Origin of the sequence: Campylobacter iguaniorum, assembly GCF_000736415.1 — a bacterium.
GTDB lineage: Bacteria > Campylobacterota > Campylobacteria > Campylobacterales > Campylobacteraceae > Campylobacter > Campylobacter iguaniorum.
Map to the genome: position 1 here is coordinate 862,285 of NZ_CP009043.1, position 57,671 is coordinate 919,955.

A 57,671-nucleotide genomic window follows, 5' to 3' on the forward strand; every position below is an offset into this window, starting at 1 on the left:
CTCTTTTTCATCTTCGATGATTTTTTGTATGCCATTTAGTAGATTTATAGAAGCTTCTATTTCGACTTTTCTAGTAGAAATACTCTCTACATTTGCCCCTACGCTGATGCCCTTTGCTTTTGCGTATTTAAACAAAAACTCAAACATATCAAGGCTCAAACTTACAGAGCTTTCTAAGGCATTTTGACTGCTAAATAGCCTATCTTCAAAATATTCTGGAACTGCTATGCCAAGCCATTTCATAAACTCAAGCGTTTTGCTGCTTCCACAAGGCGTGAAAGTAAAGATTATAGGTACTTTTTTGACTCCAAGATTTGCATAATCATCTATAAAGCGTTTAGCATTTTCTATATTATACACAGCTTGTGTGATAAAAAACTTGCATCCTTTTATGGATTTTCCAGCTACTCTTAAATCTTCATCGCCCTTTTTTATATGGCGTTCTGGTATGCAAATCCCACCAAGAGTTACGCCCTGCCCGCACTCATTTTTAAGCTTGTATGCATCATTTAGTGCGAGTTTTTGCTTGTCTTGTTTAGAGCTTGCTCCGACAAAAACGCTTAGTGTGTCGCTGCTAGAGCTTTGCAAAAACTCTCTAAACTCTGCTTCGTCGTAGTTGCCTACAGCTTTATAAATGACTGCTGGATAAGCACTATGCAAGAACTCTTTATGGTATATTTCAGGTTTTATCGTGCAGATAAACTCAAAAGTGCGCTCAGAGCTATTTCTATTGCTTTCATCTTGTAAATCATATATCACAAGCCCGTCAAATTTGCTATCTTTCAGCCTTTCTAGTTGCTTATTTGCTATCTCCTCAGCCTCTTCTTTGCTTAAATTTATCTTCGGCGGAGTTATACCATATAGCAAAATGCCTGGCGTGTTGCTTTCTATCTTGTCTTTTAGCATTTTTTATCCTTTAAATTCGCTCCAAAAGGAGCGAAAATTTAGCTTAGACGTACGATTTTAACAGCGGCAGTCATATTTTTAAGGCTTGGTTTAACCTCTTCCCATTTTCTTGTTTTTAGTCCACAATCTGGATTTATCCATAGTTGGCTTTTTGGAAGAACTTCAAGAAGTACGTTTATTTGAGTTGCTATCTCTTCGACGCTTGGAACTCTTGGGCTATGTATGTCGTAAACGCCAGGGCCGACTTCTTGTTTGTAGCCTACTGATTTAAAGATTTTTAGTAGTTCGTTACCGCTTCTAGCAGTTTCTATGCTTATGACATCAGCGTCCATTGCTTCAATTGTTTTAATGATGTCGTTGAACTCAGAATAACACATATGAGTGTGGATTTGAGTTTCGGCTTTAGCCGCTGAAACGCTTAGTTTGAAGCAATCAACTGCAAATTTCTCATAAGCTGGTATGTTTTCACGTCTTAGCGGATAACCCTCTTTGAACGCTGCTTCGTCTACTTGAATGATCCTAATTCCGGCATTTTGCAAGTCGTCTATCTCATCATAAATCGCAAGTGCTAGCTCTTTTGCTATCTCGCTTCTTGGTTTATCATCACGCACAAAGCTCCAATTTAGGATAGTTACTGGTCCAGTTAGCATACCTTTCATGATTCTTTTGGTTTTGCTTTGAGCATAAGTGATCCATTCCACTGTCATAGCTTTTGGGCGACTAACATCACCAAAAAGAAGAGGTGGCTTAACGCAGCGACTACCATAGCTTTGAACCCACGCATTTGTGCTAAATGCATAACCTTTAAGCTGCTCTCCAAAATACTCGACCATATCGTTTCTCTCTGGCTCACCATGTACCAAAACATCGATGTCGCACTCTTCTTGGAATGCTATACAATCATCAATATATTTTTTGATATCAGCTTCATAGGCTTCTTTTGTAATAAGGGCTTTTTTATAAGCATTGCGGACTTGGCGAAGTTCTGGGGTTTGTGGGAAGCTGCCTATTGTTGTAGTTGGAAGCTCTGGAAGGTTAAATTTAGCCTTTTGGATTTTGATACGCTCTTCATATGCCACGTCTCTTTGGAATTTGCTTAGATTTGCAACTCTGTTTTGAACTGCTTTATCATTTACTAAATCTGAAGTTTTACGTGATTCTATGGCGTTTTTATTGGCTTTTAACCAAGCTTCTCCTGACTCGCAGAATTTCTCACCATCGACTAGTTTTCTTAAATGTTTTACTTCAGCTAGTTTTTCTACTGCGAAGCTAAGCCACTCTTTTATGCTTAGTTTTTCTTCGTATTTCAAAGTATAAGGCACGTGTAAAAGCGAGCAAGAAGTACCGATATTTAGGCGTTCGCTTGGGATATATTTTTTGATTTCGTTGATTAAGTTTAGTTTGGCTTCGATGTCGCTTACCCAAACATTTCTTCCATCTATCACACCAGCAAAGACGGTTTTATCGCTATTTGCTAGGATTTCAAGAGATGATTTTTGGCAAGTTGCATGAACAAAATCAAGTCCAACGCCCCAAATTTTAGTTTTTACTACCTCTTTTACAGCTTCAGTTGCATGCTCAAAATATGTCATAAATATGATTTTGACATTGCTTTTTGTGGTTAGTTTTTCATATGTTGGGACAATTTTTTCAGCTAGTTTTTCGGCTTTGTCTGTCACAAAAATCGGCTCATCTATTTGAACTACTACTTCATTATCAAGATTTGAAATTTGATCTATTAATTTTGCATATTGCTCTACCAAAGCATCTAAATGGCATAGCGCGCAGCTACCATCAGTGGTTTTGCTAAGTGCTAAAAATGTGATAGGTCCTATCAAATTTATCTTTGGATTTGCGATTCCAAATGCCTTTGCTTCTTTATATTCATTCAAAATTTTGTCTGAATTTAGGCTAAAAGTACTCTCACGGCTAAGCTCTGGTACGATGTAATGGTAGTTTGCGTTAAACCATTTTGTCATTTCCATAGCAACGCTTGTTTTGTTTCCACGTGCCATTGAAAAATAAAGCTCAGTTTCGCTAAGTCCTTTAAATCTTGGTGGAATAGCTCCAAAAGTTACGATATTATCAAGCATTAAATCATAATATGAAAAGTCATTTACGCTGATAAAATCAATATTTGCATCTTTTTGATAGCCCCAGTGGCGTGCTTTTAGCTCGCTAGCGACTTTCTCGACCTCGCTAAACTCACTCTTGCCAGCCCAAAAACTCTCAAGTGCAAATTTAAGCTCTCTTTGCTCACCTATTCTTGGAAATCCTGTTATAAAACTTTTTGACATTATTTATCCTTTAAAAAATACATAAAAAAAGGTCTTCTGACCAACTATAAAAAAATATTTAAGATTAAAAATTTAGATAATTTCTATGCATTTCAAAAAAGATAAGTGGCGGTTTAACTCCATGAAGTTTGTAAAATAATTTATCATTATCTAAATGCAATAAAAACTGCTTGTGATGTAATGCTAAGCGAGTTTTGCGTCTGAATATGCAGTTGCAGTGAATTGGAAATGTAACTATAAAAGATAAATATGAAAATATGCTTATAAAAGTAAACTCCAAATTCAATAGAAATTTGAACTTTCTATCTTTTTTTAAAGCTTTATTTATCGCCTTGTAGGCTAATACACATGGGACAACTCATATCTCAATGCCTTTATAGTTAAAAATTCTGATAATAGTACCAAAAATATAATAAAAAATATCTTAAATAAAATAAAATTTAATCAGTGAGCCAAATGACTCACTGAGATTAACTATCTTTAAATAGTTTTGAAGCCAAAATTTGGGCTTTGTCTTGGTCGCTATCTTTTTTGAGTGTTTTAAAAACTCTATTTAAATGGTCTTCAAAAAACTCATGGTTGTTTAGTGGTTTTTCATTGTCACCTCTTATGACGCTTGTGTATTCTCCATCGCTTCCAAGCTCATAAGCAAGCTCATTATCGCTTAGTTGAAGTCTTAAGATCTCACTTAATTTGTCTTGAAGCATCTCATCATAAATCGGAGTCATTAGCTCCAAGCGGCGTTCTAAGTTTCTTGGCATCCAATCAGCGCTTGAGATGTAAAATTTCGGATCGGCGTGCTTGAAGTAAAATATCCTAGCGTGCTCAAGGTATTTTCCTATGATAGATCTTACTCTGATATTTTCGCTGATACCTGCAACTCCAGGTCTAAGGCAACAAATACCTCTGATGATAAGATCGATTTGCACCCCTGCTTTGCTCGCATTATACAGTGCTTTTATCACATCACTATCGACTAAAGCGTTCATTTTGGCAATTATTCTGCCATCTTTTCCAGCTTTTGCTTCATCTTTTATTTTTTGTATGACTCTTTCTTTTATTTGCATTGGAGACATGGAAAGTGCGTTTAATCTGCGGTTTTTGCTAAATCCAGAAAGAATGTGAAAAAAAGTCGTTGTGTCCTTTGCAAACTCTTCTCTGCTTGTAAAGTAGCTAATATCAGTATAAATTTTCGCACTGCTTCCGTTGTAATTACCAGTTCCAAGATGCATATAAAATTTAAGCTTATCGCCTATTTGGCGGATTACTTGGCTTACTTTTGCATGGACTTTAAATCCTGTTATTCCATAGATTACGTGAGCTCCGGCGTTTTCTAGTGCTTTTGCCCAGTGGAGATTATTTTCTTCATCAAATCTAGCTTTTAGCTCGACCATTACAGTCACTTGTTTGCCATCACTTGCAGCGTCTATTAGAGCTTGGATGAGGCTTGAGTTTTTCTCAACTCTATAAAGTGTCATGCGTATAGATATGACTTTTGGATCTTTTGCAGCTTCTTTGATGAACTGCGCTACAGGATCAAAGCTCTCATAAGGGTGAAAAAGCAGCACGTCTTCTTTGTCTATGGCATCAAACATTGAGACGTTTTGCCCAAAGGGTGGAAGTGTTTTTGGTGTGTATGGTGGCAAAAGAAGATGAGAAAACTCCTTGTCGCCGATGATTTGCCAAAGTGCACCAAGAGTTAGTGGAATGCTATTTTCGTAGATGTCTTTGTAGAAAATCTTCATATGCAAATTTAGAAAATCAAGTATTTCAGGATCTGGATCTTTTTCGATTTGTAAGCGGACGAAAGCCCCTTTTCTGCGGAGTTTCAAGCCCTGCTCTAATATCATCATGAAGTCATCTGCCTCTTCTTCTTCGATAACCATATCAGCATTTCTTGTAACTCTAAACGCGCAGCTTGCAAGTAGCTTATATCCAGGGAAAATCTCCTCAGCGTGGCGATGAACTATGCTTTCAATCGGTACATAAACGCCATCCCCTGCATTATAAAATCTTGGCAAAACACGGCTAATGCGTATCATTCCAAATTTGATTATCTCAGGGTGATCTGAGTCACAAAGTTTGACCGCAAGCCCAAAGCTAAGATTGTTTAGATGCGGAAATGGATGAGTAGCATCGACTGCGATAGGTACGATAACTGGCAAGATATTTGAGAAGAAAAACTCATCAGCTTTGCTTTTGACATTTGGTGCAAGGTCTTCGTATTTTTGTATATGAAGCCCAGCATTTGCGAGTTTTGCAACTGTATCTTTATAGTGATGTTCTAAAATTTGTTGCTCATCTTTTAGGTATTTTCTTATCTCTCTAAGCTGATCAAGTGGCGTCATTTCGTCATTTCCACTGACTACAACTCCAGCGGCGAATAGTTGCTTAAGTCCAGCTATTCTAATCATATAAAACTCATCTAAATTTGTGCAGTAAATTGCTATAAATTTGAGTTTTTCTAGCAATGGTAAGTCTTTTTCACATTGGCTCAAAACTCTTGAGTTAAATCTCAGCCAAGACAGTTCGCGATTGATAAAAATATCTTTATTCTCCATAAACCAACCTTAATAAATTTTCTATGATTATACAAAAAATTCGTAAAAAAATACTTAATACTATCAATTTAAGACAACATTTAAACTAAATTTATTTAAATTTAGACTACTTGCAATCTTTTAATAAAAAATATACAAAATATACTCGCCATAAATTTAGCAACAAAAACAGTTATCCACACTCCATTTATGCCAAAAAATTCTACCAAAACAAAAAGCAAAACTATAGGCAGCAAATCAGAAATGATAGCCACTCCAAACGATAGCATAGGCTGATTTGTCGATGTGAAGCAAGTATCGCAAAACTTCACAAACCAAGAACAAAGATAAACCAGACTAAATATCATCAAAGCATCTTTTCCAAGTGCGATAAACTCAGCGTCTTTACTAAAAATAGCGATGATAAACTCAGCACCAAGCTGGGCTAAAATAAAGCCTAAAATAGAGATCAAAGCGGCTGTAAAAAATGCGATTTTATAGAGTTTTGATAAGATATTTTTGTTTCTAGCACCGTATTGATAACTAAATAATGGCTGAACTCCATCACACATACCCATTATAATCCCGCTTACTAAAAACTCAATAGATATAATAGCGCTCAAAACTGCCACGCCAGTAGTCCCTGAAATATCAAGCAAAATAGAGTTTGCAACTACCATAAAAATAGATGATGAAATGCCGACTAAAAACCCAGAGCTTCCATTAAAAATAATATTTGTAAATAGCTTCAAATCCATGTAAATTTTCGTAATTTTTAGGTTTAAGTCTTGCAAAACAAATGGCAAAAACGCTATCAACGCTCCAATACTCATACTGATACAACTAGCCAAAGCCGCACTCCAAAGCCCCCAGCCAAAAACGACCAAAAATAGATAATCCAAAATGATATTTAAAAGTGCTGCAATGACATTTACAGCCATGCTATATAGAGGTTTTTTGGCGATTCTTAAGTAATTATCCAAAGCAAAAAGCAAAGAAATAACAGGATAAAAGATGATGTAAACTATGGCAAACTCAAAGCATAAATTTGCAAGTTCTTTATCTTCTATTAGAGCATCACAAATTTGCCTTGCAAATAAAACCCCAAATACCAAACAAACGCTCGCCATAAAAATGATAAAAATCAAACTAAAGCTAAAAATACCGCTTGCAACTTTACGTTTTTTAGCTCCAAGGTGGAGTGAAATCTGCACCGATGAGCCCATGGCAACGACGTCGATAATACTAAAACCAATCATCACAAACGGCATCACAAGCCCAACTGCCCCAAGTGCTTTTGCACCAAAAATCTGTCCGACAAATATTTCATCAACCAAAAAATAGATAGAAATAAAAACTATGCTTATGATATTTGGTATTGTGTATTTCAAAAATAATTTTGTTATTTTATTCATTGTTTAACCTTTTTATATTTTAAATTTAGTTTGTGATTTAAAATATTTTGGTTACCAAAGTGTGTGAGAAGCCTGTATGTAGAGATTTTCAAGGCAAAAAGCGTGAATTTCAAAATGATAAATTTCTCTCAATTTTTGCCTTTCTTTTAAATTTTGGTTCGAATTCTACACAAATTTTTATGAATTTAAATTAAATTTATAAAAATTTAAAATGAAAGTAGTCCAAATTTGCCTAGAATTATTAAAATTAAGTAGCCCACAACCATGCCAAAAGCACCGATAATAATGCCGACTATTGCCATGTCTTTTTGCTTGATAAAACCTTTTGCGTAAGCTAAAGCGTTTGGTGGAGTGCTAATAGGCAAAGCCATAGCAAGTGAGGCAGACAGAGCTAAAGATATAAGCAAAACATGAATCCCACCAAAGCTCTCAAGAGTGCCTTGCATACTCATGCCAGCTGCTGCTAAAATAGGTATAAGAAGCGCCGCGGTGGCTGTATTACTCATAAATGTAGACATGGCGTAGCACAAAAGTCCAGCCCCTATCATCATCGTTAAAACTGAATATGAATTAAACGGAATATGCTCTACTAAATTTTTAGCAAGACCCGTTTCATTTAGCCCTACGCCAAGCGCAAAACCACCAGCCACGAGCCACAGCACGTCCCAGTCTATGAGCTTTAGATCATCTTTTGTGATGACTCCAGTGACTGAAAAAACCGCAAAAGGAATGAGTGCTACTACATTCGCATTTACTCCAGTAAATTTATCACTTATCCAAAGAAGTATAGTGATGGCAAACGTGACATAAACAATGTAGGCTTTGGGTGATTTTTCAAATTCACCAGTTAGCTCTATTTTTATCTCTTTTTGCTCAAATTTAAATAGCGTTTTTAAAAGCCACCAAGAAAATAGAAGTATGATAAGCATGATTGGCACCATAATCATCATCCAACCAAAAAAGCTCACATCAGCCCCAAGAGTGTCTGCTATGTATTTGATAGCTATGGCGTTTGGTGGAGTGCCTATTGGAGTGCCGATACCACCGATGTTTGCAGCTATTGGGATAGACATGGCTAGAGCGATTTTGCCTTTTACATCATTTCTAAGTGAGGCTAGGACTGGCGAGAGTATTGTAAGCATCATCGCAGCTGTGGCTGTATTACTCATAAACATAGAAAAAATCGCAGTCATAATAATAAATCCCAAAAGTACCATATTTGCATTCGTGCCAAATGGCTTGAGAAGTGCTTTTGCAAGACTAGCGTCAAGCTTGTATTTGGAAGCTGCGATGGCTAGGACAAATCCTCCCATAAAAAGCATAATAATAGGATCGGCAAACGTCGCCATAATGTTTTTATAATATATAAAAGTGCCATATTTGTTTAAAATTTCACTTGTCGAGCCAGCTGGCGGTAGCATAAACTTAAAACTACTAGTCGAAACGCTCAAGTGCATAAGTACAATAACCATAACAGAAGTCGTCCAAATAGCGATAGCTTCAGTGATCCAAAGGCTAGCAGCTAGCACGAAAATCGCTGCAACTCTTTGCTCTACTATCGTCAGCTCAAAAGGAAAAGCCTCGCTTGGCAAAAACCAGACAATGAGTGCTGAAATAATGCTGATGTATAATTTTATCTGTTTTGTTATCGTCATTTATAAATATTCCTAAATTTAATGCGTCATTCTATATAAACTAAATTTAAACGTAAATAAAATATATGAATTTTTTACAAATCTCTTAGCTTTGCTATCTCATCACGCAAAGCTGCAGCCTTTTCAAACTCCAAATTTTTCGCAGCTTCAAGCATCTGTTTGCGTAGCTCTTTGACTATTTTGGCTCGCTCGCTCGCTGGCATTTTTTCTAATTTTTTGGCTTTATTGTATAGATTTGGTGTGTCCTCTTCTTTTAAGCTATCTTCAATATTTCTAGTGGCTGACTTTGGCGTGATACCATGTTTTTTATTGTATTCATCTTGATATTTACGTCTTGCTTCAGTGATGTCAATGGCCTCACGCATTGAGTTTGTGATTTTGTTGGCAAATAAAATAACAGTTCCATGCTCGTTTCTTGCAGCTCTTCCCATTGTTTGGATCAGGCTTGTGCGACTTCTTAAAAACCCCTCTTTATCAGCGTCCAAAACCGCCACCAAGCTCACTTCAGGAAGATCCAAGCCCTCACGGAGCAAATTTATCCCCACAAGCATATCATAATCGCCTTTTCTAAGCCCACGTATTAGCTCGTTTCTCTCGACTGCATCGATATCTGAGTGCATATATTTGACCTTTATACCAAGCTCTAAATAATACCTTGTAAGCTCCTCGCTCATCTTTTTTGTTAGCGTCGTGACTAGCACCCTTTCGCCATTTGCAATAACTTTTTTAGCTCTATCAAATAGGATTTCGACTTGATTGTCGCTGCTTATGACTTCTATTTTTGGATCAAGCAGACCAGTTGGGCGTAAAATTTGCTCGAAAATATGACCCTTTGAGAGCTCAAGCTCATATTCGTTTGGAGTAGCTGAAACAAACAAAAAATTCGCCTTTTTGCTGATAAACTCATCAAATTTAAGCGGACGATTATCCAAAGCACTTGGCAGACGAAAGCCATACTCCACCAAAACCTCTTTTCTACTTCTATCTCCTGCATACATTCCACGAAACTGTGGCAAACTCACGTGGCTCTCATCGACAATAACAAGATAAGGCTTATCATCAAGCTCAAAATAATCAAACATCGAATAAGGCGTCTCTCTAGCCTTTTGCCCTGTTAGATATCTTGCATAGTTTTCGACGCCCTTTGTGCTGCCTGTACTTGCTAGCATCTCAAGGTCAAATTCTACTCTTTGCTTTAGTCTTTGATACTCAACTAGTCTATTTTCTTTTTGATAAAATTCCAACCTACTTTCAAGCTCTAGCTCAATGTCCTTTATGGCTTGTTTTAGTCTATTTTCACCGACTACAAACTGGCTTGTTGCGTAGAGTATAAATTTACTCACGTCATTTGTGCGTTTGTTTTCTAATACGTCAAAATGATACATACTCTCAAGCTCATCACCAAAAAACTCAAGCCTGATAGCCTCGTCATTGAAATACGCTGGATAAATATCGACCACATCGCCATTCACGCGAAAATCTGAGCGATCAAAATACGCATCATTTCTTTTGTATCCCATATCGACTAGCTTTAAAAGTAGCTGTTTTTGGTTGAGCTGCATTCCTTGAGTAAGGGTTAAAACCATGCCTTTATACTCAGCTGGATTTCCTAAGCCGTAGTTGGCTGATACGCTAGCTACGACGACGACATCGTCAAACTCAAGCAAATTTGCAGTCGCAGAAAGACGCAAACGCTCAAGCTCATCATTTATAGAGCTATCCTTTTCAATAAATAGATCAGAACGCGGTATATAGGCTTCTGGCTGATAATAATCATAGTAGCTGATGAAGTATTCGACGTGGTTTTTTGGAAAAAAGCCTTTGAACTCGCTATAAAGCTGAGCTGCTAAGCTTTTGTTGTGCGTCATGATGAGAGTTGGCATATTTAGGCGTTTTATCACGTTTGCCATAGTAAAAGTCTTGCCACTTCCAGTAACTCCTAAAAGCACGTTGTATTTGTTGCCATTTTGGATTGAGCTTACAATATTTTTTATAGCGTTTTCTTGATCTGGGCTTGGCTGAAATTTGCTTGATATTTCAAATTTATCCATATATCCTCTTTTGTTTTTGTGGAATTATAACCAAACTAGATTATTTAAATTTAAATTATAAGAAATTAAGTATTAAATTGTGTTGGCAAAATCTAAATTTACCAACACAGATAAAATCAATCTTCTAAATGCGTATTTTTGTAGTTTTTGCTTTTCTTCTCTATGATCTCATGAACTAAGTTGTCTAGTATCTCAAATAGACGATTAGAGTTTTCTTCTGCATGGTTAAACATATCTATAGCAGATCTTAGGTTGCCCTCTTTGTTTATTATATCTAGTCCGCCATTTACGTATTTGTGGACATTTGCGTGAGGTTCATCTATGAGTGAGTAGTTTGTCGCGTCTCCAAGAACCTCTTTTGCATCTGCTAAATACCATTTTCCAATGCGACAGTTTTTATGATCTCCAAGGCTATTTGGACACGTTATAGCGTTGTTATAACCGTTTATTTTGAAAACTACGTGGTCGCATTTTGCTAGTGATATAAATATCTCGTAGTAAGCGCACATAGACTCAAACCCTATCATATCTGATATTTCATAGACTTGATCGACATTTGATTTAAGTCCGTTTATACTATCGTTTGCTATGGTTGAGCTTTTATCTACGTTATTATTTACTTCTATCATTTCTACGGCATTTTGTTTTAGGATATTGATATTTGCTTCAACTTCCCCAGTCGCCTTTTGTGTTTTTTCGGCAAGCTTTCTTACTTCATCTGCCACTACAGCAAATCCTCTTCCAGCCTCTCCTGCACGTGCTGCTTCGATAGCTGCATTTAGAGCAAGTAAGTTTGTCTGATCTGATATATCTTTTATCAAATTTATAATGTTTGTTATCTCTTCTACACTTCTATTTAAATTTGAAGCTACATCTTTTGATCTATTTGTCGTTTCTGCTATAGATACTATCGATTTTATAAGATCGTTAGTAAGCTCGCTTAATGATTTTGTCACGTCTAAGCATTGATCTGATTTTTGAGATATCGATTTTACTCTTGAGAGTCTTTCTAAATTCTTTTGTATAGAAGAAAAATCAAATTTTTCACCTTTGATCATTAAATGAACTATGTCCATTTGATCTTTCAAAAGTTTGTTTTGAGCTTTTAATGTCTCATTTTCCAGCCTTAAAGCTTCAAATTTAGCTTCGTCTATTTCAGGACTTGGCTTTTCTTCTTTAGGGATTATGACTTCTGGTTTTTTGCCAAACACGTTTTTCTCCTTTTGGATTTGTTGGTTATTTATAAAAATATAAATAAAAAATATATAATATGTCTATTAAGGATATATTACAAACGAAATTATAATTACAAACACATTAATCTAATATAAAAATTTGCATTATATGTGGCTTATAGTTTTATAAAAACATATCTATTTTCAGATAATTATGAACAAAAGTATGCTAAAATTAGATTATATTTTTAAAAAATAAAGGAATGATTATGTTTGAAAATGAAAAAGTTTTAAATACCCTAGCTTCAAAAGTAACTGAACTAATGCTAAAATATGAAGAAGTGTGCGAAGCAAACGAGGCTTTGAGAAACGAGCTTGTAAGCGTAAAAGCACAAAATGAAGCTAAAACAAATCAAATAATGCGCCTTGAAGAAGAGCTAAAAACTCAAAATCTTGCTAGCGACGACCTACTTAAACAAGTTGAAGCTGTTCTTGGTAAATGAAACAAATAGTCCTTACAATAGCCTCTAAAGACTACACTATAAGACTAGAAGACGACTTCGCAGAGGCTTTTGCGGCTGATATAAAAAAGCTGCTAAATGACAAATATCAATTTGGCGTCAAAGAGCTACTGACTGCTTTTGTGCAAAAATGCCATGAAAACTACACTCAAGAGTCTGAAATGGATAAAATCCTTGGCGATTTAGACAAGACTTTGAAATAAATTTAGGAAAAAATATGAAAAAGGGATTTACTTTAGTTGAGCTTATTTTTGTCATAGTTATACTTGGTGTTTTAGCATCTATCGCTGTGCCAAGACTAGTCGCAAACAAAGAAGACGCGCAAATAACAAAAGCTAAAGTCGAAGTAGCAGCATTGCGATCTGCCATAATGCTTATGAAAAACCAGAATCTTTTGCAAGGCACAGTTGGATATCCTGATCTATCAAGCAAAGAGATAACGGCAATTGCAAACGTTTCAAAAAACTGGACAAAATCTGAAAATACATTTACGCTAAATTTAGATGGTAAAACCGTAACTTTTACATATAAAAAAGATGATGGATCTTTTAAATGTGATGATACAAATGAATTATGCAAAAAAATAGAAAGCGAACTATAAATAATAATCAATGTATTATTATGAAGTAGCTATTAGTGGTGCCTCGCTTCCACCACTAACTTATGAATTTACCACTCTTTTAGAGCCATTCTCAGAGGTAAAAATCAAACTAAAAAACAAAATTCAAACAGGCTATATCGTGCGTGAGGTTGATAAGCCAAGCTTCAAAACTGCCGAAATTTTAGAACTCACTGGAGCCAAACTCACAGGGCTTCAAATAGAGCTTTTGAAGTTTATATCTTATTATTATACTTGCGAATTAGGCGTGGCATCTGGGCTTTTTGAGCCGTGTTTGGATACAAAAATATTTAAAGGAGAATTTACCAAATCTCCAAATTTAAGCCCAAAACAGCTTGAGGCTCTAAACTACGCAAAACAAAATCAAATTTCACTGCTTTTTGGCGATACGGGAAGTGGCAAAAGCGAGGTTTACATCTCTTTAATCAAAGAGTTTTTAGACGCCGGCAAGCAGGCTTTGTTTTTGATGCCAGAAATCTCACTAACCCCACAAATGCAAAAACGTCTTGAAGAGTATTTTGGGTGTGGCGTTGGGATTTGGCATTCAAAAATCACTCAAAAATCTAAAAAAGAGCTTTTGGAGAAGTTTTTTAGCGGCGAGATAAAGCTAATTGCTGGAGCTAGGTCGGCTCTGTTTTTACCATTTACCGATTTGGGCGTTATAGTCGTCGATGAAGAGCATGATGACAGCTACAAAAGCAGCTCAAAGCCGTATTATAACGCAAGGGATTTAAGCGTTTATCTGGCTAAATTTGGTATAAAAGTGCTTCTTGGAAGTGCGACGCCAAGCGTGAGTAGCTTTGATAAATTTAACCATTTTAGGCTCAAGGGGACTTTTTTTGAATCTCAAAAAGAGTTCATCTACGATGAGAGCGCGACAGCGCTTAGCCAAACCATCATAAATGAGCTGAGAAACTCACTAAATTCAGGTAAGCAGGCTGTTGTGTTTTTGCCTACAAGGGCGAATTTTAAGTTTTTGCTCTGCAAGGAGTGCAATAAAAGTATAAAATGCCCATATTGTAGCGTTTCGATGAGCTTGCATAAAAAGACAAATGCTCTAAGGTGTCATTATTGTGGGTTTGCTATGCCTATCCCAAAAAGCTGCCCAAATTGTGACTCTCAAATGCTAGAATCCAAAAAAATCGGTACAAGTGAGCTTGTCTTGGAGCTTGAGCGTGAGTTTGAAGGCGTAAGAATAGCTAAATTTGATAAAGACGAGATAACAACGCACAAAAAGCTCACAACGCTTCTTAAAAACTTCAATGACAAAAAAATAGACATACTTGTCGGCACTCAAATGCTAAGTAAGGGTCATGACTATCACAATGTCGATTTGGCTGTGATAATGGGGCTTGATGAACACCTTGAATACTGCGATTTTAGGGCGCGCGAAAAGACTCTCTCGCTTGCTATGCAAGTGGCTGGAAGAGCTGGGCGAGCTAGCAAAGCAAAAGTCATTATCCAGACTTTGCAAAAAGATTTTTTTGAGAATTATATCAGCGATTATGATAAATTTATAGAAGATGAGCTGGAGTTTAGAAATCCATTATATCCGCCATTTGCAAGGCTTCTTAGGATAATCATAAGCGATAAAAGTGAAGCAAACGCGCAAAATTTAGAAGAAGAAATTTTAAAAAATATAGCAAGCATACCTGATTTGCAGATTATCGGTCATGGAAAGGCCTTGATAGAGTTTATCAACTCTAAATTTAGAAGAGAGATTATGCTTCGCTCAAGCTCACATATACCGCTTTTAAAGGCTGCAAATGTGGCGAGCAGATTTGGCGGCAGTGCTGACATAGATCCGGTGAGCTTTAACTAGCTTTGGATAAATGGCGTGTTTGGGAGCTTTAAGCTTTTGGCTGTTTTGCTAAAATTTATCAGATCTTCGACGCTTTGGACACTCCAAGGCACTCTTTTAACGCACTCTTCAAATATCAAAGCTGCCGCAACTGCGTCATTTAAGGCTCTATGGTGGGCGTTATTTATGCCTAAAAGCTCTTTTAAAGTGCCAAGCCCGTATTTTTGCGATGGGATCGTGCGACGTGCTAGATCTATGGTGCAAATTCGCCTATTTAGTAGCATTCCAAAACCGATTTTTTCTAAGCTAGCGCTGATAAAATCATAGTCAAATTTGACATTATGAGCGATAAAAACGCTATCTCCTAAGAATATTTTAAACTTTTCAAGCACGCTTGCAAGACTTGGAGCACCTACTAAATGCGAGGGATAAATCCCAGTAAGCTCACTGATATTTTCTGGGATTTGCTCGGCATAAACAAAGCTTTCAAAACGCCCTATTTCTTTGCCATCTTGGATTTTTACGGCACCTATTTCGATGATTTGACCAGTTTTTATCCCGCCATTTGTCTCTATATCCACCACACAAAAAACTTGATCTTTGAACTCCGTATATCTACTTTCAAGTGTGATTTTACCAGTTTCTGTTTTGAGTAAATTTAGCCCCAAAACGTGCCAATCATCAAAATTTCTTATATTTATCAGCTCTTTTATCTCTTCAATATCGTTTGCTTTTTGCAAAAAATCATGGAAATTTAGACTAGTTTTGCCAAGCAAATTTATAAAGTTTTCTAGCTTCTTTTCCAAATTTACAACTTTAATGCTTTTATAGCTTCTTCATAACTGCTTGAGCCAAAGACGAAGTTGCCAGCTACGACTATGTCAGCTCCTGCCTCGTCTAGCTCTGGAGCGTTTAGTCCATTTACGCCGCCATCGACTTCTATTAGGCATTTTGAGCTTGTTTTTTCTATCAGTTCTCTTAGCTGGGTTATTTTTTTAAGCACTGAAGGTATGAATGCTTGACCGCCAAATCCTGGATTGACACTCATCAAAAGCACCATATCGACCTCTTTTATGATGTATTCTAGCGATGAAACTGGCGTGTGTGGGTTTAGCACGATTGCAGGGCTAACGCCGTTTTTTCTGATGTGGTCAATGAGCCTTAAAGGGTGCTTTTCTTCTTCTATGTGAAAGCTTAAAAACTTTGGTTTGAGTGGCAAAAACAGATCCACAAAAAACGGCACATTTTCTACCATTAAATGTATATCAAGTGGCTTGGTGGCTGCCTTTGCTACGGCTTTTACTACAAGGGGTCCAATTGTCAAATTCGGCACAAAATGTCCGTCCATCACATCTACATGCACAAGATCAGCTCCAGCCTCGCAAATAGCCTTTACTTCATCACTTAGCTTTCCAAAATCAGCCGATAAAATGCTTGGTGCTACATACATAAATTTACCTTTAAAATTTTGCGTTATTTTAGCGTTTCATTACATAAAATTTAATAAAATAACAACTTTTTATTGAGATTTTCTTTGTAAATTTATGATATACTAAATACAAAAAAAGGATAAATTTGAAGAGTTTGGTTCTATTTTTGATGATTTTAGCGTTTGCATTTTGGCATTATGGAGTGCATTTTAGTGTGACGATTTTGGCGATTTCGTTTTTGATATTTTTCCATGAGCTCGGGCATTTTTTGGTTGCTAGATTTTTTGGTGTGAGAGTAAATACATTTAGCGTTGGTTTTGGGGAGAAAATATATACAAAACGAGTTGGCAATACTGATTATTGCCTTAGTGCTATCCCGCTTGGTGGATACGTGCAGCTAAAAGGGCAAGATGATTTAGACCCAAATACTAAAAATTACGACCATGACAGCTACAATATTTTAAGCCCTATTAAACGCATCGCTATACTTTTTGCTGGGCCGTTTTTTAATCTCTTGCTTGCATTTTTTTTGTATATTGCCATAGGATTTATGGGCGTTGATAAGCTAGCGCCAAATATCGGGACTGTCTTGCCAAACTCAGCTGCACTTAGTGCTGGGCTAGTTAAAGATGATAAAATTTTGAGCATAAATGGCGTGAAAATCAACGAATGGGAAGATATAAAAAGACAAGTTAGCCTCTCTCCATTAGACTTAGTCGTGCAAAGAGGAGATGAAACTCTAAATATAATCTTAACCCCAAAAATAGGCGAAAGCATAAATATTTTTAGAGAAAAAGTAGAGGTTCCGCTCATTGGGATTTCTCCAAATGGCGACATAATTAAGGTTTATCATAGTGGATTTTCTAGTTTGAGTTATGCTTTTAGCCAGACTGTTGAGGCTTCAAAACTCATCTACAAAGGGCTTGAAAAGCTCATAATCGGCGCAGTTCCACTCAAAGAAATGGGTGGAATCGTGGCGATGGCTGACATCACGACCAAGGCATCTCAGATAAATTTATCAGTTTTATTTCTTATAGTGGCTTTAATATCTGTAAATTTAGGCGTGCTAAATCTACTCCCGCTTCCAGTATTAGATGGCGGACATATAGTTTTCAACCTTTATGAGATGATTTTTCGCCGTCCTGTTAATCAAAGGGTTTTTAACGCGTTAAGCTATGGATCTATGATGTTTTTGTTTGCTTTGATGGCATTTACGATATTTAATGATTTGTTACGACTTGCAGGAGTTTATGAATGAAATTTGATGAAATTTTAAAAAAAGTTGGTGATGCAAAGCTGATTGCTGTATCTAAAAACGTGAGCGAAAACGAGGTTTTGGAGCTATATAAACAAGGTCAAATGGACTTTGGCGAAAACAGAGTTCAAGAGCTAAAACGCAAAAAAGAGATTTTAAGCGAGCTAAATTTAAACTGGCATTTTATCGGTAGGCTTCAAACAAATAAGATAAATCATCTCATTTCTCTTCGCCCTACTCTTTGGCAAAGTTGCGAGAGCTTAGAAATGGCAAGAGCTGTGGATAAAAGGCTTGATTTCAAGCTTGATTGCTTGCTTCAGATAAACTCAGCCCACGAAGATACTAAGCAAGGCGTGGATCCAGACAAGGCGATAGAAGAGTTTTTGCGTATTAAAGATGAGTGCAAAAATCTAAATTTAGTTGGTGTGATGAGTATCGGAGCTCATGAAGATGACGCAAAAATAGTCCAAAAAAGCTTTGAGCTAACGCGCGAAATATATGAAAAATTACAAAATCACGGGGCAAAAATCTGCTCAATGGGTATGAGTAGCGACTTTGAGCTTGCCATAAAATGCGGTTCAAATATGGTTCGCTTAGGAACGATACTGTATAAATGAAACGCATTATAAAAAGAGATACAAAACCATTTTTTGCTATTAGCTTTATTTTTCTTGTATTTCTTTTTATAAATTATGCTTACAACTACACCACTCTAAAAAACAGCATTAGCAGATACGAACAAGGCGTTTTTGATAGAGTAAAACTCAAAATCGATGATTGGAATAAAGCAAATTTCATCGATGTAAATAAAATGGTAAAACTCATCGAAGAAGAAAACCTCCAAGACCATAAATCCTTGCAAGAGCTTATGTATAAATTGCAAAAAAACTCAAATTTCCCATATCTTATACTTGGGTTAAAAAGTGGAGAATTTTTTATTTCAGATAAAGAGTTTGTCACACCACACAACTACACTCCAGTAAAAAGAGATTGGTTTAATGACGCTTTAAACGCTGGTGGGACTATAGTCACAAGACCATATTTTAGTATGCGTTTAGGGCTTAGAAGTGTTTCTATCTGCTCTCCTATAAGGATTTTTGGTGATGTTGGGGTATTTTGTGGTGGTCAGCCATTTAAGTTTATATCAAATTATTTTAATGAATATAAATCGCTTTATGACAAGGATTTGTTTTTGATCGATTCGCAAGGCGAAATACTTGGCAAAACAACAAAGAGCGAAAGTATAAATTTAAATGACCCAAACTATATCAAATTCCCTGTACTAGGTACAAAATGGTTTATTGTATTTGAGAGAAATGATGAAATTTACACAAGTAGTTTGAGTGAGTTTTTTATGATGAATTTGATATTTTATGGTTTTTTTGTATTTATATACTTTTTTACAAATTTATTTTGGCTCAAAGAACATCAAAAAAGCGACCAACTCATTGGCAAGCAAAATGAGTTTATCAAAGATGCTTTAGTGAATAAAAATAGCTCCGTTTTGGTTAGCTGTGATGAGAGTTTTAACATCACTTCAAAAGAGCTTGAAAGCTTTTATGATATATTTAATGGATCAAATTTAAAAGAAAATATCCTAAACTCAAAGTATATTTTAGATGAAGAAAAACAGAGATTTTTTAGCACTCATGAGCAGTATAAAAATCTTACGATAAACGGCAAAACTTATCTTGTCACGACAACTGATGCAAATGATGATATAAGCTTTTTGTTCCAAGATATAAGCTATGAAGAGGTAAAAAAAGAGTATGATGGAACGCTTGATAGGGTTTTGCTTTTTATTCATAAAAATATAGATGACGATAGCCAATGCATCGATAAACTAGCTGCGATAAGCGGATATTCAAAGTTTCATTTTCAAAGAATGTTTAAAAACTACACCGGTCAGACTTTAGCAAATTATCTAAGGCAAGCTCGTTTAAATAAGGCTAAATTTTTACTTAGTTTTACGAATGAAACCATATCAAATATAGCTTATAATAGTGGATTTTCGCATATAGAAAGCTTCAGTAGAGCTTTTAATAAAGAATTTGAGCTAAGTCCGAGTGCATTTAGAGATAAATCCAAAAAAGAAATTATTAAAGATGAGCTTTATTATGAAGAAATTTTTATGGATGAGCTAAACCTTACTATTACATTTAGTCAAAATAATGCTAAGTTTTTAGAAGGCGACAGGTATTTTCTGATAGAATATTCAAATTTAATCTACGGCGCAAAAACAAACTCAAATCCAGACATCACTATAAGAAAATTAAAATTTGTAAAAGTCGATTTCATACGTACTGGTTTAAATTTAGAGCTTATTTTAAACAAAATTTATACAGTTTTTTATGATTATGAAGCTTATAAGCACGAAATTCCTATAGCATTTTATACCAAAAATGAATTTGATAAAATAAATTTCATATACATAAATATAGCTTAGATACCTAATTTATCATATCTACACATTATCTAACAAATAATGCTTTTAACAAATTTAGCACATTTTTTATTTCTGTAAATTTTTAATTCATTTATAATTCCATTGTTTTTGATTTTAAACATAAGGAGAATAAAAATGGATACTAACAAAAGACATACGCTAAAAATGCTTGGCGGAATGGCTGCTGTATCATTGCTTCCAACTTTAAGTTTTGGTAAGGTTCACGCAAATGACGTGCCAAGATGGGATGAGAGCTTTGATGCTATAGTAGTTGGTAGTGGTTTTGCTGGAAGTGCAGCTATGATATCATTGATGGATTATGGTCTAAAAAACTGCGTGATGATAGATAAAATGCCATATCTTGGTGGCAACTCAGCATATAGCGGAGGAAGTATCGCAGTAGCTGGAACTTGGATCCAGCAAAGAGATGGGATAAAAGATGATCCAGAACTTCAGATAAAAGATACATTAAAAAGCGGTAGAGATCTAAATGATTTAGAGCTTGTTAGAGTTATGGTGTATTCTGGTCCTGAGACCTTTACTTGGCTTGAAAAAAATGGAGTTAAATTCAAATGGGTAAGTAGAAGTGGCGGACATACAAATCCAAGAAGCCACTCAGCTGGAGCTGGTAGCTACATCACTCGTCCACTTCAAGAAACCATACAAAAAATCGGCGGTCAGATAAGAACTCGCATTATCATGGACGACATAATTTACAATGATAATGGTGAAGTCGTGGGGATAAAGGTTCGCGAAAAGTATGAGTTTAAATTTGATAGGCTTGCAGCTGAAGAGGATAACAAAAGCGGTCAAGTTCGCTACTATAGATGCTATGGTGGGCTTATTTTAGCTACTGGCGGATGGTCAGCCGATACTAAATTTAGAATCAAATTTGATCCAGTTTTGAAAGAAGATGTGCTTACGACAAACCACATGGGAGCTACAGGATATACAGTAAGAAAGCTTATAAATGATGATATCAAGTTTGTAGATATGGAGCATTTGCAAAGATTTCATGTAACAAGTCAAGATGAGCCGTTTTTTGGGTTTGCGTATCGCTGGATAACAAGAGCTTACGCGTATGGTCTTATGGTAAATCCAAAAACTGGGCTTAGATTTGTCAATGAAATAACAGATAGAAGACGTGCGAGCGACGCGATTTGGGGTATGAATGAAAAAGGCACAAACCCACCTACTCTAATCATGGATATTGAAGGTACAAAAACTGTTGATATCAAAGACTTACAACGCGGCATGGCAGTGGGCGCTGTTAAGCAGTTTGAAACCATGGATGAGCTTATAGCTTATTATGGTATCAACAAAGAGCCGTTTTTACAAGAGCTTAAAGAATATAATGAATGGGTTGATGCAGTATCTAAAAATCCAGATCTCAAAGACCCTAAATTTGGCAGAAATTACTCTGCGTATAAGGGCAAATTTATCAAAGTAGAAAAGCCGCCATTTTTCGCAGCTCGTCCAGGACCAAAGGTGCACCACTGTATGGGCGGGATAAAGACCACAAAAGACTGTGAAGTATATAACAACGATATGAAGTTGGTTGCTGGGCTTTATGCTTGTGGTGAAGTCACTGGTGGAAGACACGGATTTAATAGGCTTGGCTCAAATGCTGTGCTTGATTGCTTGGTATATGGCAAAAGAGCTGGAGCTGCTCTAGCAAAAAGATATAACGATAAAAGGGGTGCATAATGAAAACTATAATTTTAGCTTTATTTATGTTTTGTGCTTGTGTTTTTGGCTTACAGCTAGATCCACTTGTAAACCAAAAAGGCGAGATAATAACTGATTTTAGCCAAAAGGCATTTCCTATAACTGGAGTGCACCAAAAGCTAAATCTAGACTGCAAAAGCTGTCACTTAGAAAAAGAGCAAAAAGACTACTCTTCAGCAATGCAAGGCTCATGTCTAGCCTGCCATGGAAGCTATGATAAACTAGCTGAGGCAACTGGCGGTCTAGGTCATAATGATAATATCCACAAAAGTCCGCACTACGCAGCGCTTGATTGTGATAACTGTCATAAAGCACACCAACCAACGCTAAATATGTGCCTAAGATGTCACACGCAAGAATCTATGAAAAAACTAAAAGTTAAGTAAGGGGTAAAAGATGAAAAAAGTTATAACAATTGTTGCAATAACACTCATTGCTACTTTAGTGCTTATCTTTGGTGGTAAAAAAGTAGTAGAAGTCACTGGAGATTATCCATTTTGTGGGGCTTGTCATGCTTGGGATGGAGCTATAGCTCAGACAAACTTAGCCGACACTGTGCATGGAGCTAGTGCAAAACACGGTGTCAAAGTCACATGTACAGACTGCCACTTGCCTCATGATAGCAATATAGGATATCTATTTACCAAGGCTAAAAACGGCGTTGCAGAGGGATTTACTACAATATTTGGCGATCCCAAGAAAAAAGACTGGCTTGGCAATAGAGAACATGCTAGAAAAAACTATACTTTTGATAGTTCATGTCTAAAATGCCACGCAAATATCCTAAAAGTAAGTGATGGAAATATTACTAGAAAGACAAATCAAATGCATGAAAAATACGTGCAATTCAAAGGCACAAAAGACGCTATGAAATGTACTGACTGCCATAAACACGTAGGCCATAAAAACCTTGGTTCAATGCTTTATGAGCAAAAATTTCATCAACCAAACTCATGGGATGAGTGGGAAAAGGAGAGAAACAAATAACTACGTGGCGTTTTAAAACTCATAAAAGGCTGTAAATTTGCAGCCTTTTATGGTATAATTCATTAAAAATAAAAGAAAATTGATATGAATTTACCAAATGATCTACTAAACAAATACCAAAATATATGCAACGATAATCTTATTTTTGTAAAATATAAGGTAGAAAAATCCACGCCAAACTATGAAGCAAGCTTTAGACAAAATGCAATAATATACGTCAAAACTGGTCAAAAAATAGTAATTACTCCTAAAAACAAATATACTATAAATCAGCAAGAATTGCTATTTTTGCCTTCGACTAGCCATACTTTAAGCGATATAAGTAAAAATGGTAGCTATGAGTCTTGGATACTATTTTTTAGCGATGAAATTATCATAAAGCTTCTCAAAAAATACAATATAACCACAAAGCCTTGTCAAAATAATAATGAAAATATAAGTTTTATTGCAAAAAATAATATAATCATAAATTTATTTGAATCACTAAATTTATATAACTCAAATTTAGATGTTAAAGAGATACTAGATCTCAAATTTGAAGAGCTATTTTTGTATTTAGTTAAAAGCAATAATAAAGAGTTTATATCCTATATAAACCAGATAAAAAGGCTGAATTTGCTTGATTTTAAAAGTATGTTTTTTGAAGATTTTATCTATGAGAATGTGGCTTCTATGGCTAAAACTGCTAAAATGGATATAAGTAGTTTTAGTAGAAAATTTAAGCTAGTTTTTGGCAAAAGTCCAAAAGAATGGCTAGATGATAAGAGATTTGAGCTAGCCTTGCAATTAGTCAAAAACTCAAATAAAAATATAAATCAAATTTGTCTAGAATGTGGATTTGGCTCGCCAGCGTGGTTTATAGCTAGATTTAAAGCTAAATTTGGCACAACTCCATATAAACTAAAAATATCAAATAACTAGTATAATTTAACATAAAAAATATATATTTTATATCAAATTTCTTTTATAATTTTATAAAATATTAAAGGAAATAATATGAAAAAAACATTAGTCGCATTTAGCATTGTTTCTAGTTTAGCACTCTCTTTACAAGCAAAAGAGCAAATCAAAATAGAAATCTCAAATTTAAGCAATCCAGAAAGTGTCTTTGTGATGAATAAAAACGTTTATATCTCACAGCTAGGAGCAAAGCTTGATCCACTCAGCAAAGACGGTGACGGATTTATCTCAAAGCTTGATTATAACGGAAAAGTTATATCAAAAGAGTTTATTAAAGGGCTAAATGCTCCAAAGGGACTTTTGGTTGATAGTGGAAAAATCTTTGTAGCTGACATTGACGAAATCAAGATTTTTGATGAAAAAAGTGGCGAAAAACTACTTTTTATACCTATAAAAGATAGCATTTTTCTAAACCATATCACAAAGCTAAACCAAAATGAAGCTCTAGTCAGCGATACTGGAACTGGCATAATCCATAAAATAAACTTAACTCAAAAATCATACGAAGAGTTTGCAAAAATGGATGTAAAAACAGAGGGCGGACCAAATGGAATGGCTATGGTAAATGGCGAACTTTTTGTAGCTGGTTATGATCCAAATGGCAAAAATCCAGCTAGTTTTGTCAAATTTGACGGTAGTAAATTTACTCAAGTAAATGACTTAAAAGGCTCATTTGATGGCTTAGTTGTGGACAAAGATGGAAATATTTATATAAGTGACTGGGTAGATGCAAAAAACGGTGTAGTGTATAAAGTAGATAAAAATGGTTATAAAAAACTAGATCTTCCAGCTATGCAAGGGCCAGCTGATATATTTTATGATGGAAAATATCTTTGGATACCACAAATGATAAGTGGCAAACTTTTAAAGGTTAAATTATAATTATTTAGGAGCTATAGGGTGCTTTTGCACCCTATTTTGATAATCTAAATTCGCTATCTAATTTAGATTAGAATTCGCCTTTGATCGAAGCGACCCATTTATCAGCTCTTGCTTTCCACTCTGGATCGTTTTTGAAATCAATGCACGCGCCTACAAATTTGCCATTTATAAATGCCAAAGAATGTTTAAATTTATATCCATCAACATCGCTAGCACCAACAAGTTTTGCACCACGGATTAGTGGCAAAAACTCAACCAAACCGTCTAAAAATGTAGTTGGGTGTTTGACTTGTCCACCAACGCCGACCAAAGCTATAGTTTTACCGCCAAAATCAGCCTCTGCAACCAAATTTAGCTTAGCTTTGAAGTCTTTTTGAAGCTCACCTTGACCATGAGTCGAAGCAGCAAATATAAACTTATCAAATTTAGTAAAAAACTCAGCCTCTAGCTCTTTTACATCGATTATTTCGCTATTAAAATTTGCAGCTATATACTGCACAACTTCTTTTGTATCGCCACTATTTGATCCGTAAATCACGCCTACTTTTGACATTTTTTATCCTTATTTTTAAATTTAATTTCGTATTTTATCTAAATAAGACAAAAATTGTGCTTAAATACTATTTACTTTATAAAAATAAAAAAGTTGATAAAATATATTGTTAAATTTGAATAAAAAGAATGTTTCGGGCTAAAAAATAGCCCGAAAATTTAGATTATAAGCATTTTGCAGCGTAAGCAAGACCAAGGTCATAAGCTTTGTTATTAGCCTCTTTGACTTTTTCTGGAACGGTGCTAAGCATCTCTTTACGGACGATTTCTGCGTCCATAACGCCAGTAAAGCCAATAGCCACGCCAAGAGCTACAACGCTTTGAGTGATTACGTTTCCTACTTCATCTTTTGCGATAGAAATGATAGGAATCTCATAAATTTTCCAGCGTTTTTTATCTTCCTCGCTTGGAGTAACCAAATTTGGCTCAACTACGATGATTCCGCCATCTTTCACACCGCTTTTAAAAGTATCATAGCTTTTTTGAGCAGTTGCTAGCATGAACTCTATCTCACCCTCGTTTGCGTAAGGGTATCTGATCTCTTTGTCGCTAAGGATGATATCAACTTTTGTTGGACCACCACGCACTTGAGAAGTATAAGTAGAAGCTTTCACCCCATATCCGCCAGCTTCGATCTTTGCAGCTGATAAAATTTCACCAGCTAGGATAACACCTTGTCCGCCAACGCCGACAAATCTTAACTCACGATTACTCATTTTATCTCCTCAAAGTTGATTTTTGTTTTGTTTTGAGCAGCTTCGATAACCTTGCTGTAAGCTTTACAATACTCTATATGGCTCTCATCTTTGTGAAGAACGCCAGTTGGGAATTTGCCTTTTTTCTCTTCATCGCTAAGAGCGTCAAATTTGACTTTTGAGACTGTTCTTTGGTCGATCCAGTCAATCATTTGAGTAGCTTCGCCCATTTTGTTTTTTCTACCTAAATTTATATGGCAGTTTGAGAAAATATCAAAGAAGCTGTAACCTTCGTGTTTAAATCCTTCCACTAGAAGTTTTTCTATTCTAGCTGGATTTATCACGCTTTCACGTCCGACAAATGTAGCACCAGCTGCAGTCGCAAGCTTAGCAGCGTCGAAGTTCGGATCGATATTTCCCCATTGAGCTGTCACAGTCCAAAAACCTTGTGGAGTTGTAGGGCTTGTTTGAGAGTTTGTAAGACCATAAATGAAGTTATTTATCAAAATATGGTTTATATCTATATTTCTTCTGCAACCATGTATTGTGTGGTTTCCGCCGATTGCTAGACCATCTCCATCTCCAGTTACTACTATTACGTGTTTTTCTGGATTTGCTAGTTTGATACCAGTTGCGTATGCTATGGCGCGACCATGAGTTGTATGAACTGTGTTGCAGTTTACATAGCTTGAAAATCTACCAGAGCAGCCAATACCACTTACTACGCACACATCATCCATGTTCCAGCCCATAGCATCAATAGCTCTCATAACGCTTTTTAAGATGACACCATCACCACAGCCCCAGCACCAAAGTGTAGGCATTTTGCTTGTTCTTAAATAATTATCATAGTTAAAAGCCATCTTAAAACTCCTTAACTTTACTTATAATCTCGCTTGGACTAAGCGGACGACCGTTTGCTTTAAGTAGTGTTTTGAAATCATTTCTTAAAGTACATCTTTCAATTTCTTCTAGGTATTGACCTAAATTTAACTCAGCTACTAAAATCTTTTTAAATTTAGAGCCGATCTCTTTTAGTTTAGCTTCTGGGCTTGGCCATAGAGTAATAGGACGGAAAATACCAACTTTAATGCCTTCATTTCTTAGCTTATCAACTGCTTCTTTAGCTGCAAGACTCACGCTGCCATAGCAGATGATACAGATCTCAGCGTCATCTAGTTTGTATTCTTCATAGTTTGATACTTCGTCCATATGACCTTTGATTTTGTTAAATAATCTTTTTATATTGTAATCAACCAAAGCTCCATCTTCAGTCGGGAAGCCAGTTTCGCCGTGGTGAAGACCTGTGATGTGATAGCGATAACCTTTAAAGAAAGGATTTAAAGTAGCTGGCTCATCAGCTGCAGCTTCATAAGGTTTGTAATCTTTTGGATCGCCTTTAAACTCACGTCTTGGCTCGACTTTTAGATCGGCTATTTCTGGAACCATAGCTTTGCCTTGCATGTGACCGATTGTCTCATCAAGTAGCAAGAAAACTGGGGTACTAAAGCGGTTTGCTAGGTTAAATGCTCTTACTGTTTCAGTGTAAATTTCATCTAAGCTTCCTGGAGCTACTGCAATAGAGCAATAATCGCCATGGCTTGGAGCTTTAGCTTGCAAAATATCACCTTGAGCTACGCGAGTAGGAAGACCTGTACTTGGACCACCACGCATAACATTTACGATAACTAAAGGAATTTCAGCGATAAAACCAAGTCCGATTTGCTCAGCTTTTAGTGAGATTCCAGGGCCTGAACTAGCTGTCATTGCCTTAGCCCCACTCATTGCCGCACCAAGAGCAACTGAAATACCAGCTATCTCATCTTCCATTTGTATAAATTTACCGCCATTTTTTGGTAGTAAAACGCTTAATTCATGTGCAACTTCACTTGATGGAGTTATAGGATAACCACCAAAAAAATTACATCCACACTCAACTGCCGCTTTTGATACTAGCGCATTTCCTGTTGTGATTACTTCTCTCATTTGTTGTCCTTATTTAAGTTTCCTAAAGTGATTTGCTTTAACAGCAGCAGCTCTTTCTTTTGCTTCTGGAGTAACTTTTGCAAATTTAAACCCTTTCTCAGCTACATAAATAGCAAAATCAGGGCAGTGAAGCTCACAATCTCTACAACCTATACAAGATTCTGGGTGAACGACTTCGATCATCATACCTTGGACAGCATGAACATCTTCTTTCATACCCAAAACTCCTGCTGGACAGTAGCTTACGCAGATATCACAGGCTTTACACCTACTCTCATCAACCCAAACAGGTATACCGGCTGGTTGTTCTATCATAGTATTCTCCTATTTTCTTTCATTGTTTACTAGTACAAACTAAATTCAAAAATGAGTTTTTTAAAACATTTAAGAATCACAAAAACCAAAATAAAATTATCTAAACATATCTATGCTAAAGTAACTTTAATTTTTATAAATTTAACTTAAAAAAGTTGATAAAATAGACTTGCTAAATAACTAAATAAACATTTTTATTTTTTCTTAATTTTTATAGCTTATTTATAAATAGTATTAATAAATAATATAAGATTATCAATACTATTTTGCAATTTAGCTTCCTCTTCGTTGGTTAAATTTGGTTCAACTATCTCTTTTAATCCATTTTTATCAAGCTTAACCACTCTTCCAGTCGGTATCAAACTATCATCGCAAACCGAGCATACAAGCGTATTATTTGACTCATTTTTTATGCTTTGGCAGAGCTTCAAAACACCAGCTGCTGGCCCATAAAACGCTGAAGTTCCCATTAGTTCGACTATCTTAGCGCCGCTTGTTCTTGATCTATGGATAATACCTTGAATATCTTCATCGCTTAGCACGTCGCTTAGTGCCTTTTCGCCCACTTTCATGCTGCTTTTTTGACAAATCATAGAATCATTATGCATTCCCAAACATATAGCGTTACAATTCGTAACATTTGTATTTAATTGTGAGGAGATTTGGAATTTTAATCTTCCACTATCTAGTTCTCCAGCCATACCGATCACTTTATTTGGCTTAAATTTGCTAGCATTTAATGCTACATAAACCATTAGATCAAGTGGATTTGTTACGACTATTATGATTGAATTTGGTGCAAATTTAGCTATCTGGGCTGCGCTTTGCGAAACTATGCTTGCATTTGCTTTGGCTAGATCTTCTCTGCTTTGCCCGTCTTTTCTAGCAAAACCAGCAGTGATGACAACTATATCAAAATCTCTTAAAAGCTCATAATCATCGCTGCCATTTATCTTAATATCCAAATCCAAAATAGCAGCCATGTGAGATAGATCAAGTGCTTTCGCTTTAGCTAAATTCGCATTAATATCTATAAGCGCGATTTGTTCGCATACACTTTTGCAAGTAAGCAAGCTTGCACAGCTTGCTCCTACATTTCCAGCGCCGATTATTGCGATTTTCAACTTATTTCTCAAGTGCTTGGTTAAAAAATTTGCTTGGGCGCATTACAGCAGATACTAACTTATCATCGAATTTATAATATCCGCCGACTTTCATTTTGTGACCTTGAGAGCCATTTAGTTCATTTACAATCTCATCTTTACTATCATTTAAAGCTTTTGCAATTTGGCTAAATTTATCTTTTAATTCACTATTTGCAAGCTCATTTGCCCAGTAAAATGCAAGGTAGAAGTGGCTTCCGCGGTTGTCGTTTTCACCTACATTTTTGCGTGGAGAGTTGTCGTTTTTAAGATAGCTTTGGATTGCAAGGTCAAGAGTATCTGCAAGTATTTTTGCCTCTTTTTTGCCACTGACATTAGCTAGATGCTCTAAGCTTGCTCCAAGAGCTAAAAATTCGCCCAAACTATCCCATCTAAGGTGATTTTCTTCTATTAATTGTTGAGCGATTTTTGGTGCGCTTCCGCCAGCTCCTGTTTCAAATAATCCGCCGCCATTTAAAAGTGGAACGATTGAGAGCATTTTTGCACTTGTGCCAAGCTCCAAAATCGGGAATAAATCAGTCAAATAATCCCTTAAAACATTGCCAGTTACGCTGATAGCGTCTTTGCCACTTCTTATGATAGATATGCTTCTTTTTATCGCATCTGTCGGCTCAGCTATACTTATATCTAGATTTGAAATATCATATTTTTTTAGCTCTTCTTTTACGATTTTTATCATGCTTGCATCATGAGCTCTAGTCTCATCAAGCCAGAAAATAGCAGGAGATTTTGTCGCGTTTGCTCTATTTATAGCTAGTTTTATCCAGTCTTTTATCGCTTCATCTTTAGCCTGAATAGCACGGAAAATATCTCCAGCTTCTACGTCAAACTCCATCTTTTGGTGTTCGCTACTTACTACAAATTTGCCATTAGTTTTAGCTATAAAAGTCTTATCGTGGCTACCGTATTCTTCTGCTTTTTTAGCCATCAAACCGACGTTTGAGACACTTCCTATGATAGCTGGATTTAGTGCACCATTTGCTTTTAGATCATCTATTGTAGCTTCATATATTGTCGCGTAGGTTCTATCTGGAATTACGGCTAGCGTATCTCTAGTTTTGCCTTCTTTGTCCCACATTTTGCCACTATTTCTTATCATAGCTGGCATTGAAGCATCGATTATAACGTCGCTTGGAACGTGCAGGTTTGTAATACCTTTATCGCTATCGACCATAGCAAGATCAGGATTTTTGGCTAGGATTTCATTGTATTTGGCTAAAATTTTATCTTTGCAAGGCAGGTTTTCTATGCGAGCAAAAAGATCTTTTAAACCGTTATTTGGCACTACTCCAGCAGCTTCTAGTTCAGCTTTAAATTCGCTAAATATCTCTTCAAAAAATACCTTAACAAAATGACCGAAAATCACTGGATCGCTTACTTTCATCATAGTGGCTTTCAAATGCACTGAGTACAAAAGACCATCTTTTTGAGCTTCTTCAATTGAATTTTTGATAAATTTATCAAGTTTATTCGCACTTAGATAAGTTGCACTTACGATATCGCCTTTGCCAGCTTTTATGCCGTCTTTTAGGAGTTCGCTTTTACCATCTTTTGAGATGAACTCTATTTTAAATTTACTATCTTGATCTACTATGACTGATTTTTCGTTGCCAAAAAAGTCGCCATCACTCATATAAGCAACTTTTGTTTTTATACTTGAGTCCCAAGCACCGTTTTTGTGTGGGAATTCTTTCGCATAGGCTTTAACAGCCGCAGCGCATCTTCTATCTGAGTTACCTTCTCTAAGCACTGGATTTACCGCACTTCCAAGCACTTTTGCATATCTTGCTTTTATATCTGCTTCTTTTTCATTGCTTGGATTTTCTGGATAGTTAGGTACTGCGTATCCTTTTGCTTGAAGCTCAGCAATAGCAGCATTTAGCTGTGGAAGTGAAGCTGAAATATTTGGAAGTTTAATGATATTTGCAGTTTTTTCTTTTGTCATTTCTCCTAAAATTTCAAGATTATTTGGAACTTTTTGCTCGTCTTTTAAGTACTCACTAAAGTTTGCCAAAATCCTACCAGTAAGCGATATATCCATAGTTTCTATATCTATGCCACCTCTTGTTAGATACTCTTTAATCACTGGAAAAAGCGAGTATGTAGCAAGCGCTGGAGCTTCGTCTGTGTAGGTGTAGATTATGTCCGCCATTTTTGTCCTTTTTATTAAATTTTTTTAATTTTACCAAAGTTTTTGTTAATTCTTATAAGTATTAAGCTATTTACTTTTTATTTTTATAAAAAATTAAGAAAATAATATCAAAAGCCTTTATTATAAAAATTTAAAATAATTCTACTTCTAAATTTAAAATACAAAATAAATATCAACTAATATAAAATATTAATTACCTCACTAACTGTTTTGCAGTTTTTAGCCTCATCTATGCTCTCATTTCTGCCCCACAAAACATTTATATACTCCATTTTGGCATTTTTAGCAGCTAGAAAATCTTTTTTGCTATCTCCTATAAATACGCATTCTAAACCAGTTTTTTCTTTTATAATATTTAGCATCGCAGGATCTGGCTTTGGAGCTATACCTTCACCTGCCCCTATAATCGTATCGAAATAATCTAGTATCCCACAGTTTTTAAGTATGCTTTCTATAGTAGCGTGAGGTGCGTTTGTGGCGACAGCTAGAGCGTACCTGCTGGACTTTAAAGTAGCTAAAAGCTCTATAGCCTCTTTATAGACAACAGTATAAAGCTCATAGTTTTTATCAAATTGTTTTTCAAACTCAAGCTTCATATCCAAAGTTATCTCATCAAAGCCATAAAACTCTTTTATGGCATCTTTTTTTGGATTATTTATTACTGAGATGATAAACTCATCGTCTAAATTTGACATATTTAGCCCACTTCTCATGTAATTTATGGTTTTGCAAATAGCTTTTTTACTATCAACTAAGGTGCCGTCCATATCGAAAATAACGCATTTAGTACTCATCATATCCACCTTTTTTATGTTTTTCTTTTTTGTAGTTTTTTGCATTTTTTAATTTTTCAAGATTATTTGCTGATTTTAAAAGCACAGAGCGATCTGTGGAATTTATGGTTAAATTTGAAAACTCACAAAGTGCTTTTGCGTATGGTTGATCCAAAAATACAGGCTCGACTTTTTGCAATATTTCTAAATTTTTAGTAACCAAAGTGGTAAATCTTTGCTCATCATAATCCTCTCTTTTGAGATTACGTATGACTAGCTTGGCGAATTTTTCTAACGCTCTTAGATATTTTACCCTTTTAAATTTATCATCATTCATCAATTTATCCAAATTTGTTTTGATTTTAGGAAGATTTTAACAAAATAAGCCTAATATTTATATAAAATCGTATATAAAAGTATAAAAATCTCAGATTAAGAAATGGCTTAAAACTAGCTATATTTAAGCTAAAATTATATTTTATTTAGCTATAATCAGCCCAAATTTTTGTTTGTAAGGAAAGAAAATGTCAAAAAGATGTGCAATAACAGGAAAAGGCCCAATGGTTGGAAACAACGTGAGCCACGCAAATAACAGAACAAAAAGAAGATTTATGCCAAACCTTCGTACAGTTCGCGTTATGCTTGAAGATGGAACAACTAGAAAAATAAAAGTTGCAGCTTCTACACTAAGAACTATGAAAAAACAATCAAACTAAATGATTAAAAAGAGGAATTTATGTCTTTAATTCAAAAGATTAAAAAATTCCTCAACTGGACAAACGAGTCCAAACCCGAATACAATCTCAACACAGAACTTTATCAACAATTACAATCTTTCAGACTTCCACTAATCGCCGTTGTTTTAATGATGCTTTTTGGATCACTTGGATATGTCGTCATAGCAAATTTCTCTTTAATAGATGGAATTTACCAAGCTGGTATGACTTTTACGACCGTTGGATTTACTGAAGTTGCCCCTATTAGCACGGCTGGACGGCTATTTACGATTACTTTTATTTTGATGGGTTTTGGTGTTTTTACCTTTTCTATGGGTCTTGTTATAGAAGTACTTAAAAAAGGCGCTTTGACAAAGGTTATAAAGGAGAGAAATATGCTATATAAAATAGCTAGGCTTAAAAACCATTTTGTGATTTGCTACCACAATCTTTATACGATTGAGCTAACTAGACAGTTTAGAGAAAATCACATACCTTTTGTTGTGATTGATAGCAGAGAAGATTTGCCAGAGCTTGCTGAAACATACAAATATCCATATTTTATCGTTGATGAGCCACACACTCAAAATGCTATGCTAAAGACTCATTTATCAAGCGCAAAAGGTCTCATAACTCTTAGCCCAAATATCGCTGATAATATAGCGCTGATCGCTTCAGTAAGGCTTTATGAAAAAGAGCTTGGCAGAGTCAAGCCGTATTTTATCATGACAAACTCAGAAAACGACGATGACACACAAAAGCTTAAAAAACTAGGTGCAAACTCGGTCGTAAGCCCATCAAAACTAGTCGCTCAACGTCTCTCAGCAGTCAGTGTACGTCCTGATATGGAAAATATGCTTGAGCAGTTTTTGTATAAAAAAGATTCGCCAATTGATATAGAAGAGATAAAAGTACCTGAGCTCTCGTGGCTTAGATTTAAAAGGCTTAAAGAGACGCATTTGCGTGATATCACAAACGCCGATGTCGTAGGCATAAGAGATCAAAATAATAAATTTACTCCAATGCCAAAAGGCGATACACTCATAGGAACTGGCTCAAAGCTCCTTGTTATCGGCACTGCTGAGAGCATAAGAGCTACAAAAAAACTTATATTTAGCAAACACAAACCAGAGGAATTTAAATATGTTTAATCTAATTAGTCTTAAAAATGGACTTGAAAATATTGAAGGGTTTAAATTTGGCGGCGTCAGTGCTGGGTTTAAACCAAATGGCGACAATGATTTGGGATTTATCAGAAGCGATGAGCCTGTCGATGTGAGCGCTGTTTTTACTAGTAATAAATTTAAAGCCGCTCCGATTAGACATTTTTTGAGATATGAGCCAAATTTCAAGACAAATTTCATCTTGCTAAACTCAAAAAACGCAAATGCGATGACTGGAGAAGCTGGAATAAATGATATAGATGAGATTTTTGCCCAGATAGGCAAAAATGTAAATTTAACAAATCCTATAATGAGCTCAACTGGCGTCATCGGATATCGCTTAAACAAAGAAAAAATCATCGCTGGAACGAGTAAATTTGATCTGAACTCAAGAGATAGCGACGCAACTGTAAGAGCGATAATGACTACTGATAGCTTCAAAAAAGAGCTTGCTTTTAGAGTTGAGCTTGAAGATGGAAGTAGCTTTAATATAGCTTGCATTTGCAAAGGTGCAGGCATGATAAATCCAGCATTTGCCACAATGCTTTGTTTTGTCCTAACAGACGCAAATATCCCAAAAAGCGATATGGATGAGCTTCTAGCTGGTTGCGTAAAACATAGCTTTAACGCTGTTAGCGTCGATGGAGATACTAGCACAAATGATACTTTAATGCTGCTAACTTCAAGAAAAAGCGGGACTTACAACAAAGAAGCGTTTAAATTTGCATTAGAGCAAATTACTTTGAATATGGCTTTAAATTTAGTCAAAGACGGCGAAGGAAGCACGAAAGTGGTGGCTTTTGAAGTCAATGGCGCCCTAAATGACTTGGAGGCTGAAGTTGGGGCAAAAGCTCTTTCAAACTCTCTTCTAGTCAAAACTGCCATTTTTGGCGAGGATCCAAACTGGGGAAGAATCGCTTCAACCATAGGAGCTAGCGGCATAGAATGCTGCGACAAAAGCTTAGTTATTTACTATGATGATGTACTTGTTTTTGATAAGGACCATCCAGAGCTTGATGAACAAAGAGAAGCTAAAGCCCACGCTGTAATGCAAAAAGATAGCTATAAAATCTCTTGTTCGCTTGGAATTGGTGATGGCAAATTTACTGCTTATGGCTGTGATTTAGGTCATACTTACGTAAAAATAAATGCTGATTATAGATCCTGATAGTTTGATTATAGCTATAAATGATTAAATTTATAGCTATAAAATCGTAAATTTATTAAACAATAATTCTCTTATATTAAATTTTATTAAATCTTAAAAAATCAATATTCATTTATTTTATTATTTGATCTTTCTTGTTTTATTTTCAGTATATTTTAATTTCATTTAATGTAAAATCTTTGTAAGAACAGATAAGAGTATCTAAATACACCTTTAAGGAGTTTAAAAATGTTTGGTTCATCTAGCAAAGATATCAAAAAATACGAAGAACAGATCACAAGTCTTAAACAACAACTTGAGGAGCAAACCGAAAAAAATAAGGCTTTGAGCTCTGAGATTGATGTTTTAAAAGAAAAAGTAGCTCAAAATATCGATTGTGACGCTATTTCAGAAATGGCAGATACTATGGTTGGTGGTACAAAAGAGAGTATAAGAAACATTCAAGCAGGAATTGAAAAAAACTTGGAGCTTTCTCACGGAACTATTGATCAAGTAGCTCAAAATATAGATAATATACAAATCTTATCAAGCACAAGCAATGAGCTTATGAACTCATTAAATGAGATCACAAACAACTCATCAAATAAATCTCGTGCTACAGCAGAAAATCTTCATAAAAGTGTTGATGAGATAACAAATGTTATAAATTTAATCAAAGATATATCAGACCAAACTAACTTGCTTGCCCTAAATGCGGCTATTGAAGCAGCACGTGCTGGAGAGCATGGACGTGGGTTTGCTGTCGTTGCTGATGAAGTAAGAAAACTTGCTGAAAGAACACAAAAAGCTACAGCTGAAGTCGAAATGAATATAAATTTACTAAAACAAAATGCTAGCGATATGTTTGCTCAAAGCGAGGAAGTAGAGACAATCTCTATGAAGTCAAACAGACATATCGAAGAGTTTATAGGAAAATTTCAAGACTTAGTTTCTAGTGCAAAATATATAGAATGCAGCTCTGAGGTCATATCTCATGAGATATTTGCTTCTCTTGCGAAGCTCGACCACGTTGTATTCAAAATCACTGGTTATGGTAAAGTTCTAACTAAAAATTACGAGCCTATGAGCGACCATATAAATTGCCGTCTTGGCAAGTGGTACGATGGAAAAGGCAAAGAGGTATTTGGACATACCCCAGAGTTTAGCAAAATCATAGAGCCTCATAAACAAGTGCATGAATCAATAAATAAAGCTATCGATATGGCGCAAAATCACGCTCCGCTAACTTCTGTCATAGGACAATTCAAAAAAGCCGAAGAAGGATCTCATAAGCTATTTGATATATTTAGTCAAATGGTCGCTTCAAAAACTTGCGAAAATAAGTAAAATTTAGAGGTGAAAGCCTCTAAATTTCTCTCAATCAACTTTATTTAGCTAATTTTTTAAGCAAAACTCCACACTCAATATGATTTGTATGTACAAACTGATCAAACATAGCAAATTTAATTACTTTATGCGTTTTGCAAATCGTTTTTAGGTTTTCTTTTAGTGTCAAAGGATTGCACGAAATATAAATTATATTTTCATAATCTTTCATAAACTCAAGCACGCTATCATCGCATCCTGCGCGTGGCGGATCAACTAAAATATGGCTAAAATTATAATCTTTTAAGCAAGTATCCTTGAGTCTGTTAAACTCTCTAACACCGTTAAAAGCTTGCATTAACTCCTCTGCACTAAGCCTTGTAAATTTGATATTATTCACGCCGTTTAGTTCGCAGTTTTTCATAGCATTTGCGATAGAAGCTTTGCTAACTTCAGTTGCTAAGACTTTGCTAAATTTAAAGCTAAGTGGAATGGTGAAATTACCATGTCCGCAATATAGCTCAAGCAAATCTGCTCCGTCATTCGCACAGCCTAAAGCCCAGCTTATCATCTTTTGATTTACCGATCTGTTTGGCTGGATAAAAGCCCCATCGCCAAATGTATAAAAATAGCTTTTATCATATATAATAAGCTCTTCATTTAGGTTTGAGCTACCAAAAACAAGTTTTTTCTTAAAGCTTCTAGCTATCAAATTCAGACCAAGATTAAGGCTGAGATTTTCTAACTCTGATTTGATAAGCTCAACGTTTTTGTGATACAAAAGTATGACTAAAATTTCATCTTTTGTGGTGATAAACTCAACTCCAAAAAGCTTTGTTTTTAGCTCATCTTTTTGCGACACATATTCTAAAAGCTTTGGCATGAGAGCAGCAATCTTTGGATCGACGATTTTGCATTCATCGATTTTGATAAATTTAACCTTGCTTCCACGCATTGAGTAGCTAATGCCTTGCTCATCGTGATAAATACCAAACTCCGCCCTGCTCCTAAAGCCAGTTATCCCGCTATCAAAAAACTCAAATTCGCCATCATAAAATTCGCTAAAAAGCTCTTTGATACTATTAAATTTAAACTCCATTTGCTCTTCATAGCTTGTGTTTAAAACGCAACTCCCACAACTCCCTAAATATTTGCAATCAAGATTTTTCAAGCTTACTCTTTTTCGAAGAAAAATCCAGCCCAGCTTTGAGTTGTAGGCATGACTTCAAGTGAGTTTATATTTACGCTTTTTGGTAAATTTACACAGTCTAGCACGATCCCAGCTATATCTTCGGCTTTTAAATATTTTGTAGAGTTATAAACTGCGTCGCTTTTAGCCTCATCGCCTTTGAAGCGAACCACGCTAAACTCAGTCTTTGCGATACCTGGAGCTATCTCAGTCACTCTTATATTTTCGCCTTTTACGTCATTTCTAAGATTAAGGCTAAACTGCTTGACAAATGCTTTTGTCGCACCATAAACGTTTGCTCCAGGATAAGGCCACGCTCCAGCAACTGAGCCAAGATTGAAAATATATCCGCTTTTTCTCTGGCTCATTATCGGCAAAATCGCCTTTGTAGCGTACAATAAGCCCTTGATATTTGTATCTATCATCGTTTCAAAATCGTCTAAATTTGCTTCCATTACCCTTTCTTGACCAAGAGCAAGACCAGCGTTATTTAGCAAGATTTCTATATCTCTAAACTCGCTTGGAAGCTCATCAATAGCCTTAAAAAGCGCATTTTTATCCCTTATATCTACATTTATGATATAAGCATTTCCAAGCTCATTTTTAAGTTTTTCGAGCCTGTCTTTTCTACGTCCTAGCAAGACTAGTTTGTATCCATTTTGGCTTAGTTTTCTAGCGACTGCTTCGCCAAATCCTGATGTAGCTCCTGTGATAAAAGCTGTATTTTTCATAGCATTTCCTTTTTAAATTTTGTCATTTTGCGGGATAAATAGTTGATAGTTTTTATCAAGTATATAGTGCAATTTATCAGTATCTTTGCTAAAAATACTTAAAAAACGGTTTTCAAATATCTTTTGACTAAGCGAAATGAATTGCAATATATCATCTCTTTTTCTTAGTTTAAGCAGTGGATTTTGTCCGTCTTTTATGATATTTACTTTTTTATTAAATAGCTTTGATAGGTTTTCAAAATGTTCTATTAAGCTGTCTGTATTTGAGCTAAATTTAGTATCAAAATGATAAAAATCTATATCAAAATCAAGCTGTTTGCAACAGTCCATAATAACGCTTGAATGGTGCTCTGCGTCATCTTCATTTCCCACGATAACGCCACTTTTAACAGTAGCAAAGCCAAATTCACCTATTTTTAAAACTGGAGTTTTAAGCGTCCAAAAAACTTGTTTTTTAGCATTAAATGTCTTTGTATCAGTGATGATTAGACCGATATCAAGCTCTCCCATATTTGCTTTTGTGATGTTTAAATCTGTATTTTGATAGTCGATCGATACATAAATGCTCTTTGTGGCGAGCTTTTTTATCTTTGAAAATATGCTTGTTAGAGTCGGATTAATGACTTTTATAAAAAGCTTTTTGTTGTTTAGTTTTGAGTGAATGAGTATGGCGTCTTTAATGAGTAAATTAATACGCTCCTGGCTCATTCTTTTCATATCTAAAATCAAATATATATTGTTGCCAAATGGGCTTGGGAACTGTCCTGGCTCTTTTTTGACAGCGCGAAATACACTTTCAAGCACTCTAGGCTCGCCGACTATCAAAAGCACGTCATTTGGCAAAATGATAGTCTCAGGAGTGGCTATAATGTAGTCTTGACTTCTGTAAATCATAGCTATTTTCCACTTTTTCTTGCGTATGTTTCCGACATGGCGATAAACATAGCTACTTCCATTTGGAACTTTCACTTCCATGATTTCGCCAATTCCAAGACCGATATTATCAGCGATTACTGGGACATCTGGCAAAAAGTCCATAAATCTAGAGCTAAGAATTTTCCTAGCATCAATAAGTCTTAATCTAAAGTCATTTGTGGTAATTTCATCTTCAAGACCCCATTGATCCATAATGTCTATCTCTGTTTTTTGACTTATTTTTTTGAGATTTTCATAGACGGATTTTGTATCAAACTCGCTATCCATAATTATTAGAAATTTTTCATAATCTTGTTTTATGTTTTTACTCAGTTTTGCAAGACTAGTTGGATCAAAGCTCAAAAACGAGAAATTCTCAAAATTGGTTTGCATTTGCGGGATAGTTTCATCATTATAAGTGATTATCGTATAGTTGTGAAGGCTGTTGTTTTTACTATTAAAAAGCCTTTCTAAGAAATGTTTTGCTAAAATACCATCCGCAATTATTAAGATATTTTTCATAAAATAAAATCTCCAAATTTAAAAAAGGAATTGTAGCACAAATGAATTTTAAAATAGATAAAACAGACGGCAATGCAAGAGCTTGCACTATACAAACAGCCCATTCTACGATCCAAACACCGATTTTTATGCCTGTAGGAACTGTGGGAGCTGTAAAAAGCCTAGATGCGACTGATCTAAAAGAAATTCTTGATGCTAAAATAATACTAGGCAACACATATCACCTATATCTTCGCCCTACAAGCAAGGTCGTGCGTGAGTTTGGTGGGCTTCATGGATTTAGTAAATTTGATAGAAGTTTTTTGACTGATAGTGGCGGTTTTCAGGCGTTTTCACTATCTAAAATCTCAAAACCAGATGAAAATGGTATTAAATTTAAAAGCCATATAGATGGAAGTATGCACTATTTCACTCCAAAAAGCGTCATAGACACGCAGTATGATTTAGGCAGTGATATCATGATGATCCTTGATGATCTTGTGGCTTTGCCAGCGACTAAAGAACGCATCGAGCTAAGCATAAAACGTACGATAAAATGGGCTAAAGAGGCAAGTCTTTATCATGAAGAAAACAAACAAAAAGGCATAGGTGTAAATCAAAATATATTTGGAATTATCCAAGGTGGAACCGACTTTGAAGCACGCAGGTTTTGCGCTGAGGCACTGTGTGAGATGAGCTTTGACGGGCTTGCTATAGGTGGATTAAGCGTAGGAGAGAGCAATCAGCAGATGTATGATACGGTTGAAGCCGTGATGCCCCACATCGATCCAAAACGACCAAGATATCTAATGGGCGTGGGTACGCCTGAGGATTTGGTGGAAAATGTGGAGCGTGGCGTGGATATGTTTGATTGTGTGATGCCTACAAGAAATGCTAGAAACGGCACACTTTTTACCACTTTTGGCAAGATAAATATCAAATCAGCTGCGTTCATAAACGACCACTTGCCAATTGATCCAGACTGTGACTGCTACACTTGCAAACGCTACAGTCGTGGCTATCTAAACCACCTTTACAAGGCTAGAGAGCTTACGTTTTTTAGGCTTGCAAGTCTTCATAATCTGCACTATTATCTAAATTTAGTCAAGCAAATGAGGCAAGCTATCATGCAAGGCAAATTTAAAGAGTTCAAAAAGGCATTTTACGCAAAAAGAGGCGTATATGATAAGTGACGAGCATAGAAAAAAGCTAGAAAAAATCTCCAGTAGAAGTGGGTATTTCATCGGAGATGGGTATAAATTTCTCATGCTTAGCACAAGTTTTAAGAGCCAAAACGATGGATATATCTTTCAAAATGATGAGATATTTTACACTTGTGAGGGTAAATTTACAAAGATAAGCTTTGAAGAATTAAAGCTAAGCTTAGATACCAAACTCAAGTATTTCAAAGACTCATTAGATGAGTATGAAGAGCAGATTTTAGAGATAGAAAATCTCACATATAAGAGCAAATTTGATAAAAATTTCTTAGAAAAATATTTCAAACTCAAAAGAGCTTTTACGAATTTCGCTGCTTTACATCAGTATTTTATGGTAGCAGTTGGCGACTTTGCGAGTGATTTTGCTGTGTATAAAAAAGAGCTAAGGTCGCTTAATGAATCGCTTGGAAGAATCGATAAAATCATCGATGATACAGCTCTAAAACTATCTATGGTTTTTAGCTATTACTCATCTTTGAACGATAAAAAGCATAGCAAAAATTTGTATATTCTTACTATTATTTCTGCGTTTTTCTTGCCGTTAAATTTAATAACTGGATTTTTTGGAATGAATACTGGCGATATGTTTTTGTCTTCTCCAAATGGAACCGCAACAGTCCTAGCAGCGATAGTTTGTATCGCAGTGCTAGGAGTTTTTTGGTTTGTCAAAAACAAAGATAAAGTCTAGCCCTCAAACGCCACGCTTTGCAGCGGAGCCGAATAAGTCTTATCCACGAAGCGGGTAAATTCTTTTTGGAAGATGACTTCTATCGTGCCAGTTGGACCATTACGGTTCTTGCCGATAATGATTTCTGCGTTTTCTTCTATTTTGTTTGGCATAAATTTTCTAGCGTACTCTTTGCCCTCAAGCTTAGCGCGTTGTTCTCTTTCTTTTTCTTCTTGCTCGAGATAAACGTCGTTTCTATAGACAAAAAGTATCGTATCAGCATCTTGCTCTATCGCCCCTGATTCTCTCAAATCACTTAGCATTGGGCGTTTATTAGCTCTTGCTTCAAGGCTTCTGTTTAGCTGAGACAAGGCGATGACTGGCAAGTTTAGCTCACGAGCTAGTAGCTTTAGTCCACGTGAGATTTCGGCGATTTGCAAGTGTCTATCTGTGTAGGCTGATGAGTTTGTCATAAGTCCGATGTAGTCGATCACGCAAAGGCGGATTTCTGGGTGGCTGGCTTTGAGCTTTCTCATCTGTGTTCTTACTTGGTGTATGGTCGCATTTCCGCTGTCATAGACGAAGAGTTTTTTCTGGCTCATCTCATCACAGGCATCACTTAGGCGACTTAATTCTTCATTGTCCATATCTGCTGTCATAAGGTTTTGGAGTGGTATGGAAGTCTTAGCACTAAGCAGTCTTAGCATGAGCTGAGTTGATGGCATTTCAAGAGAGAAAAATACCACGCCAAGGTCTTGGTTTAGGACTTTTTGGACTAAATTTAGAACAAATGTAGTCTTACCCATACCAGGGCGAGCTGCGATGATGACTAAATCGCCGTCTTTGAAGCCTTTTGTTTTTTCATTTAGGCTTCTAAATCCAGTATCAAGCCCTACTATATCGCGGTCTATGAGATTTTTTTGTTTTTCAAGCTCTTTTATTACATCGATTACGATCTCTTTGCTATCTTTGATAAGTCCAGCGCTAGCCCCTTCTACAAGCGAGTAGATTTCGCCACTTATCTCATCCACCATATCACGGCTTTGTTTGTCTTCATTGACTTTATTTGGGATTTTGTGGGCGACTTTGACAAGTGAGCGCTTGATAGATTTTTCTTTTAGCTCTTCGGCGTATTTTTTGATATCTAAGATAGAATTAGTCGATACCACGCTGCTAAAAATCGTATCATCAAATTTACTCCCAAGACGTTTTTTGACAAATGCCATATCTACTGGCTCATCATGATTGACGCACTCCACCATGGCTGCGTATATGTCGGCGTGACCTTTGAGATAAAAATCCACAGGAGCTACGATATCGTAAATTTCGCTTAGATTGTCTTCGCTAAAGAGTATCGCAGAGAGGATTCCACGCTCCATATCCAAATCATACAGATTTTGCATTATTTCTTCATTTATAGCCATTATTTGCTTTGCCTTAGTTTTATTTCATCTTCTAATTCAGCCAAAAATCTATCCACTAGCTCGCTCTCTTTTAGCTTGGCTACTACTTCACCATTTCTCATGACTAGACCATTACCCTTGCCAAAGGCTATGGCTACATCTGCGCCTTTTGCTTCGCCTATGGCATTTACCACGCAGCCCATTACGCTGACATTTAGCGGCATTGTGATGTGTTTGGTCTTTTCTTCGACTATTTTTATGGCTTTCATAAGGTCGCTTTGGAGCCTACCACAAGTCGGGCATGAGATGATATTTAGTCCAGATTTTTGTCTGCCTGTGTCTTGCAAGATAGCCTTGGCGACTTTGATCTCCTCTTCTAGCTCTCCAGTGATACTCACTCTCATCGTATCGCCGATACCTTCAAGCAAAAGCCCGCCAAGAGCGATAGCTGACTTGATAGTAGCGTGAAACGTCGTCCCCGCCTCAGTCACGCCAAGATGAAATGGATAATCAACCAAAGGTCTTAAGGCTCTATAAGCCTCCATTGTCTTTGGTACATCACTTGATTTAAGACTTACAGCGATATCTGTGAAATCAAACTCTTCAAGCAAGCGAATGTTGTAAAGTGCGCTTTCTACCATGCCTTTTACGCTTCTGCCATGAGCCTTTTCAAACTGCTCTTCAAGACTACCTGAATTTACCCCTATGCGAATAGGAATGCTATGCTCTTTGCAAGCTTCAACGACAGCTTTTATCCTGTCTTTGCCGCCTATATTGCCTGGATTTATCCTTATCGCATCGACGAATTTCGCCACAGCTAGCGCGTAAGCGTAGTTGAAATGAATATCAGCCACGATAGGAAGTGGGCTTTCTTTTTTTATCTGCTCAAGTCCAGTGATATCTTCTTTGTTAAACACAGCGCAGCGAACTATATCACACCCAGCAAAATACAGTCTTTGTATCTGCTCAAGCGTGGCTTTAACGTCACGAGTCTTGGAAAATGTCATAGACTGCACGCTGATAGGTGCGTCTCCGCCGATAGCTACTTTGCCTACTTTTATCTGTTTTGTGTTGTATCTTTGCATAATTTTTCTTTTGTAAATTTGATGGTAGATTTTAGCTAAATTTGACTTAAATTTGAGATAATACAAAGCATAAGAAGGCCAAACGAGCTTTAAATTTAACTAATTTGTATAAAGCATATTCATAAATCTATTTGCTACCATTTGGGCTTTTTGCAAGATTACGGCTTTGCACTCTTGGCTATAGATCTCATCTAAACTCTCTTCAAAAAGTCCCAGCCAAATGCTAAAAAACTCTCTTGGAAATGGCGGCAACTCAAAATGCTTTTGTAGTGGATTGCCAGTATAAACGCCACTGCCAAGCAGCACGCTACTCCAAAAGCCACCTATCTTTTGCTTGTGAGCTTCCCACGCTTCATCGCTTGTGCCAACTGCGTGATTAAATATCTCGCCCAAATCCTTATCCACCCTAATCTTCTCGTAAAATACTTCCATAAGATCATTTATAGAAGCTTCATTTATAGCTTTTTGTCGCATGTGTTTCCTTGTGTTTTGGTGGATTATAACAAATTTGAAGTGGGTAAAAGTTGTTTTTGATCAAGAGTAAATTTATCTTTTATGGGTAAATTTACTCTTGTTGGTTTAGCTTGGCACGATAGAGTTTTTACGTGCTGTTTTATTTGCTTTCTGTCACTGGTTCTTCTACAATAGGAATAGTATAATTTTGTATATTTTTTTTCTTAGGACCAGCGTAACCTAAATCTTCACCGTTAAGCTTTTTTTCTTGCAAGAATTTTTCTACAATATCTGCTACTTGCAGATTATTTTTATCAGCGAAAGGAGCATGAGTATTGCCTTTTAGTCCTAGTTCTGGTAGGCTAATAACCTTAGCATCTCCTCCTCTTTTATTGATTGCTTCTACAAATTGTCCTGCTCTAATTTTAGAAAGCCTCCAAATATTTACATTAAATATAGTACTTGGTTCTGTTGCAATATGATCGCCGTATATTATTAAAATTGGCATACCAGTAAGCTTTTTAAATTCTTCTTCTTTTACTCTAATAGGTTGCATATTTTTACCAGCAGCCTCCGTCCCAGCAGGTGGATCTATGACTTTTTCATTTTCTGGCAAAACAATATGTCCTGGTTCAAAAGCCACAATAGCTTTGATACTTTTTGGGTTTTTTATACCGCTAAACCACCCATATTTTCCGCTATTAGAATGAGTAATAAGTATAGCCGAACCTGTTTGTTTGAGTAATTCTCCCATAGCATTACCCATACTTTTATAATATTCTAAATTTCGTGGTTCTGCTCCCGTATCTGGAGTTTGCTGTCTAAAAAATTCATCAATAGAAGCAGGATCATGTGGAAATTGTGTATCTGCATAATAGTAAGGTTTTTGAGGTAAATTCCAAATGCCATTTCTAAAAGCATTCCAAGCAGAGCTTTCTCTCATAGTTGTAGGTACGGCTTGTATAATTTCTGTTGAAAGCGTTCTTCCTGCTCTACCACGTCTTGGTTGATCAATTATATAAATAGCCCAATTTCTTCTAGGCATAATAGCCTGAAAGCCCTCCCTCCCATCTGGAGTAGATTCATAACTACGCCCAGACTGACCAATTCCATGCCACATAATTAAAGGATAATTGTGTGCTTTTTGTGGTATATAAAACTGTGCATAACCATGATCTCCATGAAAAGTTTCTCCATTTGGAAGCTGTTTAACAGTTCCACCAAAAAATAAACTCCCCATAGTTTTTAACACAATAGGTTTATCTTCATTAGCTAATATGGCGCTATTAAGCAAAACTAAACTTGCCACAATACCAACTTTTATAAATACCGATTTATTCATATTTTCTCCTTGTTAATCGACTTTTACAAGTAAACAATTAATTGATATCTTTATAGTATGTAAATCTATCTCTGCCTTTAGATTTTGACTCATATAGAGCCTTGTCTGCTCGTTCATAAAGCTCTTCAAAACTGCTCGCATCATCAGGACAAAATGCCACGCCGATACTGCAGCTTATGGCTACTTTTTGGTCTTTGTTGATGATAGATCTTCTCATACTATCTAGTAAATTTGATAGCTTTAAATTTAGATTTTGGATATCTTCTTTATCTAGCAAAAATATAACAAATTCATCTCCGCCAAGCCTGTAAACAACGCTATTTTTACTAAAAATGGATTTATAAATGTTCGCACTTATCTTTAAGACTTCATCGCCTAGCTTGTGACCTAAAGTATCATTGACATTTTTAAAATGATCTATGTCTAAAAGTATAAATGCGTAATTTTTATAGCTTTTGTTTTTGATGATTTGTTTGATTAGTTTTTCGCCATGCACGCGGTTTGTAGCTCCTGTGAGCGAATCTATGGACGCTTCTTTGCGTATATTTGTCAAGTATTTTGTGATTTCAGATAAAAATACGATAGAAAAAAACAGTCCAAACGCTGTAGCAATGATATAAAAGTAGTTATGCCAGCCACCTATTGGATGAGCTTCTATCCTAAAATCCATTCCATTTACGCTGAAATCAACTGGCTCATCTACGTGTTCGTTTTCCCAATTGCTTAAGATTACTGCTACGTATTTTTTGGTTTGTGGGTCTAGCTTGGATATCTTGTAGGCGTATCCGTTCTTTTGCAAAATGTCTATAAAGGCGTTGTGCATGACTTCTGGAAAGTTGAATGTGATGGAGATCAAGCCCCAGTTTTTTTCGGTGCCATTTTCTTTGAAGCCGACTTGTGTACGAACAGATATCGCCATACCTCCCTCTACGAGCTCATAAGGACCTGTGAAAACAAACGTTTTGTTGTTTTCTAAAGCGTATCTTGCTTCTTTGTTCGTTTTATTTGTATTTGATAACAAATCTAGTCCGATGACTGCTTCGCTGCCTTTAAATGGATATACTTGAGAGGCTACGCCGCCAGGAGCTATGAGTATATTTCTTATAAAAGTATATTTTGGATCGATAAGATATTTTCCAATTATTTCTAAATTTACATCTTTGCCTTTGGCTCCGATAATGAAAGCTTCTAGCTTATACAAGCCAAGTAGTGCCTTGTCTATGTTGTTTTGCATATAAAAAACTTGGTCATTTATAATCGAGTTTAGCTGTCTGTGCTTGCTATCATTTATGATATAAAAAATAACCGCAGTAAAAAGCACTGAGATAATAAGTGAAGATATGATTAACTGTTTAGATATTGTTGTATGTTTCATATTTGCTACTTGTTTATAAATTTGACTAAATTGTGTCAGTATAATATCACTTTAAAGCTATAAGTTAAATAAAATATAAATTATTACTTGATATTTTGCTCGACAAATTTGACTTTTAGCTCCTTTAGTGCTTTTGAAATCGAAACCTTATAAACGTGTGGGTTTAAAATCCTTTTATACGATTCATCAAATTTAGCCAACTGCTCTGCTAGATTTTGGCGACTTTTTGCTAGTTCTAGTGCGCTTGAGAGTTTTGGATGAACTCTTTTGCCATCTTTTAGCTGGATTTTTAGCAAGGCTTCTACGCGTGCTGGCTTGCAGGTAAATTGCCTGTAATCAAGCATTGGATGATGTAATACTTGCTCTTTATTTGGCTCTATTAGTTCATCTTCTAGAGCTAAAATATCTGCTAGACTCATGCCGTTTTCATCATAAAGCCTATAGACGTTTTTGATGCCTGGATTTGTTGTTTTGTGCGGATTGTCGCTAAATTTCATCACACTAACCATGGTATTTTTTTGCTTATCAAATTTAGAACAAAGCTTGTAAACTCCAGTAAATGATGACTCATTGCCCCCTGTTACCATGTGAGTTCCCACGCCCCAGCTATCTATTGGCGATTTGCTATTTATTAGGGCAGATATTATGTCTTCTGTAAGCTCGTTTGATACTGAAATAGTGGCTTTGCTAAAGCCGGCTTTATCTAGCTCCCTTCTTACCTCTTTGCTTAGATAAGATGTATCTCCAGAATCTAGCCTAACGCCAAAATTATAACCTTTTTCCACCAGCTCACCACCTGCTATAATGGCGTTTTTGACGCCTGATTTTAAGGTATCGTAGGTATCTATAAGAAAGACTGAGTTTTGTGGATAAATTTTAGCATATGCCCTAAACGCTTCTAGCTCACTTGGAAAAGACATGATCCAAGAGTGAGCCATAGTCCCCATGACTGGTATATCATAGACTTGTCCAGCAAGAGTGTTTGAGGTACCACTCGATCCACCTACATACGCAGCTCTTGTAGCACTCATCGCTCCATCATATCCTTGAGCTCTTCTTAATCCAAACTCCATGATAGGAGCAAACTGTGAAGCAAGCCAGATTCTAGCTGTTTTTGTCGCGATCAGGCTTTGAAAATTTATAATATTTAGCACTAAGCCCTCGATGATTTGGGCTTCTATTAAGTTTGCGTGGATTCTAAGTAGTGGCTCATCAGGGAATACCACGCTGCCCTCATCTATCATATAAATATCACCGCTAAATTTAAAGCTCTTTAAATAGTCTAAAAACTCATTACAAAAGATATTTTGTGATCTTAAATACTCTATATCTTCATCGCTAAATTTAAAATCAAGCAATTTATCAAGAAGAGTTTGCGTACCACAAAGCACGGAAAAACCGCCATTAAATGGATTTTTTCTAAAAAACATATCAAACACAACTTTGTGATTTATATTTTCTTTAAAATATCCTTGAGCCATGGTTAATTCGTAAAAATCAGTAAATAAAGCGCTACTTTGAGTGGATTTTAACTCGTCCAAAACAAACCCTTTTTGTAAATTTAATAAGTATGGATTGTATAGTAAATGGTTTTAAAGTATATTTAAATAGTTATGAATACCAAATAAATTTGGCTCATGTGTGTAAAATCCGCACAAAGGCGGATTTAAATTTTAAAAGCAATCAAGCTTGAAATTTGGTATAAGATTGAAATTTAAGTAAGTGTAAATTTCGTTTTCTTTGCCGCTTAGTTTAGCTGGAACGATTTTCATATACTCTTCAACACTTGGCAAACGTCCTAGCATAGCACAAACTGCTGCTAGCTCAGCTGAGCCAAGGTAAACTTGAGCGCCCATACCCATACGGTTGTCAAAGTTTCTTGTTGAAGTTGAGAATACTACTGCATTATCTGCGACCCTTGCTTGGTTACCCATACATAGTGAGCATCCTGGCACCTCTGTTCTAGCTCCTGCAGCGCCAAATAGTGAGTACTTGCCCTCTGCTCTTAGTTGCTTCTCATCCATTTTTGTTGGTGGAGCTATCCAAAGACGAGTTGGGACTTGACCTTCGCCTTTTAGCACTTCAGCTAAGGCTCTGTAGTGACCGATATTTGTCATACAACTACCCACAAATACTTCATTTATATTGTGTGGGCGTTTAGGGTCATTTAGGATTTCACTAAGTGTAGCTACATCATCTGGATCATTTGGACAAGCAAGGATTGGCTCAGCGATCTCATTCATATCGATCTCTATAACTGTGTGATATTTTGCATTTTTATCAGCTTCAAGAAGAGTTGGATTGTCTAGCCATTTTTTCATTTTATCTCTTCTTCTAGCTAGAGTTTGCTCATCACCATATCCAGCTTCTATCATTGCATCTATTAGAGTTACATTTGATTTTAGATATTCTATAACTGGCTCTTTATTTAGTGCGATAGCACAAGCTGCAGCACTTCTTTCAGCACTTGCATCGCTTAGCTCAAATGCTTGCTCTACTTTTAGATCTGGCAAGCCTTCGATTTCTAAAATTTTACCAGCAAATACGTTGATTTTGCCTTTTTTCTCTACAGTCAAAAGACCTTTTTTGATAGCGTAATATGGAATCGCATTTACAAGATCTCTTAGGGTAATTCCTGGTTGCATTTTACCTTTAAATCTTACTAGAACTGATTCTGGCATATTTAGTGGCATTGAGCCAAGAACTGCTGCAAACGCCACAAGGCCACTACCAGCTGGGAAGCTTATACCTATAGGGAAGCGTGTATGAGAGTCGCCACCAGTACCCACGGTATCAGGAAGAACCATTCTATTTAGCCATGAATGGATGACACCATCACCTGGTTTAAGGCTCACGCCACCACGACTCATCATAAAATCAGGCAATGATTTATGCATCAAAGCGTCAGTTGGTTTAGGATAGGCTGCAGTGTGGCAGAAGCTTTGAAGTACGAAATCAGCTGAAAATCCAAGGCTTGCTAGCTCTTTGATCTCATCTCTTGTCATTGGTCCAGTTGTGTCTTGGCTACCTACTGTTAGAGTTAGTGGCTCTACATACATACCAGCTCTTACGCCTTCAACTCCGCACGCTCTACCAACCATTTTTTGAGCTAGACTGTAGCCGTGTTCATTGTCGCTCGCTGGTTGGGATGGTTTGATAAATATATCTTCAGCCCCAAGACCAAGCTCAGCTCTAGCTTTTGCACAAAGACTTCTAGCTATGATTAGCGGGATTCTGCCGCCTGCTTTTACTTCGTCTTTTAGTGTGTTTGGCTCAAGACTAAATGTTTTTACCACTTTGCCTTCTTTTATTATTTCGCCTTTATATGGATAGATTTCGATTTTATCTCCCATTTCTAAGCCATCTACATTTACAACTATTGGCAATGCGCCGCTATCTTCAGCAGTGTTGAAAAAAATCGGAGCGATTATACTACCAAGTATCACGCAGCCTGTTTTTTTGTTTGGGATGCCGTCTATTTCGCGGCCAAGATGCCATTGGATAGAGTTGATACCGCTTTTTCTTGAGCTTCCAGTTCCCACTACGTCGCCTACATATATGACTTCACGTCCGCTTTGTTTTAGCTCTGCTATTTTTTCTAAGCTACCTGGTTGGCGTTTGACTAGCATTGCGTTTGCGTGCAAAGGTATGTCTGAGCGACTAAATGCATCACTTGCTGGACTTAGGTCATCTGTGTTTGTCTCTCCAGCTACTTTGAAAACTATTGCTTCGATTTTTTCAGGGATATCAGCTCTTGCTTTAAACCACTCAGCATTTGCCCAACTTTCTAAAACTAATTTTGCAAATTTATTGCCCTCTTTTGCAAGTTTTGCAACATCATTAAAATAATCATGAACAAAAATTGTATTTTTAAGCACATTTGCAGCTGCTTCTTGGATCTTTTCATCACTATTATGAAGACTTGCTACAAGCACGATCACGCTATATCCACCAAGCATTGGCTCAAGCATTTTAATCGCCGCAAATTTATCTATCAAATCGCATTTTAAATCATGATTTATAATCTCATTTAAAAACTCAGCCTTCACTTTTGCAGCGTCATCAACACCTGGATTTACGCGGTTTGCAAGAAGCTCTACAAGCTCATTTGTCGCACAGGCTTTAAGTAGCTCACAAACATCTTTTGTCTGCTCTTTGCTAAGTGGGAGCGGAGGAATGCCAAGTTTTGCTCTTTCTTCTTTTGCCTTATTGTAGTCATCAAAAAAACTCATAATTTTTCCTTTAATAAAATTTTTTGTATAATTCTATCATAAATTATATAAAATAAAAAAAGAAAAAAGAAACTTAAATCTAATATTTTATAATTTTTTAAAGAAGAGGTTAAAATTTGGAAATAGCATATTTAAAATCATTGGTTGGAAATTTAAAGATTTCTTCAAGTAATGGCAAAATTTGTAGCATTGATTTTTGTGATGAGTTTGTAAAAACTTCTCCAAAAGATGGTAATTTAAAGCTTTGCTTGAAAGAGCTTGAAATGTATTTTGCTGGTAAACTGACTAAATTTAGCACCAAATTTGAGCTGCAAGGAAGCCAGTTTGAGCAAAAAGTTTATAAGGCACTGCTCCAAATCCCTTATGGTAAAATCGTAACATATAAGCAAATCGCCGAGATTATCGGCTCACCAAACGCCTTTAGAGCTCAGAAATGCAAATGCAAAAAACAAAATCCCTATCATCATACCTTGTCACAGAGTAGTTGGAGTAAATTCGCTTGGTGGATATAGTGGCGGAAACGGCTTAGAGACAAAGCAAATTTTACTAAATTTGGAGAGTAAATTTAGTAAAAATATAGAAATTTGAAATATTTTTTGAAATTTTGCAAAAAACAGTCTTGTTTTTAAGGTAAATTCAAGCAAAATACGCAAAAGAGTTTTTTAGACTATCAATACTTAAATTCCACACAACTGATCGCTTTTGAGATTCTTTATATTTTAGTTTTATAAGATCAAACTTATTTTCACAAATTTACTTAACAAAAGGAAAGAAATTTTTATGTTATTTTCAGATTTTAATCTCAGCTCTAAAATTATAGAAGCACTATTCGAGCTAGATTATGAAACCCCTACCAAAATCCAAGAAGCAGCTATTCCAGCAGTGCTTGCGGGTAAAGATATACTAGCTGGTGCGAGAACTGGCACTGGCAAAACTGCAGCCTTTGGTCTGCCTATTTTAGAAAAACTTTTACAAAAAGATAGAAACAAAAAACACCCACAAACTCGCGTTTTAATCCTTGTGCCTACAAGAGAGCTTGCAAACCAAGTATCACAAAATCTCAAATCTTATGCCAAAAATTTACCATTTAAAATTATGCCGATATTTGGCGGAGTTAGCTTAACCCCACAAATCAAAGCTTTTAAAAGCGGTTTAGATATAGTTGTGGCAACTCCTGGTAGATTTTTAGACCTTGTTTCTCAAGATGTCGTTGATACATCTCACGTGGATACTTTGATATTTGATGAAGCTGATAGAATGTTTGATATGGGCTTTATCCACGATATCAAAAAAATCATTCAAATCTTGCCTGCCGATAGACAAAATATGCTATTTTCAGCGACTTATCCTGAAGAGGTTAGGACACTTTGCTCTATCGTGCTAAATAATCCAGTAAAAATCCAAGTAGATACACAAAATAGCACAGTATCACAAATCACTCAAAGAGTAATTACAGTAGATAGAGATAAAAAACATGAACTTTTAAACGAGGTTTTAAAAATAGAAAATCCAGCTCAAGCCCTAATCTTCACTCGCACAAAAAGAGGAGCCGATAAATGCTCATCATATTTGCACTCTCTTGGGCTAAGCGTAGCTGCATTTCATGGGGATAAAAGCCAAAGCGTGAGATCAAGGACGCTAGATAATTTCAAACGTGGCAAAACTCAGCTTCTAGTAGCTACTGATATCGCAGCTCGTGGTATCGATATAGCTGGACTGCCTTGCGTGATAAACTTAGAGCTTCCAAATGTTCCTGAAGATTACGTTCATAGGATAGGAAGAACTGGCAGAGCTGGAAATGACGGACTTGCTATATCTTTAGTATGCGTTGATGAGTTTAAGTTTTTAAGAGATATAGAAAAACTAACAAATCAAAAAATGACTAGAGAGAGCCTTGAGGGATTTGAAGCCGATCTTAGCGTAAAACCGCAGCCTATCAGACGTGGTGGAAATGTCAAAAAAGAGCCAACAAGAGATAGCGAAAATGGCAATAAAATAGAGTCAAGACAAAGAGAATTTAGAAAAGATAGAGGCGAGCGAAGAGATAGAAGAGATAGGGATGATAGCCAAAGACCAGAGAGAAAAGGTCGTTTCGATGATAAATTTGGCGATAGAAAACCAAGAGCTAGAAAAGAAACTTCTGAAAATAGCGAATTTAAAAATGGCGATTTCAAACCAAAAAGAAGCTCTAAATTTGATGATAAATTTAAAGACAAAAAACCAAGCTTCAAAAAAGATGATGGTTTTGAAACTGGCTCAAAACGAGAATTTAAAAGAAATGTGAAAAAAGAGTTTTCAGATCACAGCTTCAGCGATGAGTTTAGCTTCGATGCTCCTAAAAAAGAATTTAAAAGATCAGCTCCAAAATCTGGATTTAAAAAAGATTTCTCAAGTGATGGAGAATTTAAAAAATCACCTAAAAAAGAGTTCTCAAAAGACAAACCAAGAGAATTCAGAGGCAAAAGAAGTGATGAAAAATCAGATTCAAAGTCTGGCTTCAAAAAAGATTTCAAAAGAGATGCTAAACCAAAAGGCGAATTTGGCTCAAAAGATGCTAAAAAAAGCTTTGGTAAAGGCAGACCAAAACAAGACACACCAAAAAAAGATTTTGGTAATAAAAGAAGCTTCAAAAAACCAAGTAAAAAAGCTGAATAAATTTAGTTAAGCACTGCATTTGCAGTGCTTACAATCAAGATTTATAACCTAATATATTTAATCCAAATCCCTTTATAGCCACAAACTCTTTATATTCGCTTGAGCTTAAAATTTCTATATCTTTTGCACCAAAATATTTTATGATTTGAGCACCAACGCCATAATTTTTAAATATATTTGAGTTACAGTCTTCGCCGTCTAAAAATACAAGTATTCCACCCTCTTTTTTAAGCGTTTCAAGATGAGAGATGAACTCTGGATATTTTGGAGAGCTAAGAAGCTCGATATCGGTTCTGATTTTGTGAAATTTAACATTTGTTTTTTTATTTATTTGCCCAAACACAAAGGCTGTGTGAGTGTTGCTTAAGTGGTCTTTTATACTGTATTTTGTAGCCAAAAATCCAGCCACGCTACCTTGCTTTGGCTCACTTACATTTATAAGCTTTTCATGGTGCAAACGGTATTCTATTATATCTGAAACGCTTACCATATTTAGTCCAAATTTCTCGCAAAACTTCTCTAAGTCATCCCGCCTTGCCATAGTTCCATCATCATTTACAACTTCGCAAATAACAGAAACTGGCGCCACTCCAGCAAGTTTACATAAATCTATGCTTCCTTCAGTGTGCCCAGTTCGCTCCAAAACGCCACCATTTTTAGCAATCAATGGAAAAATGTGTCCAGGACGCACAAAATCATCAGCAGTTGTGTTGTAATCAACTAGCATTTTGATAGTCATATCACGCTCATAAGCACTCACGCCAGTGGCTGCAGCCTTAGCATCGATACTTACTGTAAAAGCTGTTTCGTGGCAGCTTGTATTTGAGCTAACCATTGGAGCTAGTTCAAATTTGCTCGCAAGCTCTCTTGTAACTGGAGTACACAAGACGCCTTTTGCGTGGCTTATCATGAAATTTACTTTTTCAATATCACTAAAACAAGCAGCGTAAACTATATCGCCCTCGTTTTCCCTATCTTCATCATCGACCATGACAACCATTTTGCCGTTTTTTATATCCTCTATCGCTTGTAAAACTTTTTCAAAAGCCATATTTTTTACCTTTAAATTTTTTGCGTGATTATAGAGCATTTTTTGCAATACTAAATAAATAACAAAAGATAAATTTATAGCCCCAAAAGCCTAAATTTAGAGAACTATTAAATGTTTTATGATAGAATGGCTCAAATTTAAACAAGGATAAAATATGAAAGTACTACTTATAAAAGATGTAAAGGGTCTAGGAAAAGCTGGCGAAGTCAAGGATGTAAAAGACGGATATGGTAATAATTTTTTGATTGGCAAAGGTCTAGCAAAAGCAGCTACTGACGCAGTTTTGAGACAATATGAAGCCGCAAAGAAAAAAGAAGCTGAAACTAAGGCTTATGAGATTAGCCAAAGCCAAAAACTAGCAAGCGAGCTATCAAATGTCAAAATTCTTATCAAATCAAAACTTGGCGCAAACGGTGCACTTTTTGGTAGTGTCACAAAAGACGATATCGCAAACGCTCTAAAAGAGCAAAAAGGCTATGACGTAGATAAAAAATCAATCGAATGTGATCACATCAAAACAACTGGCACATACGACGTGAGCCTAAAGCTTGGCAACTCAATAAGTGCTAAATTTGAACTAGTCGTGGTCGGTGAATAATGTTTCATGCAACAACGATTTTAGCTTATAAAGGCAAAAACGGCTCAGTCATCGGAGGAGATGGGCAAGTTAGCTTTGGTAATACAGTCTTAAAAGGCAACGCCACAAAGATAAGAAAGCTCCTTGATGGCAAGATTTTGGCTGGATTTGCTGGAAGTACTGCTGATGCGTTTAATCTTTTTGATATGTTTGAACGCATACTTGAGGGTACAAAAGGCAATTTGCTAAAAGCAGCAATTGAGTTTAGCAAAGAGTGGAGAAAAGACAAATATTTAAGAAAACTTGAAGCCATGATGCTTGTGCTTGACCGTGAGCATATATTTTTGCTTAGTGGGACTGGGGATGTGGTCGAGCCAGAAGATGGCAAGATAGCAGCTATCGGAAGTGGTGGCAACTACGCACTAAGTGCAGCTCGTGCTTTAGATAAATTTGGCAGTCTTGATGAAGAAAATTTAGTAAAAGAAAGCCTTAAAATCGCTGGAGAAATCTGCATTTACACAAATACAAATATAAAAACTTATGCTTTATGGGATGAGAAATGAACCTAACACCAAAAGAGATTGTTAAATTTTTAGATGATTATGTCATCGGACAAGATGAAGCCAAAAAAATCATCGCTGTGGCTCTAAGAAATCGCTATAGAAGAATGCAACTTGATAAAAGCTTGCAAGAAGATATAATCCCAAAAAATATACTTATGATAGGCTCAACTGGAGTTGGCAAAACCGAAATCGCAAGAAGACTTTCTAAGATGTTTGGCTTGCCTTTTATCAAAGTTGAAGCCAGCAAATACACTGAAGTGGGCTTTGTGGGGCGTGACGTGGAGTCTATGGTAAGAGATCTAGCGATGGCTAGTTTAAATTTAGTCAAAAAAGAAGAACGCGAAAAAAACAGCGACAAAATAAACGAATATATAGAGAAAAAAATCTTAGAAAAACTTCTTCCGCCACTTCCAAAAGGCGCTAGCGAAGACAAACTAAAAGACTATGAAACAAGCTATGAAAAGATGAAAGAAAAGCTAAAAGACGGCAAACTAGATCATCTAAGCATAGAACTTGATATCGACCAGACTACTTTTGAAGCTGGGTCAAATTTGCCTCCAGATATGGCTGCTATGCAAGAAAACTTCATAAAAGTCATAGGAATAGGAAGCAAAAAAGTTAAAAAAGAGTTCAAAGTCAAAGACGCCAAAGAAGCCCTAAAAAACGAAGCTAGCGAGAAGATTTTGGATATGGATAGCATTAAAATTCAAGCCTTGAAAAGAGCTGAGAACGAAGGCATTATTTTTATCGATGAGATAGATAAAGTAGCAGTTTCTAGTGGGAGCTCAAACCACCAAGATCCAAGCAAAGAAGGAGTTCAAAGAGATTTATTGCCTATAGTTGAAGGCTCAAGCGTTAGCACTAAATTTGGCACACTAAAAACAGATCATATACTTTTTATAGCTGCTGGAGCATTCCATATAAGCAAGCCAAGCGACCTGATTCCAGAGCTTCAAGGCAGATTTCCTTTGCGTGTAAATTTAGATAGTTTGGACGAAAATGCGCTTTATGAGATACTTACAAAGCCTAAAAACTCACTTCTTAGCCAGTATCAAG

Annotated in this window: 51 protein-coding genes and 2 pseudogenes (2 of these 53 only partly in view); 23 read left to right on the top strand and 30 right to left on the bottom strand. The window is 36.1% G+C overall.

What is annotated here, in order from left to right:
• From CIG1485E_RS04300 to CIG1485E_RS09700, 8 genes and pseudogenes are all read right to left on the bottom strand, one after another.
• A protein-coding gene (locus tag CIG1485E_RS04300) for a methylenetetrahydrofolate reductase (RefSeq protein ID WP_051870918.1) crosses the window boundary here: on the bottom strand, positions 1-906 show its 5' portion. It extends 48 nt beyond the left edge of the window; only the first 906 of its 954 coding nucleotides appear in the window; it begins with the start codon at positions 904-906; its stop codon lies beyond the left edge, outside the window.
• A 38-nt stretch (positions 907-944) separates the two neighbouring features.
• The gene (gene metE / locus CIG1485E_RS04305; protein ID WP_038454095.1) at positions 945-3,203 is read right to left on the bottom strand and encodes a 5-methyltetrahydropteroyltriglutamate--homocysteine S-methyltransferase; all 2,259 of its coding nucleotides are present in this window, start codon (positions 3,201-3,203) and stop codon (positions 945-947) included.
• 470 nt (positions 3,204-3,673) lie between these two features.
• Entirely contained in the window at positions 3,674-5,764 is a 2,091-nt protein-coding gene (locus tag CIG1485E_RS04310) for an RNA degradosome polyphosphate kinase (RefSeq protein WP_038454098.1), read from the bottom strand.
• A 101-nt stretch (positions 5,765-5,865) separates the two neighbouring features.
• Complete coding sequence (locus CIG1485E_RS04315) at positions 5,866-7,158, bottom strand: MATE family efflux transporter (protein WP_038454100.1); 1,293 nt, start codon at positions 7,156-7,158, stop codon at positions 5,866-5,868.
• Between the two features lie 206 nt (positions 7,159-7,364).
• A complete protein-coding gene (locus CIG1485E_RS04320; protein WP_081867136.1) occupies positions 7,365-8,813 on the bottom strand; it encodes an SLC13 family permease in 1,449 nt (482 codons plus the stop codon).
• A gap of 74 nt (positions 8,814-8,887) precedes the next feature.
• On the bottom strand, positions 8,888-10,864 hold the full coding sequence (gene uvrB, locus CIG1485E_RS04325) for an excinuclease ABC subunit UvrB (protein WP_038454102.1): 1,977 nt from the start codon (positions 10,862-10,864) through the stop codon (positions 8,888-8,890).
• A gap of 116 nt (positions 10,865-10,980) precedes the next feature.
• The gene (locus CIG1485E_RS09695; RefSeq protein WP_407637584.1) at positions 10,981-11,391 is read right to left on the bottom strand and encodes a CZB domain-containing protein; all 411 of its coding nucleotides are present in this window, start codon (positions 11,389-11,391) and stop codon (positions 10,981-10,983) included.
• Positions 11,392-11,445: 54 nt separating this feature from the next.
• Positions 11,446-11,682 (bottom strand): annotated as a pseudogene (locus tag CIG1485E_RS09700) (methyl-accepting chemotaxis protein); the annotation flags it as partial.
• A 626-nt stretch (positions 11,683-12,308) separates the two neighbouring features.
• Between CIG1485E_RS09700 and CIG1485E_RS04335 the strand changes: the two are divergent.
• From CIG1485E_RS04335 to CIG1485E_RS04350, 4 genes are read left to right on the top strand one after another with little or no spacing between them, the layout of a single operon-like run.
• A complete protein-coding gene (locus CIG1485E_RS04335) occupies positions 12,309-12,542 on the top strand; it encodes a hypothetical protein (RefSeq protein ID WP_038454105.1) in 234 nt (77 codons plus the stop codon).
• Complete coding sequence (locus CIG1485E_RS04340) at positions 12,539-12,763, top strand: hypothetical protein (protein ID WP_038454108.1); 225 nt, start codon at positions 12,539-12,541, stop codon at positions 12,761-12,763. The genes CIG1485E_RS04335 and CIG1485E_RS04340 overlap by 4 nt, the downstream gene beginning before the upstream one ends.
• Before the next feature lie 14 nt (positions 12,764-12,777).
• Entirely contained in the window at positions 12,778-13,161 is a 384-nt protein-coding gene (locus tag CIG1485E_RS09665; RefSeq protein WP_038454110.1) for a prepilin-type N-terminal cleavage/methylation domain-containing protein, read from the top strand.
• Positions 13,162-13,171: 10 nt separating this feature from the next.
• Positions 13,172-15,001: a primosomal protein N' gene (locus tag CIG1485E_RS04350; RefSeq protein ID WP_038454112.1), complete on the top strand. Its 1,830-nt coding sequence runs from the start codon at positions 13,172-13,174 to the stop codon at positions 14,999-15,001.
• On the opposite strand, the gene CIG1485E_RS04355 is transcribed toward CIG1485E_RS04350, so the two are convergent.
• On the bottom strand, positions 14,998-15,786 hold the full coding sequence (locus CIG1485E_RS04355; RefSeq protein WP_081867137.1) for a 3'-5' exonuclease: 789 nt from the start codon (positions 15,784-15,786) through the stop codon (positions 14,998-15,000). The genes CIG1485E_RS04350 and CIG1485E_RS04355 overlap by 4 nt on opposite strands.
• A gap of 2 nt (positions 15,787-15,788) precedes the next feature.
• Positions 15,789-16,430: a ribulose-phosphate 3-epimerase gene (rpe, locus tag CIG1485E_RS04360; RefSeq protein WP_038454118.1), complete on the bottom strand. Its 642-nt coding sequence runs from the start codon at positions 16,428-16,430 to the stop codon at positions 15,789-15,791.
• A 125-nt stretch (positions 16,431-16,555) separates the two neighbouring features.
• Here rpe and rseP point away from each other — a divergent pair, with 125 nt between their 5' ends.
• The 8 genes from rseP to CIG1485E_RS04400 all read left to right on the top strand — a co-directional run bounded on the left by rseP (position 16,556) and on the right by CIG1485E_RS04400 (position 24,668).
• The gene (gene rseP / locus CIG1485E_RS04365) at positions 16,556-17,668 is read left to right on the top strand and encodes an RIP metalloprotease RseP (RefSeq protein ID WP_038454121.1); all 1,113 of its coding nucleotides are present in this window, start codon (positions 16,556-16,558) and stop codon (positions 17,666-17,668) included.
• Positions 17,665-18,282 (top strand): YggS family pyridoxal phosphate-dependent enzyme, encoded by a 618-nt coding sequence (locus CIG1485E_RS04370; protein WP_038454123.1) that lies wholly within the window; start codon positions 17,665-17,667, stop codon positions 18,280-18,282. Before rseP ends, CIG1485E_RS04370 begins: the two co-directional genes overlap by 4 nt.
• Positions 18,279-20,111: an AraC family transcriptional regulator gene (locus CIG1485E_RS09190; RefSeq protein ID WP_051870919.1), complete on the top strand. Its 1,833-nt coding sequence runs from the start codon at positions 18,279-18,281 to the stop codon at positions 20,109-20,111. Before CIG1485E_RS04370 ends, CIG1485E_RS09190 begins: the two co-directional genes overlap by 4 nt.
• A gap of 135 nt (positions 20,112-20,246) precedes the next feature.
• Positions 20,247-21,818, top strand: a complete 1,572-nt coding sequence (locus tag CIG1485E_RS04380; protein WP_051870920.1) for a flavocytochrome c — start codon at positions 20,247-20,249, stop codon at positions 21,816-21,818.
• A complete protein-coding gene (locus tag CIG1485E_RS04385) occupies positions 21,818-22,225 on the top strand; it encodes a cytochrome c3 family protein (protein ID WP_051870921.1) in 408 nt (135 codons plus the stop codon). The genes CIG1485E_RS04380 and CIG1485E_RS04385 overlap by 1 nt, the downstream gene beginning before the upstream one ends.
• Positions 22,226-22,235: 10 nt before the next feature.
• Entirely contained in the window at positions 22,236-22,826 is a 591-nt protein-coding gene (locus tag CIG1485E_RS04390) for a cytochrome c3 family protein (protein WP_038454127.1), read from the top strand.
• A gap of 84 nt (positions 22,827-22,910) precedes the next feature.
• Positions 22,911-23,747, top strand: coding sequence for a helix-turn-helix domain-containing protein (locus tag CIG1485E_RS04395; RefSeq protein WP_038454129.1), 837 nt, complete (start codon positions 22,911-22,913; stop codon positions 23,745-23,747).
• Positions 23,748-23,822: 75 nt separating this feature from the next.
• Positions 23,823-24,668, top strand: a complete 846-nt coding sequence (locus tag CIG1485E_RS04400; RefSeq protein ID WP_038454132.1) for an NHL repeat-containing protein — start codon at positions 23,823-23,825, stop codon at positions 24,666-24,668.
• Positions 24,669-24,735: 67 nt separating this feature from the next.
• On the opposite strand, the gene CIG1485E_RS04405 is transcribed toward CIG1485E_RS04400, so the two are convergent.
• From CIG1485E_RS04405 to CIG1485E_RS04445, 9 genes are all read right to left on the bottom strand, one after another.
• Positions 24,736-25,221 (bottom strand): flavodoxin domain-containing protein, encoded by a 486-nt coding sequence (locus tag CIG1485E_RS04405; RefSeq protein WP_038454135.1) that lies wholly within the window; start codon positions 25,219-25,221, stop codon positions 24,736-24,738.
• A 163-nt stretch (positions 25,222-25,384) separates the two neighbouring features.
• Positions 25,385-25,936 carry a 2-oxoacid:acceptor oxidoreductase family protein gene (locus CIG1485E_RS04410; RefSeq protein WP_038454138.1) on the bottom strand — a complete coding sequence of 184 codons (552 nt, stop codon included), beginning with the start codon at positions 25,934-25,936 and terminating at the stop codon, positions 25,385-25,387.
• The gene (locus CIG1485E_RS04415; protein ID WP_038454140.1) at positions 25,933-26,778 is read right to left on the bottom strand and encodes a 2-oxoglutarate ferredoxin oxidoreductase subunit beta; all 846 of its coding nucleotides are present in this window, start codon (positions 26,776-26,778) and stop codon (positions 25,933-25,935) included. The genes CIG1485E_RS04410 and CIG1485E_RS04415 overlap by 4 nt, the downstream gene beginning before the upstream one ends.
• A gap of 1 nt (position 26,779) precedes the next feature.
• The gene (locus CIG1485E_RS04420; protein WP_038454141.1) at positions 26,780-27,901 is read right to left on the bottom strand and encodes a 2-oxoglutarate synthase subunit alpha; all 1,122 of its coding nucleotides are present in this window, start codon (positions 27,899-27,901) and stop codon (positions 26,780-26,782) included.
• Between the two features lie 9 nt (positions 27,902-27,910).
• Complete coding sequence (locus CIG1485E_RS04425; RefSeq protein WP_038454142.1) at positions 27,911-28,216, bottom strand: 4Fe-4S binding protein; 306 nt, start codon at positions 28,214-28,216, stop codon at positions 27,911-27,913.
• A gap of 218 nt (positions 28,217-28,434) precedes the next feature.
• Entirely contained in the window at positions 28,435-29,340 is a 906-nt protein-coding gene (locus CIG1485E_RS04430; RefSeq protein WP_038455581.1) for a malate dehydrogenase, read from the bottom strand.
• 1 nt (position 29,341) lies between these two features.
• Entirely contained in the window at positions 29,342-31,531 is a 2,190-nt protein-coding gene (locus tag CIG1485E_RS04435; protein WP_038454146.1) for an NADP-dependent isocitrate dehydrogenase, read from the bottom strand.
• Between the two features lie 176 nt (positions 31,532-31,707).
• A complete protein-coding gene (locus tag CIG1485E_RS04440; protein ID WP_051870922.1) occupies positions 31,708-32,325 on the bottom strand; it encodes an HAD family hydrolase in 618 nt (205 codons plus the stop codon).
• Positions 32,315-32,641 (bottom strand): hypothetical protein, encoded by a 327-nt coding sequence (locus tag CIG1485E_RS04445; RefSeq protein ID WP_038454152.1) that lies wholly within the window; start codon positions 32,639-32,641, stop codon positions 32,315-32,317. Before CIG1485E_RS04445 ends, CIG1485E_RS04440 begins: the two co-directional genes overlap by 11 nt.
• Before the next feature lie 187 nt (positions 32,642-32,828).
• On the opposite strand from CIG1485E_RS04445, the gene rpmB reads away from it, so the two are divergent.
• From rpmB to CIG1485E_RS04465, 4 genes are all read left to right on the top strand, one after another.
• Positions 32,829-33,020 carry a 50S ribosomal protein L28 gene (gene rpmB / locus CIG1485E_RS04450; protein ID WP_038454155.1) on the top strand — a complete coding sequence of 64 codons (192 nt, stop codon included), beginning with the start codon at positions 32,829-32,831 and terminating at the stop codon, positions 33,018-33,020.
• A 20-nt stretch (positions 33,021-33,040) separates the two neighbouring features.
• On the top strand, positions 33,041-34,171 hold the full coding sequence (locus CIG1485E_RS04455) for a potassium channel family protein (protein ID WP_038454158.1): 1,131 nt from the start codon (positions 33,041-33,043) through the stop codon (positions 34,169-34,171).
• Positions 34,164-35,351 (top strand): bifunctional glutamate N-acetyltransferase/amino-acid acetyltransferase ArgJ, encoded by a 1,188-nt coding sequence (gene argJ / locus CIG1485E_RS04460; RefSeq protein WP_038454161.1) that lies wholly within the window; start codon positions 34,164-34,166, stop codon positions 35,349-35,351. Before CIG1485E_RS04455 ends, argJ begins: the two co-directional genes overlap by 8 nt.
• Before the next feature lie 228 nt (positions 35,352-35,579).
• Positions 35,580-36,677, top strand: a complete 1,098-nt coding sequence (locus tag CIG1485E_RS04465) for a methyl-accepting chemotaxis protein (protein WP_038454164.1) — start codon at positions 35,580-35,582, stop codon at positions 36,675-36,677.
• 40 nt (positions 36,678-36,717) lie between these two features.
• Here the strand turns inward: CIG1485E_RS04465 and trmA are convergent, their stop codons facing one another.
• From trmA to CIG1485E_RS04480, 3 genes are read right to left on the bottom strand one after another with little or no spacing between them, the layout of a single operon-like run.
• A complete protein-coding gene (gene trmA / locus CIG1485E_RS04470; RefSeq protein ID WP_038454166.1) occupies positions 36,718-37,827 on the bottom strand; it encodes a tRNA (uridine(54)-C5)-methyltransferase TrmA in 1,110 nt (369 codons plus the stop codon).
• Positions 37,828-37,829: 2 nt separating this feature from the next.
• Positions 37,830-38,576, bottom strand: coding sequence for an SDR family NAD(P)-dependent oxidoreductase (locus CIG1485E_RS04475; RefSeq protein WP_038454168.1), 747 nt, complete (start codon positions 38,574-38,576; stop codon positions 37,830-37,832).
• A gap of 12 nt (positions 38,577-38,588) precedes the next feature.
• Positions 38,589-40,013 (bottom strand): COG3400 family protein, encoded by a 1,425-nt coding sequence (locus CIG1485E_RS04480; RefSeq protein ID WP_038454172.1) that lies wholly within the window; start codon positions 40,011-40,013, stop codon positions 38,589-38,591.
• A 41-nt stretch (positions 40,014-40,054) separates the two neighbouring features.
• On the opposite strand from CIG1485E_RS04480, the gene tgt reads away from it, so the two are divergent.
• Both tgt and CIG1485E_RS04490 read left to right on the top strand, forming a co-directional pair.
• Positions 40,055-41,185 carry a tRNA guanosine(34) transglycosylase Tgt gene (gene tgt / locus CIG1485E_RS04485; RefSeq protein ID WP_038454175.1) on the top strand — a complete coding sequence of 377 codons (1,131 nt, stop codon included), beginning with the start codon at positions 40,055-40,057 and terminating at the stop codon, positions 41,183-41,185.
• Positions 41,175-41,900 carry a CorA family divalent cation transporter gene (locus CIG1485E_RS04490; RefSeq protein WP_038454178.1) on the top strand — a complete coding sequence of 242 codons (726 nt, stop codon included), beginning with the start codon at positions 41,175-41,177 and terminating at the stop codon, positions 41,898-41,900. Before tgt ends, CIG1485E_RS04490 begins: the two co-directional genes overlap by 11 nt.
• On the opposite strand, the gene CIG1485E_RS04495 is transcribed toward CIG1485E_RS04490, so the two are convergent.
• From CIG1485E_RS04495 to CIG1485E_RS04525, 7 genes are all read right to left on the bottom strand, one after another.
• Positions 41,897-43,285 carry a replicative DNA helicase gene (locus CIG1485E_RS04495; protein ID WP_231723701.1) on the bottom strand — a complete coding sequence of 463 codons (1,389 nt, stop codon included), beginning with the start codon at positions 43,283-43,285 and terminating at the stop codon, positions 41,897-41,899. The genes CIG1485E_RS04490 and CIG1485E_RS04495 overlap by 4 nt on opposite strands.
• Before the next feature lie 17 nt (positions 43,286-43,302).
• Positions 43,303-44,370, bottom strand: coding sequence for a flavodoxin-dependent (E)-4-hydroxy-3-methylbut-2-enyl-diphosphate synthase (gene ispG / locus CIG1485E_RS04500; protein ID WP_257721064.1), 1,068 nt, complete (start codon positions 44,368-44,370; stop codon positions 43,303-43,305).
• Positions 44,371-44,466: 96 nt separating this feature from the next.
• Positions 44,467-44,841: a group III truncated hemoglobin gene (locus CIG1485E_RS04505; RefSeq protein ID WP_038454189.1), complete on the bottom strand. Its 375-nt coding sequence runs from the start codon at positions 44,839-44,841 to the stop codon at positions 44,467-44,469.
• A gap of 139 nt (positions 44,842-44,980) precedes the next feature.
• Positions 44,981-46,162: an alpha/beta hydrolase gene (locus tag CIG1485E_RS04510; protein ID WP_051870923.1), complete on the bottom strand. Its 1,182-nt coding sequence runs from the start codon at positions 46,160-46,162 to the stop codon at positions 44,981-44,983.
• A 37-nt stretch (positions 46,163-46,199) separates the two neighbouring features.
• Positions 46,200-47,537, bottom strand: coding sequence for a sensor domain-containing diguanylate cyclase (locus tag CIG1485E_RS04515; protein ID WP_038454192.1), 1,338 nt, complete (start codon positions 47,535-47,537; stop codon positions 46,200-46,202).
• Positions 47,538-47,620: 83 nt separating this feature from the next.
• Positions 47,621-49,078 carry a nicotinate phosphoribosyltransferase gene (locus tag CIG1485E_RS04520; protein WP_038454195.1) on the bottom strand — a complete coding sequence of 486 codons (1,458 nt, stop codon included), beginning with the start codon at positions 49,076-49,078 and terminating at the stop codon, positions 47,621-47,623.
• A 132-nt stretch (positions 49,079-49,210) separates the two neighbouring features.
• The gene (locus CIG1485E_RS04525) at positions 49,211-51,769 is read right to left on the bottom strand and encodes a bifunctional aconitate hydratase 2/2-methylisocitrate dehydratase (protein ID WP_038454198.1); all 2,559 of its coding nucleotides are present in this window, start codon (positions 51,767-51,769) and stop codon (positions 49,211-49,213) included.
• A gap of 116 nt (positions 51,770-51,885) precedes the next feature.
• On the opposite strand from CIG1485E_RS04525, the pseudogene CIG1485E_RS04530 reads away from it, so the two are divergent.
• A pseudogene (locus tag CIG1485E_RS04530) lies at positions 51,886-52,357 on the top strand (methylated-DNA--[protein]-cysteine S-methyltransferase).
• 192 nt (positions 52,358-52,549) lie between these two features.
• Positions 52,550-54,424 (top strand): DEAD/DEAH box helicase, encoded by a 1,875-nt coding sequence (locus tag CIG1485E_RS09195; protein WP_051870924.1) that lies wholly within the window; start codon positions 52,550-52,552, stop codon positions 54,422-54,424.
• 34 nt (positions 54,425-54,458) lie between these two features.
• On the opposite strand, the gene CIG1485E_RS04540 is transcribed toward CIG1485E_RS09195, so the two are convergent.
• Positions 54,459-55,475: a bifunctional 3,4-dihydroxy-2-butanone 4-phosphate synthase/GTP cyclohydrolase II gene (locus tag CIG1485E_RS04540; RefSeq protein WP_038454201.1), complete on the bottom strand. Its 1,017-nt coding sequence runs from the start codon at positions 55,473-55,475 to the stop codon at positions 54,459-54,461.
• A 154-nt stretch (positions 55,476-55,629) separates the two neighbouring features.
• Here CIG1485E_RS04540 and rplI point away from each other — a divergent pair, with 154 nt between their 5' ends.
• The 3 genes in view from rplI to hslU are tightly spaced (each overlapping or abutting the next) and all read left to right on the top strand, a layout consistent with a single transcriptional unit that may run on beyond the window.
• Positions 55,630-56,073, top strand: a complete 444-nt coding sequence (gene rplI, locus CIG1485E_RS04545) for a 50S ribosomal protein L9 (protein ID WP_038454204.1) — start codon at positions 55,630-55,632, stop codon at positions 56,071-56,073.
• Complete coding sequence (gene hslV / locus CIG1485E_RS04550) at positions 56,073-56,615, top strand: ATP-dependent protease subunit HslV (protein WP_038454206.1); 543 nt, start codon at positions 56,073-56,075, stop codon at positions 56,613-56,615. The genes rplI and hslV overlap by 1 nt, the downstream gene beginning before the upstream one ends.
• Positions 56,612-57,671, top strand: partial view of an HslU--HslV peptidase ATPase subunit gene (gene hslU, locus CIG1485E_RS04555; RefSeq protein ID WP_038454208.1) — the 5' portion only. 263 nt of this gene lie beyond the right edge of the window; the window shows 1,060 of its 1,323 coding nt (coding positions 1-1,060); the start codon lies at positions 56,612-56,614; its stop codon lies off the right edge, out of view. The genes hslV and hslU overlap by 4 nt, the downstream gene beginning before the upstream one ends.

Coding starts and splice junctions, on each gene's coding strand:
- metE (WP_038454095.1), bottom strand. CDS start 3,203: ATGTCAAAAAGTTTTATAACAGGATTTCCAAGAATAGGTGAGCAAAGA.
- CIG1485E_RS09695 (WP_407637584.1), bottom strand. CDS start 11,391: ATGATAGGGTTTGAGTCTATGTGCGCTTACTACGAGATATTTATATCA.
- CIG1485E_RS04425 (WP_038454142.1), bottom strand. CDS start 28,216: ATGATAGAACAACCAGCCGGTATACCTGTTTGGGTTGATGAGAGTAGG.
- CIG1485E_RS04370 (WP_038454123.1), top strand. CDS start 17,665: ATGAAATTTGATGAAATTTTAAAAAAAGTTGGTGATGCAAAGCTGATT.
- hslV (WP_038454206.1), top strand. CDS start 56,073: ATGTTTCATGCAACAACGATTTTAGCTTATAAAGGCAAAAACGGCTCA.
- CIG1485E_RS09195 (WP_051870924.1), top strand. CDS start 52,550: ATGTTATTTTCAGATTTTAATCTCAGCTCTAAAATTATAGAAGCACTA.
- CIG1485E_RS04385 (WP_051870921.1), top strand. CDS start 21,818: ATGAAAACTATAATTTTAGCTTTATTTATGTTTTGTGCTTGTGTTTTT.
- CIG1485E_RS04350 (WP_038454112.1), top strand. CDS start 13,172: ATGTATTATTATGAAGTAGCTATTAGTGGTGCCTCGCTTCCACCACTA.
- CIG1485E_RS04400 (WP_038454132.1), top strand. CDS start 23,823: ATGAAAAAAACATTAGTCGCATTTAGCATTGTTTCTAGTTTAGCACTC.
- CIG1485E_RS04465 (WP_038454164.1), top strand. CDS start 35,580: ATGTTTGGTTCATCTAGCAAAGATATCAAAAAATACGAAGAACAGATC.
- CIG1485E_RS04420 (WP_038454141.1), bottom strand. CDS start 27,901: ATGAGAGAAGTAATCACAACAGGAAATGCGCTAGTATCAAAAGCGGCA.
- CIG1485E_RS09190 (WP_051870919.1), top strand. CDS start 18,279: ATGAAACGCATTATAAAAAGAGATACAAAACCATTTTTTGCTATTAGC.
- argJ (WP_038454161.1), top strand. CDS start 34,164: ATGTTTAATCTAATTAGTCTTAAAAATGGACTTGAAAATATTGAAGGG.
- CIG1485E_RS04415 (WP_038454140.1), bottom strand. CDS start 26,778: ATGGCTTTTAACTATGATAATTATTTAAGAACAAGCAAAATGCCTACA.
- CIG1485E_RS04435 (WP_038454146.1), bottom strand. CDS start 31,531: ATGGCGGACATAATCTACACCTACACAGACGAAGCTCCAGCGCTTGCT.
- CIG1485E_RS04405 (WP_038454135.1), bottom strand. CDS start 25,221: ATGTCAAAAGTAGGCGTGATTTACGGATCAAATAGTGGCGATACAAAA.
- CIG1485E_RS04310 (WP_038454098.1), bottom strand. CDS start 5,764: ATGGAGAATAAAGATATTTTTATCAATCGCGAACTGTCTTGGCTGAGA.
- CIG1485E_RS04490 (WP_038454178.1), top strand. CDS start 41,175: ATGATAAGTGACGAGCATAGAAAAAAGCTAGAAAAAATCTCCAGTAGA.
- CIG1485E_RS04505 (WP_038454189.1), bottom strand. CDS start 44,841: ATGCGACAAAAAGCTATAAATGAAGCTTCTATAAATGATCTTATGGAA.
- rplI (WP_038454204.1), top strand. CDS start 55,630: ATGAAAGTACTACTTATAAAAGATGTAAAGGGTCTAGGAAAAGCTGGC.
- tgt (WP_038454175.1), top strand. CDS start 40,055: ATGAATTTTAAAATAGATAAAACAGACGGCAATGCAAGAGCTTGCACT.
- CIG1485E_RS04380 (WP_051870920.1), top strand. CDS start 20,247: ATGGATACTAACAAAAGACATACGCTAAAAATGCTTGGCGGAATGGCT.
- CIG1485E_RS04440 (WP_051870922.1), bottom strand. CDS start 32,325: ATGAGTACTAAATGCGTTATTTTCGATATGGACGGCACCTTAGTTGAT.
- rpe (WP_038454118.1), bottom strand. CDS start 16,430: ATGTATGTAGCACCAAGCATTTTATCGGCTGATTTTGGAAAGCTAAGT.
- CIG1485E_RS04540 (WP_038454201.1), bottom strand. CDS start 55,475: ATGGCTTTTGAAAAAGTTTTACAAGCGATAGAGGATATAAAAAACGGC.
- CIG1485E_RS04445 (WP_038454152.1), bottom strand. CDS start 32,641: ATGAATGATGATAAATTTAAAAGGGTAAAATATCTAAGAGCGTTAGAA.
- CIG1485E_RS04395 (WP_038454129.1), top strand. CDS start 22,911: ATGAATTTACCAAATGATCTACTAAACAAATACCAAAATATATGCAAC.
- CIG1485E_RS04410 (WP_038454138.1), bottom strand. CDS start 25,936: ATGAGTAATCGTGAGTTAAGATTTGTCGGCGTTGGCGGACAAGGTGTT.
- CIG1485E_RS04390 (WP_038454127.1), top strand. CDS start 22,236: ATGAAAAAAGTTATAACAATTGTTGCAATAACACTCATTGCTACTTTA.
- CIG1485E_RS09665 (WP_038454110.1), top strand. CDS start 12,778: ATGAAAAAGGGATTTACTTTAGTTGAGCTTATTTTTGTCATAGTTATA.
- CIG1485E_RS04515 (WP_038454192.1), bottom strand. CDS start 47,537: ATGAAACATACAACAATATCTAAACAGTTAATCATATCTTCACTTATT.
- CIG1485E_RS04455 (WP_038454158.1), top strand. CDS start 33,041: ATGTCTTTAATTCAAAAGATTAAAAAATTCCTCAACTGGACAAACGAG.
- CIG1485E_RS04510 (WP_051870923.1), bottom strand. CDS start 46,162: ATGAATAAATCGGTATTTATAAAAGTTGGTATTGTGGCAAGTTTAGTT.
- CIG1485E_RS04525 (WP_038454198.1), bottom strand. CDS start 51,769: ATGAGTTTTTTTGATGACTACAATAAGGCAAAAGAAGAAAGAGCAAAA.
- CIG1485E_RS04480 (WP_038454172.1), bottom strand. CDS start 40,013: ATGAAAAATATCTTAATAATTGCGGATGGTATTTTAGCAAAACATTTC.
- CIG1485E_RS04335 (WP_038454105.1), top strand. CDS start 12,309: ATGTTTGAAAATGAAAAAGTTTTAAATACCCTAGCTTCAAAAGTAACT.
- CIG1485E_RS04315 (WP_038454100.1), bottom strand. CDS start 7,158: ATGAATAAAATAACAAAATTATTTTTGAAATACACAATACCAAATATC.
- uvrB (WP_038454102.1), bottom strand. CDS start 10,864: ATGGATAAATTTGAAATATCAAGCAAATTTCAGCCAAGCCCAGATCAA.
- CIG1485E_RS04475 (WP_038454168.1), bottom strand. CDS start 38,576: ATGAAAAATACAGCTTTTATCACAGGAGCTACATCAGGATTTGGCGAA.
- CIG1485E_RS04340 (WP_038454108.1), top strand. CDS start 12,539: ATGAAACAAATAGTCCTTACAATAGCCTCTAAAGACTACACTATAAGA.
- CIG1485E_RS04320 (WP_081867136.1), bottom strand. CDS start 8,813: ATGACGATAACAAAACAGATAAAATTATACATCAGCATTATTTCAGCA.
- rpmB (WP_038454155.1), top strand. CDS start 32,829: ATGTCAAAAAGATGTGCAATAACAGGAAAAGGCCCAATGGTTGGAAAC.